This window comes from Streptomyces sp. NPDC033845, from assembly GCF_055576225.1.
This window is the reverse complement of the sequence record NZ_JBVIRI010000024.1, coordinates 1-56919: the sequence shown is the minus strand read 5'-3', so window position 1 is coordinate 56919 and position 56919 is coordinate 1. Positions and strand designations below refer to the sequence as shown.

The window sequence follows — 56919 nt, the reverse complement described above, 5'->3', positions numbered from 1 at the left end:
CCGTGCGGCGGGGTCAGCCGCGCGGCTCCGGCGCGTCCCCGTCGTCGTACGAGGAGGTGCCCGAGTCCAGCAGGGGCCGCTCCGGCTGCTCCTTCATGTGGGCCGGGGCGAAGTAGCGCAGCGCGTGGTAGCCGGTGATCACCACGATGGTGCCGAGTGCGATCCCGCCCAGTTCGAAACTGTCGGTGATCTTGAGCTGGACCCCGCCGACCCCGATGATGATGCCCGCCGCGGCCGGCACCAGGTTCAGCGGATTGCGCAGGTCCACCCGGCCGTTGATCCAGATCTGGGCGCCGAGCAGGCCGATCATGCCGTAGAGGATGACGGTGATCCCGCCGAGGACCCCGCCCGGGATCGCCGCGACCACCGCGCCGAACTTCGGGCAGAGGCCGAACAGCAGGGCGAAGCCGGCGGCGGCCCAGTAGGCGGCCGTGGAGTACACCCGGGTCGCGGCCATCACGCCGATGTTCTCCGAGTAGGTGGTGTTCGGCGGGCCGCCCACCGCCGTGGACAGCATCGAGGCGGCGCCGTCCGCCGCGATGGCGGTGCCCAGCTTGTCGTCCAGGGAGTCCCCGGTCATCTCGCCGACCGCCTTCACATGCCCGGCGTTCTCCGCGATCAGCGCGATCACCACCGGCAGCGCCACCAGGATCGCCGACCACTCGAAGGACGGCGCGTGGAAGGAGGGCAGGCCGATCCAGTCGGCCCTGCCGACCCCGGAGAGGTCCAGCCGCCAGTGGTCCACGGCCTCCGGGCCGCCCATGGTCGAGTGGATCTTGCCGAAGACCCGGTCGAAGAGGAAGGAGACCGCGTAGCCGAAGAGCAGTCCCAGGAAGATGGCGATCCGCGACCAGAACCCGCGCAGACAGACCACGGCCAGCCCGGTGAAGGCCATCACCAGCAGGGCCGTCCACTGGTCCTGCGGCCAGTAGGTGGAGGCGGTGACCGGTGCCAGGTTGAAGCCGATCAGCATCACCACCGCGCCGGTGACCACCGGCGGCATGGCCGCGTGGATGATCCGCGCACCGAACCGCTGGACCGCCAGACCGGCCAGGAACAGCGCCCCGCCGACCACGAACACCGCGCCGGTGACGGTGGCGCTGTCCCCGCCGCCCGCCCGGATCGCGGCGGCCACCCCGACGAAGGAGAGGGAGCAGCCGAGGTAGGAGGGGATCCGGCCGCGGGTGGCCAGCAGGAAGATCACCGTGGCGATACCGGACATCATGATGGCCAGGTTGGGGTCCAGGCCCATCAGGACCGGAGCGACGAAACTCGCCCCGAACATCGCCACCACGTGCTGGGCGCCGAGCCCCGCGGTACGCGGCCAGGACAGCCGCTCGTCCGGCCGCACCACCGCTCCGGGGGCGGGGGTCCGCCCGTCACCGTGCAGGGTCCAGCGCACGCCGAGGCCCATGTGTCACTCCGTTCCACCAGCCGGGTACCGCGCCCGGTCCACAGGTCCACCGGTCCACGGGTGCCCCGGTCCACGATCATGCCGGGCCGCGCGGGCCCAGAACATGCTACGGCCGGAATCCGGCTGTTTCGTCCCGATTGGCCGGGACCGGCTCGCCATTGGTCCCCTTCTGTCGCAGCACCGGGGCCGCCACCACCAGGGCGAACGCCAGCAGGGTGACCAGACCGAACGAGACCACCAGCGAGGTCGCGTCGGCCACCGCCCCGATCGCCGAGGGGGCGACCAGGCCCGAGGTGTAGGTGATCGTCGCGACCCCGGCGATGGCCTGGGCGGGCGCCGGGCCGCTGCGGCCGGCGGCCGCGAAGGCCAGCGGCACCACCACCGCGATGCCCAGCCCGATCAGGCCGAACCCGGCCAGTGCCCCGGCCGGCTCCCGCACCAGCACCACCAGCAGACCGCCGGCCGTGGCCAGCACCCCGCCGGCCCGTACGGTGCGCACCGGACCGAAGCGGTCCACCACCCGGTCGCCCGCCAGCCGGGCCGCGGCCATGGTCAGCGCGAAGGCGGTGGTGGAGGCGGCGGCCAGCCCGGCCCCGGTGTCCAGGACGTCCCGCAGGTAGACCGCCGACCAGTCCAGGCTGGCCCCCTCCGCGAACACCGCGGCGAAGCCGATCGCCCCGATCAGCAGGGCCGACCTGGGCGGCAGCGCGAAGTGCGGCGGGGCCTCCTCGTCCTGGCCGCTGCGCAGGTCGAGCACCCCGCCGACGGCGAACAGGCCGATCGCCGTGAGCACCAGCGCGACGACCAGGTGGTGGGCCCGGGCGTCCACCTCGGCGTGCGCGGCCACGGTGCCGGCCGCCGACCCCAGCAGGGCGCCCACGCTCCACATCCCGTGCAGGGAGGACATGATCGAGCGGCCGAGCCGGTTCTCGGTCTCCACCCCGAGGGCGTTCATCGCCACGTCCGACATCCCGGCGGTGGCCCCGTACAGCAGCAGCACCAGGCACAGCACGACCAGGTCGGGGGCGAGGCTGGGCAGGATCAGCGCAAGGGTCCACAGGGCGAGCAGTCCGCGCAGCGCGGTCCGGGCCCCGAACCGGTGGTTGATCCGGCCGGCCAGCGGCATGGCGAGGGCCGCGCCGACGGCGGGGAAGGCCAGGGCGAGCCCCAGCGTGCCGGAGCCCAGGCCCGCGTTCTCCTGGATCCAGGGGATCCGGGTGGCGAAGCTGCCGGTGACGGCGCCGTGGACGCAGAAGACCACGGCGATGGCGATGCGGGCGCGGCGCAGTCGCGCCGGAGTGGGGGCCGATTCCCCGGGATGCGTCATGGCCGGTAAACTATCAGGAACCCTTCCTGATAGAGAAGGGCTACGATAGCCGAATGACCCCCGCCCCCGCGCCGGCGACCGCGCCGACGACCGCGCCGGCCCCCGCGTCGGCACCCGCATCGGCACCGGCCTCGCCGAGCACGGCACGCGCCATCAACGATCGGCTGGCCCTCGGACTCCTCCAGCGGGAAGGCCCCCTGACGGCGGCACAGCTCAAGGGGCTGACCGGACTCTCCCGCCCCTCCGTGGCCGACCTGGTCGAACGGCTGGCCGCCGCCGGACTGATCGAGGTCGTCGGGGAGTCCGGCGAACAGCGCCGCGGCCCCAACGCCAAGCTGTACGGGATCGTCGCCCGGCGCGCCCACCTCGCCGCCCTGGACGTCCGTACCGACAGCGCCACCGCCGTGGTCACCGACCTGCTGGGCCGGACCCTGGCCGAGGCGGCGCTCCCGGTGGACGCGCCCGGGCGGGCCCTGGAGGTGCTGCGGCGCACCACCCGGGAGGCGGGCGCCGAGGCCCTGCACACCGTGATGGTCGGGGCCCCCGGACTGGTGGCCCCCGGCACCGCGGAACTGCGGGACACCACCGGACTGCCCGCCTGGCACCGGGACCTGGTCGCCCTCCTGCAACGGGAGCTGCCCGCCCGCGTCCTGGTGGAGAACGAGACCAATCTGGCGGCGCTCGCCGAACAGCGCCTCGGCGCCGCCCGCGACCTGGACTCCTTCGTCCTGCTCTGGCTGGGGCTCGGGGTCGGCGCGGCCGTGGTCCTGGACGGCCGGCTCCGCCGGGGCGCCTCCGGCGGAGCGGGGGAGATCGGCTTCCTGCCGGTGCCCGGCACCGGCGCGCTGCCCTCGGCCACCGACTGCGGGGGAGGCTTCCACGCGCTGGCGGGCGCGGCCGCCGTCACCGACCTCGCCGCCGGACACGGCTACCGGGCCCCGGCTGCGCAGGCCCTGGCCGCCGCCGCGGCCGAGGACGAACGGGCGCCGGGCGGGCGGGCCGGGGAGTTCCTCGACGCGCTGGCCGGCCGGCTGGCGGTCGGGGCGGCCGCGGTGGCCGCCGTGCTCGACCCCGGCTGCGTGATCCTCGGCGGGGAGCTCGGCCTGGCCGGCGGGGCCGCGCTGGCCCGCCGGGTGGCGGAGCTGACCGCCGGGCTCAGCCCGGTGCCCACCGAGGTCCGCGCGACAGGGCTCGGCGGGGGCGCGGTCCTCGCCGGGGCCCGGCTGGCCGCCATGGACGCGGCCCAGGAGGTGCTGTTCGGGCCCTCCTGACCGGTACGAGAGGCTCGGCCCCTGCTCCGGGCGGTGGCCCGGCGGGCCCTGGCCGGGTCCTGGCGGATCCGGCCGCCGGGCGGCCCGCTCCCCGGACCGGGCCCGTACGAGCACCCCGGCCCGGCCCCCGGGGCGGCCGCCCGCCGGTCAGGCGCCCTTGGCCGCCCGGGCGGTGAGGTAGTCGCCGAAGGTCTGCCGGCCCACCGCGCGGGCCGGGGCCAGGTGTCCGCCCCGGCGGAACGCGCCGAAGGTCTTCCCCGGCAGCCGGACCCCCAGCACCGGCCGGCGCCGCCCGGTGCTGCGCAGATAGGCGCGGGCGGCCTCGGCCATGTCGAGCACCTCGGGCCCGCCCATGTCCGGCACCCGGCCGGCCGGCGGGCCCACCGCCAGCTCGGCCAGCCGGTCGGCGACCTCCTCGACCGAGACCGGCTGGTCCGCCACCCCGGCGGGCACCGGCAGCACCGGCAGCCTGTCCAGGGCCGTGAAGTAGCCGAGGACGAACTCGTGGAACTGGGTGGTGCGCAGCACGGTCCAGCCCAGCCCCGACTCCTCGATCATCCGCTCCACCCGGTGCTTGACCCGGTAGTAGGGGAGCGGGACGGCGTCCACCCCCACGATCGAGATGTACACCAGGTGTCCGACCCCGGCCCGGCGGGCCGCCGCCACCAGACGGGCGGCCGCCTCGTCGTCCCCGCCCCGGGGGCTGCTCGCGCAGTGCACCACCACCTCGGCGCCGGCCAGGGCCTCGTCCAGTCCGGCGCCGGTGCGGAGGTCCACCGGGTGCTCGGGGGAGTGCCGGCTCAGTACCCGGACCCGGTGGCCGGCGGCCCGCAGCCGGTCCACCACCGGCTTGCCGAGGGTTCCGGTGCCGCCGGTGACGAGGATGCTGCTCATGGGGTGCCTGCCTTCCGTGGGCGCGGTGCGCGCGGGTGCGCGCCTGCCGTCGTCCAGGGGACAGCGCGGCCCGCCGGTTCGTGACATCCATCGGGCGGAATTCCCTGACGCCCGCGTTCCCCGGAATCCGGGGAACGGCGAAGGGCCCGGCAGCTCAGGCTGCCGGGCCCCTCTCCGTCAGGTCACCCGATCACCGCGATCAGCAGGCTCCCTGGTCCTTCCAGACACCCCATTCACCGGTGGTGCCGGGCTCTTCGTTCTGCGTCCACCACGAGGCCTTCCAGTTGCGGCCCTTGTGCGAGACGACGGTTCCGCCGTTGTACACCGTGCCCGCGACGTACGCCGGGTTGGTGCAGGTGCCGCCCGGCGGGGTCGTCGGGGGCGTGGTCGGCGGGGTCGTCGGCGGGGTGGTGGGGGGAGTGGTCGGCGGGGTGGTCGGGGGCTGGGTGCCGCCGCCCGGCTGGACCACCGTGGTGCCGCGGGCCAGGTCACCGGCCAGGGCGTAGGTGGTGCCGGAGATGTTCACCGTCCAGTTGGTGGGGGTGGACACCGGCAGGTAGTAGTTGAACGCCAGGTCGATGGTGGCGCCGGGGGCCAGCGACTGCCAGGCCGGGAGCTTCAGCGAGACCCGGTGGAAGTTGCCCTTCAGGCCGCCGATGTTGTTCCCGGTGTGGTCGCTGCTGATCACCTTGGTGTTGAAGCCCGACTGGTCCGAGGCGTTGCCGGGGGCCGAGGTCGAGTAGTCGAACTGGAACTCGGTGCCGCCGGGCAGCGCCGTGTTCGTGTTGTTGGTGATCTTGACCTTGGGGGTCAGCGGGTAGTTGGAGTCGCCCAGCTTGAACTCGGTGAACTCCGTCTTGATGTCCACGGCCTGGGTGGGCAGCGCGGTGGCGCCCGCCTTGGTGGCCCCGTAGGGGCTGGCGGCCTTGAACTTCTGGTACATCACGTCGGTGAGGGTGTCGCCCATCTCGTACTGGCCCTTGGCCGCGTTGTACGAGTAGTCGCCGGCGAGCTCCCAGACCATGGTGCCGCCGATGCCGCGGTTGACCACGTAGTCGGCCTTGGCGGCCACCGACTGCTCGTCCTCGGTGGAGAGGAAGACCTTCTTCTGCGCGTTCCACAGCCACGGCGCGACCAGGGCCGAGTCGTACTTGCGGGCGTAGGTGCCGGTGAGCGTGGTGTTGGCCGGGAAGCCGTACTGGGTGACGTAGTCGCCGACCACGCCCTTCTCCAGGTTCTTGGCGTGCCACATCGGGTTGGAGCCCGCCGGGGACTCGACCCCGTTGTCGTCCTTGTCGTGCCACAGGTTGTCGATGCCGACCGCGCCGTCACCGCACTTGGTCAGTCCCGCGCCGGCCGGGCAGGTGGTGGTGGACGCCTTGCCCCACAGGCCGTCGGTGCCGCCCTGGACGTTCTTGAAGCCGCGGGTGTAGTAGGGCAGGCCGATGTTGATGCGGCCGGCCGGCATGGAGCCGCGGAAGTAGTGGTACGCCCAGTCGGTGTTGAGGTAGCCGATGCCGCCGTACTGCTGGCTGCCGTAGACCCCGGCCGCGGCGAGCTCCGCGTCCTTGCCGTCGTCGAACAGCGAGGCGTTCGGGCCGACGTACTCGTTCCAGGCGCCGTGCAGGTCGTAGGACATGATGTTGACGTAGTCCAGGTACTTCTGCATCTGGTACGTCTCCATACCGCGCAGCAGGTACCCGGAGGAGGGGGCGGCCACGGTCAGCAGGTAGTGCTTGCCGTCGGCGGCGCCCGCGGTGTCGAGCTTCTCGCGCAGGGTCTTCATCAGGGCGTCGTAGCCCTTGACCAGGCCGCCGCGGCGGGCGTTGGAGATCTGGAAGTCCAGCGGGTTGCCCGCGTCCTTCATGCTGGTCGCGTACTCGTAGTCGATGTCGACGCCGTTGAACCCGTACTTCTTGACGAAGGCGACGGCGGAGTCGGCGAAGGTGTTGATGCCGGCCTGGTTGACCGAGCCGTCCGCGTTGGTGGCCATCGTGTAGAAGCCGCCGGAGTTGACGCGGGTGCCGTTGTCGGCGAAGTAGCCGCCGGTCTCGGCCCAGCCGCCGACCGACACCAGGGTCTTCACGTTCGGGTACTGCTTCTTGTACTTGCTCAGCAGGTTGAAGTGGCCCTGGTAGGGGAACTGCGGGTCCATCTCGGCGCCCGGCACGCCCGGCCAGGTCATCCCGGTGGAGGCGTTGTTGGGGCCGTCCGCGCCCACGGAGAGCTTGTTGTTGCCGTCGACGTGGGCGAAGGCGTAGTTCAGGTGGGTGACCTTGCCCCACGGGATGTTGTTCACCAGGTAGGCGGGCTGGCCGTTCTTGCCGGTGCGCCAGTTGGTGAAGTAGCCGATGACGCGGCGCTGGTGGTCGGCGCCCATCTTCTCGCGGCCCTCGGTGTCGTAGACCGAGCAGTAGGGGACGTCCACATTGGGGGTCTTGTAGAGCCCGTCCGGTCGACAGGACTCGTTGTCGGCGGCGTGCGAGACGCCGGCCGAGAGACCGCCGATCAGCAGTCCGGCGATTGCGGCGCCGGAGGCCAGCAGCATCGCTCTGGCGCGTGTGGGGGACAGCATCGTGCCTCCTGGGGAGGGGAGGTGGTGCAGGACACAAGGTGCTCATGGCTTAAGCGAATCGGCCCGGGACGTGCGCACATCTGACGGGCTGTCTCCCTGGGAATGTGAAGGAGACATTAAGAGGACTAGACCAGCCCGTCAATAGGTCTGGACCAAAGTGCCAAGAGTCGGAAAAGAGCCGAGGTGGAGGGCGCCCGGAGCGGTCCGCGGTGGCCGATATCCGAACATCGAATGGCCGGTACTCGACGTAGCGGCACCCGGGTGAGAGTCCTCGTGGCGTCCGCGCGAGAAGGAGTCCAGAATCGGTAGGGTGTGATCCAGGCCACATCGACTCACTCGCATGGCCGAGGATCACCCGTGGCACACTGGGCCGTGTACCAGTAGAAGCAGCGCACTCCGGGGTCGGTGTAATTCCGAACCGGCGGTTATAGTCCGCGACCCGTCCGCAGCCAGCGGCCGGTTGACCAGGTGAAATTCCTGGACCGACGGTGAAAGTCCGGATGGGAGGCAGTGCGCGGCGGGCCAGTCACCGGTACGCCGCCGTCGGCGGTTCGACCCTGTTCCACACAAGGGCGAACCCTCTTTCCGACCCCGGCGTCCCCCGTGACCGCGTCCGCTTCATCTGTCGTTTCCCGACAGGCCCCGGAGTCCGTGCCCGATGGAGGCAGGAGGACCCGGTGGCGACATCCGACGCCCGGACGCCCGCGGAGCGGGACGGCACCGCCATGCGGCGCGCCATCACCCTCGCGGCACGCGGACTCGGCACCACCAGCCCCAACCCCGTCGTCGGCTGCGTCCTCACCGACGCCGCCGGCACGGTCGTCGGCGAGGGCTGGCACGAGCGGGCCGGCGGCCCGCACGCCGAGATCGGCGCCCTGCGGGCGGCCGGAGCCGCCGCCCGCGGCGCCATTGCCTACGTCACCCTCGAACCCTGCAACCACACCGGCCGCACCGGCCCCTGCGCCCAGGCCCTGATCGACGCCGGCGTCAGCCGGGTGGTCTACGCCGTCGCCGACCCGAACCCGCAGGCCAGCGGGGGAGCGGCCACCCTGCGCGCGGCCGGCGTGGAGACCACCGGCGGGCTGCTGGAGGCCGAGGCCGCGGCCGGCAACACCGCCTGGCTCACCGCCGTCCGGCTGGGCCGCCCGTACGTCCTGTGGAAGTACGCCGCCACCCTCGACGGGCGGATCGCCGCCGCCGACGGCAGCAGCCGCTGGATCAGCTCCGCCGAGTCCCGCGCCGACGTCCACCGGCTGCGCGCGGAGGCCGACGCCGTCCTGGTCGGCTCCGGCACCCTGCGCGCCGACGACCCGCACCTCGCCGTCCGCGGCCCGGACGGCCGCACCGCCGCCACCGGGCAGCCGCTCCGGGTGGTCCTGGACACCCGGGCCACGATCCGCCCCACCGCCCGCGTCCTCGACGGGGCCGCCCCCACCCTGGTCGCCGTCGCCGAGGACCTCGACGAGGCCGCCGTCCGCCACCTCGCGGGCGTGGACCTGGTCCGCCTCCCCCGGGACGGCCGCGGGCTCTCCGTCACGGCCCTGCTCGACGAGCTCCACGCCCGCGGCATCCGCTCCGTCCTCCTCGAAGGCGGCCCCACCCTGGCCGGCGCCTTCGTCGCCGCCGGGGCCGTCGACCGGGTGGTCGGCTATCTGGCCCCCGCCCTGCTCGGCGCCGGACCGGCCGCCCTCGCCGACGCCGGCATCGCCACCATCACCGACGCGCTCCGCCTCGACATCACCGAGGCCGTCCGCGTCGGCCCCGATCTCCGCATCACCGCCGTACCCGGCACCAGCACCGCCACCAACACGACCGCCACCACCGTCAAGGAGCACTGAAGTGTTCACCGGAATCGTCGAAGAACTGGGCGAGGTCACCGCCGTCGAGCGGCTGACGGACGCCTCCCGCTTCCGCCTGCGCGGCCCCCTCGTCACCGAGGGCGCCAAGCACGGGGACTCCATCGCGGTCAACGGGGTCTGCCTGACCGTGGTCGACACCGAGGACGGGGAGTTCACCGCCGACGTGATGCGCGAGACCCTCGACCGCTCCAGCCTCGGCCGCCTCGCCCCCGGCTCCCGGGTCAACCTGGAACGCCCGATGGCCCTCGGCGGCCGGCTCGGCGGCCACCTGGTCCAGGGCCATGTGGACGGCACCGGCGAGATCCTCTCCCGCACCCCGTCCGAGCACTGGGAGATCGTCAAGGTGGCGCTGCCCGCCGAGCTCTCCCGCTACGTGGTCGAGAAGGGCTCCATCACCGTCGACGGGGTCAGCCTCACCGTGGTCGAGGCCGCCGCCGACTGGTTCACCATCAGCCTGATCCCCACCACCCTGGCGCTGACCACCCTCGGCATCAAGACCGCCGGCGACCCCGTCAACCTGGAGGTCGACGTCCTCGCCAAGTACGTGGAGCGCCTCCTCGGCGACAGGGCGGGCACCCCGGAGACCGGCCGATGAGCGCCCTCGACTGGCTGAACTCGGAGGCCTTCACCGCCTTCGACCAGCACATCAAGTGGTCCGACATGATCGGCAACACCATCGGACTGGCGGCCCTCGCCCTCGGCTGGCGGCGCTCCATATGGACCTGGCCCGCCCAGTTCCTCTCCGGCGCCATCCTCTTCGCCGCCTTCGCGGCCGGCCACCTCGCCGGCAGCGCCGGCAAGCAGGTCGTGGTCATGCTCGTCGCCGCCTGGGGCTTCTGGCAGTGGAACCGCGGCCGGCAGCAGGCCCAGGACGGCCGGCTCGCCGTCCGCTTCGCCTCCTGGACCGAGCGCGGGCTGATGGCCGGAGCGGCCGCCGCCGGCACCGTCGCCGTCGCCCTCCTCTTCACCGCCTTCCCCTCGCTGTCCTGGGACCCCTGGCCGGACGCCTACATCTTCGTCGGCACCGTCGTCGCCATGTACGCCCAGTCCCGGGGCCTGGTCGAGTTCTGGTTCGCCTGGCTGCTGGTCGACCTGGTCGGCGTCCCCCTGAACTTCGCCAACGGCTACGCCTTCTCCGGCTTCGTCTACGTCATCTACGGCGCGCTCGTCCTGTGGGGCCTGCGCGACTGGTGGCTGCGCTCCCGCACCTCATCCGTCCCGGCACTCGAAGGAGCAACGGCATGACCACCGACGACGCGTTCTTCGCCCTCGACCCCGTCGAACAGGCCATCCGGGACATCGCCGCGGGGCGCCCCGTCGTGGTCGTGGACGACGAGGACCGCGAGAACGAGGGAGACCTCGTCATCGCCGCCGAGAAGGCCACCCCCGAGATCATCGCGTTCATGATGAGCGAGTGCCGCGGACTGATCTGCGCCCCGATGGAGAGCGAGGAGCTGGAGCGGCTGGAGCTCCCGCAGATGGTCGACCACAACACCGAGTCGATGAAGACCGCCTTCACCGTCTCCGTGGACGCCACCGCCGCCCACGGGGTCAGCACCGGCATCTCCGCCGCCGACCGGGCCACCACCCTCCGGCTGCTCGCCGACGGCCGCTCCGAGGCCTCCGACTTCGTCCGACCAGGCCATGTCTTCCCGCTGCGCGCCAAGGCCGGCGGGGTCCTCACCCGTAACGGCCACACCGAGGCCGCCGTGGACCTGGCCCGGCTGGCCGGACTGCGCCCGGCCGGCGCCATCGTGGAGATCGCCGGCGAGGACGGGGTGATGCTGCGGCTGCCCGAGCTCATCCCGTTCGCCCGCAAGCACGGCCTGACGATCATCTCCATCGAGGACCTGATCGCCTACCGCCGGTCCGCCGAGCCGACCGTGCGCCGCGAGGCAGAGGTCCGGCTGCCGACCGCCTTCGGCGAGTTCACCGCCTACGGCTACCGCTCCACGGTGGACGGCGTCGAGCACATCGCCCTGGTCCACGGGGACCTCGGCGACGGCGAGGACGTCCTCGTCCGGATGCACTCCGAATGCCTCACCGGCGACATCTTCCACTCCCTGCGCTGCGACTGCGGCCCCCAGCTGCACGCCTCCATGGAACGCATCCGGGAAGCCGGCCGCGGAGTGGTGGTCTACCTGCGCGGCCACGAGGGCCGCGGCATCGGACTGCTGTCCAAGCTCCGGGCGTACGAACTCCAGGAGCGCGGCCGCGACACCCTGGACGCCAACCTGGAGCTCGGGCTGCCCGCCGACGCCCGCGACTACGGAGCCGGCGCCCAGATCCTCGCCGACCTCGGCACCCGCAGCGTCCGGCTGCTCACCAACAACCCCGAGAAGGCGGCCGCCCTGGTCCGGCACGGCATCGTCGTCGCCGGCCGGGAGCCGATGCCCGTCGAGGCGGGCGAGCACAACCTGCGGTACCTGCGCACCAAGCGGGACCGGATGGGCCATGACCTGCCCTGGCTGGAGGCGGCGCTGTCCACCTCCACCTGCGGCAACCAGTAACACCCAGAACCAGCAACGAGACGAACGAAACGCACGAGGAGAGCTGTGAGCGGCAAGGGCGCACCCGAACTGAGCGTGAAGAACTGCGGCGACCTCCGGGTCGCGGTCATCGCGGCCCAGTGGCACGAAAAGGTGATGGACGGACTCGTGGACGGTGCCCTGCGCGCCCTCCACGAGCTCGGCATCGACGAGCCCACCCTGCTGCGGGTCCCCGGCAGCTTCGAGCTGCCGGTGGTGGCGAAGGTACTCGCCGGTCGCGGCTACGATGCCATCGTCGCCCTCGGAGTGGTCATCCGCGGCGGCACCCCGCATTTCGAATACGTGTGCCAGGGCGTCACCCAGGGCCTGGTGCAGGTGTCCGTCGAGACCGGAGTCCCCGTCGGCTTCGGCGTACTGACCTGCGACAACGACGAGCAGGCGCTGGACCGCGCCGGACTCGAAGGGTCGAACGAGGACAAGGGGCACGAAGCGGTCACCGCCGCCGTCTCCACCGCCATGACCCTGCGGACGGTGAGCGAACCCTGGCGCTGACGGCGCGGGGCAACCCCGTATTCTGAGGACATCATGGCGAACACACCCTCCAAGAGCTTCGAAGAGCTCTTCACCGAGCTCCAGGCCAAGGCCGACGGCGACCCCGCGACCTCCCGCACCGCGGAACTGGTCGGCAAGGGTGTCCATGCCATCGGCAAGAAGGTCGTCGAGGAGGCCGCCGAAGTCTGGATGGCCGCCGAGTACGAGGGCAAGGAAGCCGCCGCCGAGGAGATCTCGCAGCTGCTGTACCACGTCCAGGTGATGATGGTCGCGCGCGGGATCTCCCTCGACGAGGTCTACAAGCACCTCTGAGCCGACCGACCGACCGACCGCCCCGTCTTCAGCACGTCCGCGAACAGAGACCGAAGGAACCGCCCCATGCTGCGCATCGCCGTCCCCAACAAGGGTTCACTCTCCGGGCCTGCGTCGGCGATGCTCCATGAGGCCGGCTACCGGCAGCGCAAGGAGTCCAAGGAACTCGTCACGGTCGACCCCGACAACGAGGTCGAGTTCTTCTACCTGCGCCCCAAGGACATCGCGATCTACGTGGCCTCCGGCAAGCTGGACATCGGCATCACCGGCCGCGACCTGCTGCTGGACTCCGGCGCGGACGCCGAGGAGATCCTGCCGCTGAACTTCGGCCGCTCCACCTTCCGGTACGCCACCAAGCCCGGCACCGCCAAGGGCCCCGAGGACTTCGGCGGCATGACGATCGCCACCTCCTACGAGGGCATCGTCGCCAAGCACCTCGCCGACCAGGGCATCTCCGCCGCCATCGTGCACCTCGACGGCGCCGTGGAGACCGCGATCGAACTGGGCGTCGCCCAGATCATCGCCGACGTGGTCGAGACCGGCACCAGCCTGCGCAACGCCGGTCTGGAGGTGATCGGGGACCCCATCCTGAAGTCCGAGGCCACCGTGATCCGCCGCACCGGGGCCGGCACCGAGGAACCCAAGATCCAGCAGTTCCTGCGCCGCCTCCAGGGCGTCCTGGTCGCCCGCAGCTACGTGATGATGGACTACGACTGCCGCGCCGAGCACCTGGAGCGGGCCGTCGCCCTCACCCCCGGCCTGGAGTCCCCGACCATCTCCCCGCTGCACAACGAGGGCTGGGTCGCGGTCCGCGCCATGGTCCCCGCCAAGGAGGCCCAGCGGATCATGGACGATCTGTACGAGCTCGGCGCCCGCGCCATCCTCACCACCTCGATCCACGCCTGCCGCCTCTGATGGCCGCCGACCAGCCGGCCGCGCCGGCCACCCCCCTCCCCGCCCAGACCCCGGCCCTGCCCGTCACCTTCCGGCCGATCCGCACCCGGATCGTGCTGCTCGGCGTCGGCGCCGCCATGTTCGCCACCATCACGGCCGTCGCCCTGATACTCGAACGCCTCACCACCGGCGAACGCATCAGCTTCATCTTCGTCGCGGCCCTGCTCAGCTCCGTCCTGGTGCTGCTCTCCCGCCCCAAGGTGGTCGCCGACGAAGCCGGGGTCACCGTCGTCAACCTCACCACCACCCGGCGGCTGGCCTGGGCGGAGATCCTCCGCGTCAACCTCCGCCCCGGCGACCCCTGGGTGTTCCTCGACCTCAGCGACGGCACCAGCCTGCCCGCCCTCGGCATCCAGCCCGGAGTGGCCCGCAGCCAGGCCGTCGCCGACGCCCGGGCCCTGCGCGCCCTGGCCGAGACCCGCGGCACCGGACCCGGCGAAGGCTGAGCCCCCGTTGCGGCCGCCATCGCACTGACTACTCTGGTGCGGGGCGCGGCACGCGCCCTCCCACCGGACCCGGCAGCCGCCGGGTCCGTCGGCCGGCCCCGGTGACCCCGGGCCGCCGGGCCCGGAACCCTCCCGGGCCGACGGGCACCTGCGACCAGAGGAGTGACTCCCTCCAGCAATGGACGGATCGTCCGGTAGTACCCGCGCCGCCCTCCCCCCGGAGGCGGCGGCATGACCATCCCGCTACTCCTGCTCCTGGCGGCCTTCGTTCTCATCCTCGCCAACGGCTTCTTCGTGGCCGCCGAATTCGGGCTGGTCACCGTCGAGAAGCCGGAGGCCGAACGGGCCGCCGCCGAAGGCGACCGCCGCGCCCGCACCGTCGTCAAGGCGCTGCGCGAGCTCTCCTTCCAGCTCTCCGGAACCCAGCTGGGCATCACCATCACCTCCCTGGTGGTCGGCATGCTCGCCCAGCCCGCCCTCGCCGCGCTGCTCGCCGTGCCGCTCACCGCGGCCGGGGTGCCGGCCGGCGCCGTACCCTCGCTGGCCGTGGTCATCGGCATGCTGCTGGCCTCCGCGGTCCAGATGGTGGTCGGCGAACTCGTCCCGAAGAACTGGGCGGTCTCCCGGCCGCTCCAGGTCGCCCGGTTCGTGGCCGGCCCCCAGCACGCCTTCTCCCGGGTCTTCCGCCCGGTCATCGCCGGCCTGAACGGCCTCGCCAACCGCCTCGTGCGGGCGCTCGGCGTGGAGCCCGCCGAGGAGCTGGCCTCCGCCCGCACCCCCGGCGAGCTGGTCTCCCTGGTCCGGCATTCGGCCCAGGCCGGCGCCCTGGAACAGGACACCGCCGACCTGTTCGTCCGCACCCTCTCGCTGGGCGGGCTCACCGCCCAGCACGTGATGACCCCCCGGGTGCGGGTCAGCGCCCTCCAGTCCACCGCCACCGCGGCCGACGTGCTCAACCTGACCCGGGCCACCGGCCTGTCCCGCTTCCCGGTCTACCGGGAGCGGATCGACGAGGTCACCGGGGTGGTGCACCTCAAGGACGCGCTGGCCGTGTCCGAACCCGAACGGGCCCGGACCAGCGTCGCCCGGATCGCGCTGCCCCCGCTGCGGGTCCCCGGCACCCTGCCGCTCCAGCCGCTGCTGGAACTGCTCCGCAGCGAACAGCCGATGGCCGTGGTCGTCGACGAGTACGGCGGCACCGCCGGGGTGGTCACCCTGGAGGACATCGTCGAGGAACTCGTCGGCGAGGTCCACGACGAGCACGACCGGGTCGAGGCCCGCCCCGAGCTGGCCCAGATCGCCGCCGAGGACGGCCGCCCCTCCTGGGAGGCCGACGGCAGCTGCCGGGTGCACACCCTGCGCCGGATAGGCCTGGACGTCCCGGTCGGCCCGTACGAGACCGTCGCCGGACTGGTCGCGGACCTCCTCGGCCGGATCCCCGCCCCCGGGGACCGGGCCGAACTCCCCGGCTGGAAGCTGTCCGTCCGCCAGGTGGGCCGCAACCGCGCCGAACGCGTCCGGCTGGTCCGCACGGTCCCGGCACCGGCCTCCTCGGCCGCGACCGCCGCGCCGTACGCCCGGACGGAGCGGCCCGGCCCCGCGGCCCGCCCGGCCGCCGAACTGGAGGGGGCGCTCCGATGACCGCCCTGCAACTCCTCTTCGCGCTGTTCCTGGTCCTCGCCAACGGCTTCTTCGTCGGCGCGGAGTTCGCCCTGGTCTCGGTCCGCCGCAGCCAGATCGAACCCCTGGCGGCCGGCTCCAAACGGGCCCGGCAGGTGCTCCACGGGCTGGAGAACCTGCCGCGCATGATGGCGGCGGCCCAGTTCGGGATCACCGTCTGCTCCCTCACCCTGGGCGCGGTCGCCGAACCCACCGTGGCCCGGGCCCTGGAACCGCTGTTCCACGCCCTGCACCTGCCGCACGGGCTGGTCCACCCGCTGGGCTACGCCTGCGCCCTGGCCGCGGTGGTCCTGCTCCACCTGGTGATCGGCGAGATGGTCCCCAAGAACCTCGCCATGGCCGCCCCGGAGCGCACGGCACTCTGGCTCAGCCCCGGACTGGTGGCCTTCGCCCGGGTCTGCGGCCCGGTCACGGCGGCCCTGGGCGCCTGCGCCCATTCCGTGCTGAGGCTGTTCAAGGTGGAGCCCAAGGAGGAGGTGGAGGCCGTCTACACCAGCGCCCAGCTGGGCCGGCTGCTCCAGGACTCCCGGCAGGCCGGTCTGCTGGAACCGGTGGAGCAGGAACGCCTGGAGGACGCCCTGGAACTGGGCACCCGCCCGGTCACCGACGTCCTGCTGGCCGCCGACCGGCTGGTCACGGTCGATCCCTCGGCCACCCCGGCGCAGATCGAGCAGCTCACGGTCCGCACCGGCTACTCCCGGTTCCCGGTCCGCTCGGACGGCGGCGCCTTCATGGGCTACGTCCATGTGAAGGACGTCCTCGACCTGGAGGACCGGGAGCGTCCCGTCCCGCAGCGCAGCTGGCGCCGCATGACCACGCTGGCCGCCGCCCTCCCGCTGGACGACGCCCTCACCACGATGCGCCGGGAGGCCACCCATCTGGCACAGGTGGCCGATCCGGCCGGCCGGGTGCTGGGCCTGGTCGCCCTGGAGGACGTGCTGGAGATGCTGGTGGGCGAGGTCCGGGACCCCACCCACCGGCTGCCCGCCTGACGACCGCGCCCCCGCCCCCGCCGCCGGCCCGTCCGGCGGTACGGGGGCGGGGGCGCGGCCGTCACAGCGGTGGCGGGTCCGGCTGCGGTCCGCGGCCGGAGAGGACCTCCCCGTACGCCTGCATCAGGTCCGGCAGCCGTAACGTGGCCAGGTCCGAGCGGGAGGGGGTGCCCCCGTACCCGGCGAGCCGCAGGTCCCGGTAGGCGCAGCTCTTCTCGTACAGGGTCCGCAGGAACCGGCCGTTGCCCAGTTCGTCGATCCAGCCCTGCTCCACCACGTGCCCGCTGATGCTCCGCAGCTCGTCCAGGGCCTCCTCGTCCCACCGGTCCCCGTTGGCCTCGGCCAGCACCCCGCCGATCGAGGTCAGTTCCAGCGGCCGGTAGCTGGGGAAGTCCACCCGGGTGGTGAACCGTGAGGACAGTCCCGGATTGGCCGTCAGCAGCCGGTCCATGCCCGCCGGATAGCCCGCGAGGATCACCACCAGGTGGTCCCGGTTGTCCTCGGCCCGCTTCAGGAGCACCTGGAGGGCCTCGTCCCCGTACGCGTCGCCCTTGCTGTAGCCGGAGTTGGACAGGCTGTACGCCTCGTCGACGAACAGCACCCCGCCGATCGCCGAATCGATCAGTTCATTGGCCTTCACCGCCGTCTGCCCGAGGAACTCGCCCACCAGATCGGCGCGTTGGGCCTCGACCAGATGGTCTCCGCCGAGCAGCCCCAAGGCGTAGAACACCCGGCCCAGGATCCTGGCCACCGTGGTCTTCCCGGTCCCGGAGGGCCCCGAGAACACGAAGTGCCGCTTCGGCGGCTGCACCGGCAGCCCCTGCCCGGCCCGCAGCCGGGCCATGTGCAGCTGCGCCGACAACGCCTTGACCTGCCGTTTCACCGGCTCCAGACCGACCATCCGCTCCAGTTCCGCCAGCGCCTCGGCGAGCAGCGCGGGATCGGCCGGTCCGGCCGGCAGCCCGGGCGGCACCGGCTGGGCCGGCACCGGCGCCTTGCGGCGCACCCCGTCCAGCCGTCCGCCGACCGGGCTCCCGCCGCCGGGGCCCGGCACCCCGGGCCCGCCGATGCCCGCCCCCGGCCCCGCGGCGGACCCGGTCCCGGATCCCGGGCCGGCGCCCAGCCCGCCGCCGCCCCCGCCGGCCAGCGCGGCACCGGCCGCCGGGCCGCCGTACCGCTGGTCGGGGGGCTCGCCGCCGAGCAGCGGATCCGGCTCGGCCAGGGTCGGCACGACCGCCGCGAAGTCACCCCCGACCGGGGTCAGGTCGTAGCCCTCCAGCCCGTCCGACTCGGCGATGGCCGTCAGCCGGGCCGCGGTGTCCATGAACGCCGGGTCCACCCGGTGCACCGCCCGGTACAGCGGCAGCGCCGCCGCGCTCCGGCCGGTCCCCTCGTGGGCCCGGGCCAGCCAGTAGCGCAGTTCCTTGCGCTGCGGCTGCTCGCTCCGGCAGCGCATCAGCGCGGCCGACAGCATCGGTTCCGCCTGCCCGTACATCTCCAGCCGCACCCGGGCCATCCCGCCGAACAGCCCCGCCTCGATGCCCAGCAGCGGATCGTCCACCAGCGGCTCGGTGTGCCGGACCAGATGGTCCCAGTCCTTCACCAGATAGGCCCGGCAGGCGTGCAGGAACCGCACCTGGGGATCGGCGTCCACCGGGGGCAGCGCGGCGAGCGCCTGGTCCAGCTCCGGCACGTGCCGGCTGTCCAGCCAGTGCGAGGCGTGCGCCAGCAGCAGATCGCGCGGGCTCTCCAGCACCGGCTGCACCCACCACCCCAGCCAGTACCAGGAGTTGAGCGTCCTCCGGTGCCGGGCCCGCTGCTCGCCGAACCGGTCCCGGTGGGTGTACATCCGCAGCAGCGCGGTGGTGGTGTCCACCCGCAGCGCGTGCAGCCCCAGCCAGGCGTCGGCCATGGTGGGATCGAGCCGTACGGCAGCCCGGAACTCCTCCTCGGCCTGCGGATAGGCGCCCATGGTGCAGGCGTCCACCCCCCGCAGCCAGGCGAGTTCGGCCGGGGCGTGCGTGCTGCCGCTGCCCTGCGTGCCGAAATCCATCACATCCCCCACAAGCCTGCCCCCGTGGTGCGCGCCAACCATCGTTTCGAACACGTGAGTTGTCTGTGCGCCGATGAAATCAGGCTGGCATCGTACCTGCGGTCACCGGGCTTACGCAGTGCGCTGCGCGCACCGATCGAAGGGCTTCCCGGCGGCGCCTCGGTCACGCAGGGTGAAGAACGGGGGTGGTCGAAGGGCCCCGTGGGGCGGAACGGAGCCCCCGATCACGGGGGAACAACCGGGGGCTCGCGTCCGCCGCGGCCTCGTGAGGCCGTGCATTCAGAACGTAAGGCCGTCGCGGCACCCGGGTCAAGCGGTCGCGGGCGGGCCCCGGGAGAGCGGGATTCCGGAAGCGATCAGGCCCGGGGGAGTCCGTCACCCTCGGTCACCGAAGGGGTGGTTCCCGCTGTCGCAGCGGCCACGGAAGTCCACTCGTATCCCGTACCGCTCTGCCGCACCAGGGTGTCGGCGAAGGGGCGTGAGGGGTCATCCGCGAAGTGTTCCGACTCCGCGCGCTCCCATCCGTCCCAGAACCCGCCCAGTTCGCGCCCGTCCCGGTCCCGTCCGCGCCCCCAGGACACCTCGCGGGGCGTCTCCAGCCACAACAGCCGCGCCAGATGCGGGCGCAGCGCCCGGCGGCCCGCCCCGACCCCCTCCACCAGCAGCAGCGGCACCGGCTCCAGCACCCGGGCCGGCCCGAACCGGCGCTCCACCCAGTCGTACGGCTCCCAGTGCGCGGCCCGCCCCGCCGCCAGCGGCTCCAGCACCTGCTCGCGCAGCCGGCCGGTCCAGCCGAACAACTCCTCATGGCTGGCCACGTCGTCGAGGTGCAGCACCGGAGCCCCGCCGAGCGCCGCGGCCAGCCGGCCGGCGAAGGTGCTCTTCCCGGACCCGGCGTGCCCGTCCACCCCGATCAGCCGCACCGGCCCGAGCGAGGGCGGCAGCGCGGCGAGCTCCCGCGCCAGAACCTGAAGCGACCCGTCCGTGTCCACCCGCCCACCCTAGGCCGTCTCTTCCGGATCCTCCCGGGCCGGGCCGTCTCCGGCGGGCCGGCCCGGGACGGGCGACGTGCGGGGCGGCGACACGCGGGGCGGGGGCCGGGGCTGGATCGGGTGCGGGCGGGCTGGAAGGCTGGTCCGAGCCGCCCCGAGACCCGGAGGTTCCCGATGACCGCCCCCGCCCCGCGCCGCGCCCTGCTCGCCGCCGTCCTCGCCGCGGCCGCCGCCATGACCGGCCCGGCCGCCGCCGCCGGCCGCCGGCCCGAGCGGTCGGGCCCCGGTGCCGGGGCCGGTTCCGGGGACGGCGCGGTCCCCGCCGGCGCGGCCGCGGCCGCGGCGGGAGCCGCCCTGGCCGGGCCCTTCGTCGACAACCGGTTCTGGACCACCTACCAGGACTGGCGCTCCGGCACCCACAACGGCACCACGGCCCTGTCCGGCACCCGCCCCGCCCTCGGTTTCGCCGCCCCGGCCGGCCGCACCGAGTACGCCGATCCGCACACCGGCCGCAAGAGCACCTGGGAGTACGCCGTCTGGACCTCCCCGGCCCACCCCTCCACGGTCCCGGCCACCGAGCTCATCCCCTCCTGGAACGCCCGCACCCCGGCCGGCAGCTGGGTGCAGACCGAACTCCGCGGCACGTACACCGACGGCACCAGCACCCCCTGGTTCGTCCTCGGCCGCTGGGCCTCCGGCGAGGCCGACATCCGCCGGACCTCGGTGGACGGCCAGACCGACGGCCGGGCCACCGTCTGGACCGACACCCTGGCGCTCGGCGACGCGGCCAAGGCCAAGGGGCTCCGGCTGCGCTCCTGGCGGCTGCGGCTGACCCTGCACCGCCGTCCCGGCTCCACGGCCGCCCCGCTGGTCTGGCTGGCCGGCGCGATGGCCTCGGACGTCCCCGACCGGTTCACCGTCCCGGCCACCGCCCCCGGCCCGGCCCGCGAGCTGAAGGTGCCCCGCTACTCCCAGGAGATCCACGCGGGCCGCTACCCCGAGTACGACAGCGGCGGTGAGGCCTGGTGCAGCCCCACCTCCTCGCAGATGATCATCGAGTACTGGGGGCGCAAGCCCGCCCCCGCCGACCTCGCCTGGGTCCGGCGCGACTACTCCGACCCACAGGTCTGCCACGCGGCCCGCTCCACCTACGACCACGCCTACAAGGGCTGCGGGAACTGGCCCTTCAACGCCGCCTACGCCGCCACCTACCCGGACCTCACCGCCGTGGTGACCCGGCTCGGCTCCCTCGCCGACCTGGAGGTCCTGATCGCGGCCGGCATCCCGGCCATCACCTCGCAGTCCTTCCGCGAGGGCGAGCTGACCGGCGCGGGCTACGGCACGGCGGGCCACCTGATGACCGTGATCGGCTTCACCCCCGCCGGCGACGTGATCGCCAACGACCCCAACTCGCCGACCAACACCGCCGTCCGCCGGGTGTACCGCCGCCGGGAGTGGGAGAACGTCTGGCTCCGCACCAAGCGGTACACGGCGGCCGGCAAGGTCGCCTCCGGCAGCGGAGGGGTCTGCTACCTCTATGTGCCGGCCCGCCCCACCACCGCCCAGACCGCCGCCCTCCAGCGGGTCGGAGTCCTCTGAGTTTCCGCCGGTTCCTCCCGCATGACCGGCGCGCCAAGAGGGAATAAAGGTCACATAAAGGGCATCGAACACGTCTCCAGGAGGCGGCCCCCATGACCACCCAAGCCAGAATCGAGCACCACCCCGACCTCGCCGAGATGCGCTCCCGGTTCGAGCGGGTCACCAGCACCCCCCGCGCCCAGGCGGTGGAAACCCTGGCCCTGATCACGGGCCTGTACCTGGCGGCCTCGCCGTGGATCGCCGGGTTCAGCGACCTCGGGCCGCTGGCGATCAACAACCTCATCGCGGGCATCGCGTTCTGCGTCTGCATGAGCGGGCTGGGCTCCGCCTACGAGCGCACCCACGCGATGGCCTGGACGGCCGTCGCGCTGGGCGCCTGGACCATCGTCGCCCCGTGGGTCATCGCGGGCGAGATGGACACCACCCGCAGCGTGGTCAGCAACGTGATCACCGGAGCCGTCGCCCTCTGCCTGGGCCTGGCCATGGTGGCCATGGCGGGCGGACGACGGGACCGCGGCACCGGCTGACCGCACCCCGGCCGGGCACCCGGCCGGGCCGCGGGCCCCGGCGGCAGTGACCAACGTCTCTACCGCCGGGGCCCCCTTCGCTGGCACATTGGACGGACGACCGGGGGGAAGCACCACCGTCCACTGCCAGACGAACCGATGCGAGATCTCCATGACCGTGAACAGCGCCGCCTCCGACCGCCCCGGAACCCTGGTACGGACCGGTGGTCCCCGGGAGGACTCCAAGTGGCTGGAGAACGTCCTCGGCTGGACCCTGGTGGTCGTCGTCGCCATGTTCGTCACCCAGGTCGGCTGGTTCTAGCGCCCCCTAGCCCCCTGGCCCCCTGGCCCCACCGTCCCGCCCGGCCCCGCGGTCCCGCCTCCGCCCTCCCGTGGAGGTGCGATACTGCGGGGCATCTTTGGCAGTTCGAGGCTAGGGCCGGATGTGGACACTGGGCAGCAGCGCGGGGCGACCGGCCGGTCACAGGCCCGCAGGGCCGAACTCATAGCCATCGGCCGGAAGTTGTTCTCCGACACCTCCTACGACGCCCTGTCGATGGACGACATCGCCAAGCAGGCGGGGGTCGCCAAGGGGCTGATCTACTACTACTTCAAGAGCAAGCGCGGCTACTACCTGGCCATCGTCGAGGACTCCGTCGCCGAGCTGGTCTCCCGGGCCGGCGGCGAGCGCGAGCTCCCCGGCGCCGAGCGGGTCCGCCGGACCGTCGACGGATACCTGCACTACGCCGAGCACCACCGGGCCGCCTACCGCACCATCGTCACCGGCGGCGTCGGCTCCGACGCCGAGGTCCTCGCCATCCGGGACGCCGTCCGCGAGGAACTGCTGGTCACCATCGCCGAGGGCGCCTACGGCCGCCGCACCGTCCCCGCCCTGGCCCGCCTCGCCCTCATCGGCTGGCTCTCCGGGGTGGAGGGCACCACCCTGGACTGGATCGGATCCCTCGGCACCCCCGGGCAGCCCGGCCGAGAGGAACTCGCCGCGCTGCTGGTCCGCCAGCTGCGTGCGACCCTGACGGTGATCGCCGAGTTCCTCCCCGAATGTCCGGCCCCACCCCAGGCAGCACCCCAGGGCCCGCCGCGGAGCCCGCTCCGGGCACCGGGAACGGCCGATCTTGCACCCGTGACGTAAAGCATCCGATCGGGCATACTCAACCCGCCGCAGCCGCTCGCCAGCCCTTCCGTGATCCGGAAGGGCGGCATCGGCTGCCTGAGAACCGAGACCGGCGGCGCGACCCACACCCCGCGCGTCGCCGCCGTGCCCGACGAGGGAGGAGAGCGCCGCCATGACCGACCGCGCCCCGCAGCCGGTGGACCGTCAGCTGCCCACCGAGGAGTCCAGGGACCTCCTCGCACTGGTACGCGACATCGCGGCCCGGGAGATCCGCCCGCAGGCCGCCGAGGAGGAAGAGGCCGGCCGGTTCCCGCGCGAGACCTTCCGGATCCTCTCCGAAGCCGGTCTGCTCGGCCTCCCGTACGACGGCGAATCCGGCGGCGGCGACCAGCCCTACGAGGTCTACCTCCAGGTGCTCGAAGAGCTCGCCGCGGCCCGTCTCACCGTCGGCCTCGGCGTCAGCGTCCACTCCCTCGCCTGCCACGGCCTGGCCGGCTACGGCACCAAGGAGCAGCAGGCCGAACACCTTCCCGCGATGCTCGGCGGCGGCCTGCTCGGCGCCTACTGCCTCTCCGAGCCCGCCGCCGGATCCGACGCCGCCTCGCTGTCCACCAAGGCCGTCCGCGACGGCGACGACTGGATCATCAACGGCACCAAGGCCTGGATCACCCACGGCGGGATCGCCGACTTCTACACCGTCCTGGCCCGCACCGGCGCCGACGGCCCCAAGGGCATCACCGCCTTCCTGGTCCCCGGTGACGCCCCCGGACTGACCTCGGCCCCGCCCGAGAAGAAGATGGGCATGAAGGGCTCGCCCACCGCCCAGCTCCACTTCGACGGCGTACGGGTCTCCGACGCCCGGCGCCTCGGCGAGGAGGGCCAGGGCTTCTCCATCGCCCTCTCCGCCCTCGACTCGGGCCGCCTGGGCATCGCGGCCTGCGCCATCGGCGTGGCCCAGGCAGCCCTGGACGAGGCCCTCGGCTACGCACTGGACCGCAAGCAGTTCGGCCACCCCATCGCCGACTTCCAGGGCCTGCGCTTCATGCTCGCCGACATGGCCACCCGCATCGAGGCCGGCCGCGCCCTCTACCTGGCGGCCGCCCGGCTCCGCGACGCCGGCCGCCCGTTCTCCCGCCAGGCCGCCATGGCCAAACTGTTCTGCACCGACGCCGCCATGGCCGTCACCACGGACGCCGTCCAGGTCCTCGGCGGCTACGGCTACACCCAGGACTTCCCGGTGGAGCGACTGATGCGCGAAGCGAAGGTCCTCCAGATCGTCGAAGGCACCAACCAGATCCAGCGCATGGTCATCGCCCGCCACCTCGCCGGCCCCGAATCCCGCCCCTGACCCCGGCAGATCCCGGGCCCGTCCTACTCGGCCCCGCCCAGCTCGGGCCCCGGCCCGGCCCGGCTCCGGCTCAGCCCCGGTCCGGCCCGGCTCCGGCTCGACCCTGCCCGTGTCCGACCTCGGCTCCGGTCCGGCTCAGCCCCGGTCCGGCCCCGCGAGCGGGACCCGTCCCCGTCTTGAGTCGGACCCGAGCCGTCTGCGACCCCGGCCGGCCCGGGGTCTGCGCCGGTGCCGTTCCCGGTCGGCCCTCGGCCCGCGGGCTCGGGCCGGGGCTCTCCGCCAGGGGCCCGCAGCCCCGGCGCGCGGCCTGCCGCCTGGGCGGGACCTGCGGTCCGGTCCGGTGGCCCACGGTCCGTGCCCGGCGCCCTCGGCCCGCAGCTTCGGCCCGGCCCCTGGGCCGAGCCCTTCGGCCCGGCGCCCGTGCCGCGCCCGTGGCCGGGGTCCTCAGCCGTCGAAGAGGGGGCCGTCCGGCCATACCGGGGTGTCGGCCACTCGCTGCCATTCCGGGTCGCGCTGTCCCGGGAGGGTCCGGCCCTCGATGGTCCAGCGGGCGACCAGGTCGCGGTAGATCGGCGGGTCCGGGGCGGTGGCGGGAAACGCGGTGGCGGGAGCCGTGGGGGAGGCAGCGGTGGGCGGGGTGGTCAGTCGGTGAACCGATTCTTCGTAACCCGGGGCCGCCACCGGCCGCCGCCGTCTCCCGGTCGAAGCCTCAAGCAGGGTCATGCCAGGGCCAACGTGCGCCCCCGGCCCCGGGTCACTGGGGCCATCCGTTCGACCCCTCCCCCCTACCCCCTTCCCCGGGCAAGGGGGTAGGGGGCGAGCGCCGCCGCCACCACACGGCATGGCGCAGGATGCCGAGGTGTCAGGGAATGACACGACCCTGTTCCCCGGCGCGGTTTCTGACGTACCGTCATATCCGTCCGCCGAGCCGCCCGCGCCAGGAGCCCCGCATGCCCGCAGACCGTCCCGTAGCCCTGGACGAATACCCCGTCCACCAGGCCCCGTTGTCGATGAAGCACGTGGTCACCGGCGACCGGAACGCCTATGACCGCTGCATCTTCCACGTCTTCGACCACACCGGCCGTGCCCTCCTCATCCTCGGCCTGGGCGTCTACCCGAACGCCGGGGTCATCGACGCCTACGCCACCCTCCGCACCGGCGGCGAACTCCTCGCCGTACGCGCCTCCGACGCCCTCACCGACGACCGGATGGACCTCTCCGTGGGCCCGATCCGGATCACCGTCGACGTCCCGCTCAAGCAGTTCGGCCTGCACTGCGACCCGGACCCCGCAGACCCCGAGGGCCTCTCCTTCGACCTCGTCTGGACGGCGGAGTTCCCGGCCGTCTGGGAACCGCACCACGTCCAGCGGCGCGGGGACCGCCTGATGCTGGAGGGCCGCCGGTTCGTCCAGGCCGGCCAGGTCACCGGCACCCTCCGCGCCAAGGGCGAGGAGACCGTCCTGACCCCGGGGGAGTGGACCGGCACCCGCGACCGCAGCTGGGGCGTCCGCCCCATCCCCGGGGAGGACGGCGGCCGGGCCGCCGAGGAGCACCGCACCGAGGGGTTCCACTGGCTCTGGATCCCGGTCCGCTTCGAGGACCGCTTCCTGATGGTCATCGTCCAGGAGGACGCCGACGGCCACCGCACCCTCGGCGAGGCCGTCCAGGTGCTGCCCGAGTCGGCCGGCCGCCCCGACATCCAACTCGGCTGGCCCTACAGCGACATCCGCTACCGCCCCGGCAGCCGGCACCCCGAGTCCGCGGTGATCCACCTGACCGACCCGGTCTCCCGCAAACCCCTGGAGCTCGGCGTGGAGATCCTCGCCTCCTCCCCGCTGGCCGTCGGCGCCGGCTATCCGCCCGCCGACGACTGGCAGCACGGCAGCTGGCAGGGCCGCGGCTGGACCGACCGCCGCCGCTACGACCTCAGCGATCCCTCCGCGCACCCGATGGCCGCGTACGGGGTCACCGACCACTCGGCCCGCTTCACCCTCGACGGCCGCACCGGCTACGGGATCTTCGAGCACGGCAGCTTCGGCCGCCACGACCCGAGCGGCTTCACCGACTACGCCTCGGTCGCCCCGTAGCCCGTAGCCCGTAGCCCGGACGCCGCACCCCGAGGCCCGCAGCCGACCCACCCCAGCCGACCCGCCCCCGCCCCGACCCGAAGGGACAGCCATGGCCCCCCGTCCCCGCACGTCCACCCGCGACCCGGAGGAGCTCGGCCGCCGACTCGGCGTCTGGCTGGCCGGCCGGCTTCCCGGCGCCCGGATCACCGGAGTCAGCGTCCCCGCCTCCAACGGGATGTCCAGCGAGACCCTGCTCTTCGACATCGAGCACCCGGACGCCCCGGTCCGCTCCTGCGCCCTCCGGCTGGCCGCCGACCCGGCCGCCTACACCGTCTTCCCCACCTACGACATGCCCCGCCAGCACCGGGTGATGAGCCTGGTCGCCGAGCACACCGACCTCCCGGTGCCGCGAGTGCTCTGGCTGGAGGAGGACCCGGCCCCGCTCGGGGCGCCGTTCTTCGTGATGGCCCGCGCCGAGGGGCGGGTCCCGCCGGATGTCATGCCCTACACCTACGAGGGCAACTGGCTGCACTCCGCCACCGACGCCGAACGCGCCGAGCTCCAGGAGGCGAGCATCTCGCTGCTCGCCCGGCTGCACGACCAGTTCCCGGCCCGGGAGGCGGCCTTCCTGCTGCCACCCGCCGGGGGACGGAGCCAGGACGCGGACGACGAGGACGCGGACGACGAGGACGCCGGGGGCAAGGGGCACGGCAGCCCGCTGCGCCGGCATGTCGAGGCCCAGCGCGCCTACTACGCCTGGGTGGTCGAGGGTCTGGCCGGGTCACCGCTGCTGGAACGCGCCTTCGCCCGGCTGGAGGAGATCTGGCCGGCCGACGAGGGCGAGCCGGTCCTCAACTGGGGCGACGCCCGCATCGGCAACGTCATCTACCAGAACGACGGCTTCCAGCCGGTCGCCGTGCTCGACTGGGAGATGGCCTCCTGCGCCCCGCGCGAGGTCGACCTCGGCTGGACCGTCTATCTGCACCGCTTCTTCCAGGACCTGACCGTCTCCTTCGGCCAGCCCGGCCTGCCCGGCTTCCTGCGCCGCGAGGACATCGAACGCCGGTACGCCGAACTCACCGGGCACACCCCGCGCGACATGGAGTTCCACACCCTGTACGCGGCCCTCCGGCACGGCATCGTGATGCTCCGGATCGCCTACCGGCAGGCGCACTTCGGGGAGGTCGAGATCCCGGCGGCCGCCGAGGACGTCGACGGCCTGATCCTGCACCACGCCGCCCTGGACGCCATGGTGCGGGGCACCTACTGGAAGGAATAGCCGCGGGCGCGGCGGGGCAGGGCGCGCAGGGGACCGGCGGCCCGCCCGCCGGTCCGCCTCAGGCGGCGCGTACGTGCTGACGCAGCTGCGGCGGCGCGGCCACCAGCCGGATCGGACGCGAGCCCGGGCCGCCCACGTGCGAGAACGGCTGGGTCCGCCAGTCGAGCCCCTGGGGCAGGGCCAGCAGCACCACGGCCTCCAGCTCGGTCTCCGCGCCCTCGGTCCCGCCGATGACCGGCAGCGCGTCGGAGACCGGCCGCCCGGTTCCGGCGCAGACGGTCAGCCCGAAGGGGTTCCAGGGGGAGAGGCAGAGGGCGTGCTCCGGAAGCTGCTCCTCGTCCGCGACCAGCGCGATGGACTGCCCGCAGTCGGGGCAGGTCGCGTGGTGGGTCGCGAATGGTTCGGCGTCCTCCGGGTAGTCGGAGTCGTCGGGGCCCCCGGCGTCGCCGCCGTGGGAGACGTCGAGAAGTTCCAGTGGCTCCGGCTCGCTGCGGCCGGTGCGCTTGGTGTTCGGCATGGTTGTACTCCCCCTTGGGTGGGCCGGGCTGGCAGGTGCGGCCTCGGCCACAGCAAGCACTTCCCGCCAAGCCGCGCGGGTAACCACATCACCCCGGCGGAGGAGTGCATACCCCTGTGGCTTTCGTCACATGCCCGCCGCAGGTGCCTCCTGCGCTGAGACGGTACTGGGCGATCCGGCCGCGGGGGCTTAGGTTGAGCGGCTATGAGCGCAATGGAGGAGCTGGACCGCCAGATCGTGGATCTGCTCGTGCGGGACGGGCGGATGAGCTACACGGATCTGGGCAAGGCCACGGGACTGTCGACCTCGGCGGTCCATCAGCGAGTACGCCGGCTGGAGCAGCGCGGGGTGATCCGCGGCTATGCCGCCGTCGTGGACCCCGAGGCCGTCGGGCTGCCCCTGACCGCCTTCATCTCGGTCAAACCCTTCGATCCGTCGGCCCCCGACGACATCGCGGAGCGGCTGGCCGGGGTGCCCGAGATCGAGGCCTGCCACAGTGTCGCGGGCGACGAGAACTACATCCTCAAGGTCAGGGTGGCCACCCCGCTGGAGCTGGAGGACCTGCTGGGCCGGCTGCGCCATCTGGCCGGGGTCTCCACCCGCACCACGGTCGTGCTCTCCACCCCGTACGAGTCCCGCCCCCCGCGCGTCTGATATGGCCCGGCCGCCGCGCTCCCGGCGTTGAGCACGGTGCTGAGGGACGGCCGGGCGGACGGTGCGGAGGGCCGCCGGGCGCCGCGCCGGCCCCTCCCGGCACCCCCGGGCCACGGCGGGTCCGCGCACCCGCGAGACTGATCCCATGACGCACGGCCATGGCGCGGCGACCCCGCACAGCAACCAGCCCCCCCGCACCGTCCTCCTCCGCCGCGGCGAGGTGCACAGTCCCGCCGACCCCTTCGCCACCGCGATGGTGGTCGAGCACGGACACATCGCCTGGGTCGGCTCCGAGGGCGCCGCCGACGCCTTCGCCGGGGGAGTGGACGAGGTCGTCGACCTCGACGGCGCCCTGGTGACCCCGGCCTTCACCGACGCCCATGTGCACACCACCTCCACCGGCCTGGCCCTGACCGGCCTGGACCTCACCCGGGCCGGCTCCCTCGCCGAGGCCCTGGACCTGGTCCGGGAGTACGCCCGGGCCCGCCCGGCCGACCGGGTGCTGCTCGGCCACGGCTGGGACGCGGCCCGCTGGCCCGAGCGCCGCCCCCCGTACCGGGCCGAGCTCGACGAGGCCGTCGGCGGCCGCCCCCTCTACCTCAGCCGGATCGACGTGCACTCGGCGGCCGTCTCCACCGCCCTGCTCGACCTGGTGCCGCGGATCCGCGAGCGGGCCGGTTTCACCGCCGGCGAGCCGGGCGGGCCACTGACCCGCGACGCCCACCACGCGGTCCGCGCCGCCGCCTTCGCGGCCGTCACCCCCGTCCAGCGGGCGGAGGCCCAGCGCACCGCGCTCCGGCACGCCGCCTCCCTCGGCATCGGCTCCCTGCACGAGTGCGGCGGACCGGACATCTCCTCCGAGGAGGACTTCACCGCCCTGCTGGCCCTCGCCGGGGCCGAACCCGGCCCCCGCGTCTTCGGCTACTGGGCCGACCGCGACCTGGACCGGGCCCGCGCGCTCGGCGCCGTCGGCGCGGGCGGGGACCTGTTCGTGGACGGTGCCCTGGGCTCCCACACGGCCTGTCTGCACGCCCCCTACCGCGACGCCCCCCACACCGGCACCGGCTATCTGGACGCGGCCGATATCGCCTCCCATGTGGCCGACTGCACCGAGGCCGGCCTGCAGGCCGGGTTCCACGCCATCGGGGACGCCGCGGTCGGCGCGGTGGTCGAGGGGGTCCGGGCGGCGGCCGAGAAGGTCGGCACGGCCCGGATCCGGGCCGCCCGGCACCGGGTCGAGCACGCCGAGATGATGACCCCGGAGACCATCGCCGCCTTCGCCGAGCTCGGTCTGACCGCCTCGGTGCAGCCGGCCTTCGACGCGAACTGGGGCGGTCCCGACGGCATGTACGCCGACCGGCTGGGGGCCGACCGGGCCCGCACCCTGAACCCCTTCGCGGCCCTGCTCCGGGCGGGCGTGCCGCTGGCCTTCGGCTCGGACGCCCCGGTCACCCCGCTGGACCCCTGGGGGACCGTGCGGGCCGCCGCCTTCCACCGCACCGCCGAGCACCGGATCTCCGTACGGGCCGCCTTCACCGCGCACACCCGGGGCGGCTGGCGGGCGCTGGGGCGGGACGACGCCGGGACCCTGGTCCCCGGTGCCCCGGCGGACTACGCCCTCTGGCGGACCGGGGACCTGGTGGTGCAGGCCCCCGACGACCGGGTGGCCCGCTGGTCCACCGACCCCCGCTCGGGCACCCCGGGCCTGCCCGACCTCAGCCCCGGCGCCGAGCTGCCGGTGTGCCTGGCCACGGTGGTCGGCGGCCGGGAGGTATTCGTACGCCCACAGGGGTGACGGGGTCCGCCTGCGTTCGGCGCGGGCGGGTGGACCCGGATAGGTTCGGCCGGGTCCACCACAGGACGTCCGTACCGGACGGATCCGTCTGCTCAGCGCGCCCGCGCCTCGGGGGCGAGGGAAGGTTTCGCCGGGCGGCTGGTGCGACCCGGGTGGGGCCCGGCGGTCCAGTAGACAACGGTTTCGGCCGCCCGCAGCCAGCGGGAGCCGGGCCGGCCCGAAGGGCACCGGGCCCCGATCCGCTGTTTTAGAGTGGGTCCCCTGTGACCGGACGTACTAAGGGGAATCAGTGAGCGACGGCGGTGAGCGGGGGTACGGGCCGCTCGGCACGGCTCTGGTGATCATTCCGACCTTCAACGAGGCGGAGAACATCGGACCGATCGTCTCCCGAGTGCGTGCGGCGGTTCCCGCGGCCCACGTCCTGGTGGCCGACGACAACAGCCCGGACGGCACCGGCAAGCTCGCGGACGAGCTCGCCGCCGAGGACCCGCAGGTCCACGTGCTGCACCGGAAGGGCAAGGAGGGCCTGGGCGCGGCCTATCTGGCCGGGTTCCGCTGGGGGCTGGAGCGGGACTACGGCGTGCTGGTGGAGATGGACGCCGACGGCTCCCACCAGCCGGAGGAACTGCCCCGGCTGCTGACCGCCCTCAAGGGCGCCGACCTGGTGCTGGGCTCCCGCTGGGTGCCGGGCGGCCGGGTGGTCAACTGGCCCCGGCACCGGGAGATCCTCTCCCGCGGCGGGTCCACGTACTCCCGGCTGATGCTGGACGTCCCGATCCGGGACGTGACCGGCGGCTACCGGGCCTTCCGCCGGGAGACCCTGGAGCGGCTGGGCCTGGAGGAGGTGGCCTCGGCCGGCTACTGCTTCCAGGTCGACCTGGCGCGACGGGCCGTGGGCAAGGGCTTCCACGTGGTGGAGGTCCCCATCACCTTCGTCGAGCGCGAGTTCGGCGACAGCAAGATGAGCAAGGACATCGTGGTGGAGGCCCTGTGGCGGGTCACCACGTGGGGTCTGAGCACCCGGGCCGCCAAGCTGGGCATCCCGGGCGGCAGCCCCCGCCCCAAGCCCTGAGCGGGCCCCCGCGGCCCCCAGGTTGCCGGGCATCCACTCTCGGGCATCCGCCGGGCGCCCCCTAGGGGGCGCCCGGTACCTCCGGCCGACACCGGTTTTACCGGCCACCGGGCACACTGGGTGGTATGACGACCGGCGTTCCCGCTCCTACCGCCCGCAAGCGCCCCCCGCGCCCCCGCACCTTCGTGCCCCTGGCCATCGCCGCCTGGCTGATCCTGGAGATCTGGCTGCTCGGCCTGGTGTCCCGGCAGATCGGCGGGCTGGCCGTGTTCGCCCTGCTGGTGGGCGGTCTGGTGCTGGGCTCGGTGGTGATCAAGAGGGCCGGACGGCGTGCCTTCAAGAACCTCACCGGTACCTTCCAGCGGGCCCAGGAGGCCGCGCAGCAGGGCCGTCCGCCCACCGCCGTCCCCGAGGAGGGGAAGGGCTCGGGCAACGGCCTGACCATGCTGGCCGGGCTGCTGCTGATCGTGCCGGGTCTGCTGACCGACGTGGCGGGGCTGCTCCTGCTGCTGCCGCCGGTGCGCGCCGCGGTGAGCCGGCGGGCCGAGCGGTCCCTGCGGAAGAAGATGGAGTCGGCTCCGGCCGGCAGTTTCGGGGACGCCTTCCAGCAGGTCCGGATCCACTACCCGGACGGCAAGGTGGTCCAGGGCGAGGTGATCCGCGAGGACGGCAGCCCGGCCGGTCCCGGCCCGGGCCGCCCGGGTGCCCAGGAGCACCCCCCGCTCACCCCCTGACGAGCCGCCGCCAAGCCGCAGGGCACGACGAAGAGCCGCTGGGCTCCGACCCCCTCGGGGGTCGGAGCCCAGCGGCTCTTCTGCTTGCACTTGCCGACCGCGCGGCCCGCCCCGGGGGGCGTGCTACGCGGACTTGCGGCTGTCGCGCGGATGCACGGCGATGTTCATGGCGCCGGAGCGGAGAACGGCCAGCCGTTCGGCCAGCACCTCCTCCAGCTCCTCGCGGGTGCGCCGCTCCATGAGCATGTCCCAGTGCGTTCGCGCAGGCTTGCCCTTCTTCTCTTCGGGCCCGTCCCCGTCCACCAGGAGTGCCATGGCGCCGCACGCCTTGCACTCCCACTCCGGCGGAATCTCTGCCTCAACCGAGAACGGCATCTCAAATCGATGTCCGTTCTGGCATGCGTACTCCACCGCCTGGCGCGGGGCCAGATCGATGCCGCGGTCCGTCTCGTAGCTGGTAACCACGAGGCGCGTACCGCGGAGAGCTCGCTCACTCATGAATCGTGCCTCCCGGGCTTTGTCGCCCACAGGACAGGTGTCGCTGTCGTCGTCATCCGGTCAACGTCCGGTCGGCGGTATAGATTCCCGCTCCGGGTCACGCGTCGCCCGTCGTGCCGCCCCTTGTTGTACCCACCAATGCCCGTTTTGTCACATCTGGCAGCAGATGTCACCCAACGTCTTCACTTTTGCAACACGCAGTAACGGTCCGCCTGGCAGGCCAATGGCGTACACTACCGGCCTTTCACTTCAACGTCTAAATCCGTTCCTCAGATCCGTGCGGGAACGGGGTTCCCGGCCTCCTCCACCGCCCTCCTGACCGGCACTCTGGCCAGCAGTACGAAGCCCACCGCGAAGAAGACCACCAGCGAGACGATGGCCTCCCGGTAACTTCCCGTGACCTGGTAGGTCAGTCCGAAAACCAGCGGCCCCACCCACGAGACCCCGCGGTCGCTGATCTCGTACGCGGAAAAGTACTCCGCCTCCTTGCCCGCCGGGACCAGATGCGAGAACAGGGACCTGGACAGCGCCTGACTGCCGCCCAGCACCAGGCCGATCATCGCCGCCAGTGCGAAGAACCACACCGGTGTCCGGGCCGGCAGGAAGTATCCGGCCGCCAGGGTCACCGTCCAGGCCGCCAGTGAACCGAGAATCGTCCGCTTGGCCCCGTACACCCGGGCCAGCCGGCCCATTCCCAGCGCTCCGGCCACCGCCAGCACCTGCACCAGCAGCACCGCCACGATCAGGGTGGACTGCTCCAGCTCCAGTTCCTCCGAACCGTAGACGGAGGCCTGGGAGATCACCGTCTGCACGCCGTCGTTGTAGACCAGATAGGCCAGCAGGAAGGACAGGGTCAGCGGATGCCGGCGCATGTCCTTCAGGGTGGCCACCAGCTGCTTCCAGCCGGTGCCCACCGGCGCGCCCGCCGCGGCCGGCTCCCGCACCACCTTCCGGTCGCGCAGCCGGCGCAGCGGGACGATCGCCCACGCTCCCCACCACACCCCGGCCGAGGCCAGGCAGATCCGCACCGCCGTCCCCTCGGAGAGCCCGAAGGACTCGTGACCCTGGTAGAGGACCAGGTTCAGCACCAGCACCAGCGCGCCCGAGGTGTAGCCGAAGGCCCAGCCCCGGGAGGACACCGCGTCCCGCTCGTCCGGCTCCGCGATCTGCGGCAGATAGGCGTTGTAGAGCACCATCGACACCGCCAGCGAGGCGTTCGCCACCACCAGCAGCAGCCCGCCCAGCAGATAGCGCTCCCCGCCGACCAGGAACATGGCGGCGGTGGCCGCGGCCCCCGTGTACGCGGCGGCGGCCAGCAGCGGCTTCTTCCGGCCCGTGCGGTCCGCCAGCGCCCCCACCAGGGGCATCACCAGCACCGCCACGATCACCGACAGGGACACCGCGTACGCGAAGAAGGAACCGGCCCGCACCGGGACGCCCAGCGGGTGCACGAAGCCCTCGGCGTCGGCCGCCGCCTTGGCCACCGAGGTCAGATAGGGGCCCAGGAACACCGTCAGCACACTGGTCGAGTAGACCGAGCAGGCGAAGTCGTAGAAGTACCACCCGTGCTGCTCGCGCCTCCGCGCCGCCGCGGCGGCACCCGCGGCCGCCTTCCCGCCCGGCTCCGGTCCGCCCGGTTCCGCTTCATCCGTGGCCCGCACGCTCATACCGGCTTCCCCCTCGCCGCTCAACCCGCTCTAAACCCATGCTCCGCGCCGGTCCAGCACCGAACGCAGCAGGTCGATCCGGTCGGTCATGATGCCATCGACACCCAGGTCGAGCAGCGCCTCCATCCGTTCCGGTTCGTTCACGGTCCAGACGTGGACCTGGAGGCCCCGCTCGTGGGCCGTCCGGACGAACCTGCGGTCCACCACCCGGATGCCCGCCTGGGACTCCGGCACCTGCGCCGCCACCGCCCCCACCCGCAGGGCGGCCGGGATCGCGAAGGACCGCAGTCGCAGCCCGACCACCCCCCGCACCCCGTACGAGGTGGCCAGCCGCGGACCGGCCAGCCGCTGGGCCCGGGCCACCCGGCTCTCCGAGAAGGAGCCCACACAGACCCGGTCCCACAGGCCCCGGCGGGCGATCAGGTTCACCAGCGGATGCACCGCCGACTCCGCCTTGACGTCGATGTTCCAGCGGGCCTCGGGGAACTCGTCCAGCAGCTCCTCGAACAGCGGCAGCGGCTCGCTGCCCGCCACCCGGGCCTCCCGGACCCGGCTCCACGGCAGCGCGGCGATCCGGCCGGCCGCGTCGGTGACCCGGTCCAGGGTCGGATCGTGGAAGGCGACCAGCTTCCCGTCCAGGGTCGCGTGCACATCGGTCTCGAAGTACCGGTAGCCCGCCCCGGCGGCCCGGCGGAAGGCGGCCGCGGTGTTCTCCAGCCCGTCCGCCGCCCCGCCGCGGTGCGCGAACGGGAGCGGACCGGGGTGGTCCAGATAGGGATGGCGAAGGCGTACGTGCGTCACGCGCCGCAGTATGCCCCCACCAGCGGCATCCCGGTGACGGGACGCCCGGCCGCCGGACTGGTGCCGCCCGCCCGGCCCGTGCCAGTCTGTTCCGGAGAACCAATCCAATCAGCTCCCGAACCGGACCGGACCAGGCCGATGACCGGCCCGGGACGGCCAATCCCCTGAAGGTGGACCGGACGACATGGCGCAGTGGACCTCCGCGGTGGGCGCTCCCCAGCTGGCGCGGCTCATCACCTCCCAGCAGCCGAGGCCCGCCGTGCCCGGCGCCCGGAAGCCGCCCGCCTACCGGGCCCTCGCCGACGGCATCCGGCTGCTGGTCCTCGAAGGCCGGATCCCGGTCGCCGCCCGGCTCCCCGCCGAACGCGAACTGGCCGTCTCCCTCTCCCTCAGCCGCACCACCGTGGCCGCCGCCTACGAGGCGCTGCGCGGCGAGGGCTTCCTGGAGTCCCGCCGGGGCGCGGGCAGCTGGACGGCCGTCCCGGCGGGCAACCCGCTGCCCGCCCGCGGTCTGGAACCCCTCCCGCCGGAGGCCCTGGGATCCATGATCGACCTGGGCTGCGCCGCGCTCCCGGCCCCCGAGCCCTGGCTGACCAGGGCGGTCCAGGGCGCCCTGGAGGAACTCCCGCCGTACGCCCACACCCACGGGGACTACCCGGCCGGACTGCCCGCGCTCCGCCGGATGCTCGCCGACCGCTACACCGAGCGCGGCATCCCGACCATGCCCGAGCAGATCATGGTCACCACCGGGGCGATGGGCGCGATCGACGCCATCTGCAGCCTGTTCGCGGGACGCGGCGAGCGGATCGCCGTCGAGTCCCCCTCCTACGCCAACATCCTCCAGCTGATGCGGGCGGCCGGCGTGCGGCTGGTCCCGGTCGCCATGTCCGACGGCCTGGCCGGCTGGGACCTGGCCGCCTGGCGCCAGGTGCTGCGCGACGCGGCCCCCCGGCTGGCCTACGTGGTCGCCGACTTCCACAACCCCACCGGGGCGCTGGCCTCGGAGGAGCAGCGCCGGGCCATGGTCGAGGCGGCCCGCTCGGCCGGCACCGTCCTGGTGGCCGACGAGACCATGGCCGAACTCCAGCTGGACCCGGACCTGGAGATGCCCCGCCCGGTCTGCTCCTTCGACCCGGCCGGCAGCACCGTGATCACGGTGGGCTCGGCCAGCAAGGCGTTCTGGGCGGGGATGCGGATCGGCTGGGTCCGCGCCGCCCCCGACGTGATCCGCAGCCTGGTGGCGGCCCGCGCCTACGCCGACCTCGGCACCCCGGTCCTGGAGCAGCTGGCGGTGCACTGGCTGATGCGGACCGGCGGCTGGGCGGAGGCGGTGGAACTGCGCCGGGCCCAGGCCCGGGAGAACCGGGACGCCCTGGTCGCCGCCGTCCGCCGGGAACTCCCGGACTGGGAGTTCGCCGTCCCGAGGGGCGGCCTCACCCTGTGGGCCCGGGCCGGCGGCCTCTCCGGCTCCCGGCTCGCCGAGGTCGGCGAACGGGTGGGGGTCCGGGTCCCCTCGGGACCGCGGTTCGGTGTGGACGGCGCCTTCGAGGGGTATGTGCGGCTGCCCTTCACCGTCGGCGGCCCGGTGGCCGACGAGGCCGCCGCCCGGCTCGCCGCCGCGGCCCGCCTGGTCACCACCGGGGCCGGCGGCCACACCACCGAACCCACCCGCACCTTCGTGGCGTAGCGCCCCGACGGGCTAGCCCGCGTCGGCCGGGACCTCCGAGGTCACCGGGGCCGCGGAGCCGACCGACTGGGCCGGCGGCTTGGACACCGTCACCCCGGCCACCCGCTCGGGCAGCAGTTCCAGCACCGCCTCGCGGTGCGCGACCCCCTCCTCGTACGGGTCCGGGGTGGCCGGCACCTGGAGCCGGTGCACCGGGCCGGTGCCCAGCCGGGCGTACCCGCGGCCCGGCGGCACCTGCGCCGTCGGCGTGGTGTTCGGCGGGGCGCCCAGCACCCCGGCCACCTGCTGGACGGAGGCGGGGCCCAGCACCACCCGGGCCCGGGTGTGCGCCCACACCCCCTCGTTCAGCAGCTCCAGATGGTCGAACTGCTCCGCGACCACCACGGTCGCGTTGGCCGCCCGCCCGTGCCGCAGCGGCACCTGGAGCAGGCCGAACGGATCGGTCAGCCCGTCCGCCGCGGCCAGGTGCCCGAGCACGCTGGGCCGGTCCAGCAGGATCCACAGCGGCCGCCGGACGTCCTCCGGGGCCGGCCGCCCCTCCTGCCGGGCCCGGTTGGCGGCCAGCAGCCGCCGCTCGGTCTCCCGGGCCGCCCACTCCAGGCTCGCCCGGGCCCCGTCCAGACCGCACTCCACGGTCACCACACCGGCCCGGCCGACCAGACAGGCGTACTCCCCGCTGCCGGCGCCCTCGACGACCACCAGGTCACCGCCCTGCCGGAGCGCCTGGAGCGCGATGGACCGCAGCAGGCTGGAGGTCCCGCTGCCGGGCTGCCCCACGGCCAGCAGATGCGGTTCGGTGGCCCGCGGTCCGGTCCGCCAGATCACCGGCGGCAGGTCCCGCGGCTCCCCGCCGTCCAGCACCGGCAGGGTCCTCGGCACGCCCGCCGGGTCGGTGAACCCGAGGACGGTCTCGCCGGGGGAGGTGACGAACGGCTGGGCGGCGACCCCGGTGGACAGCGCGGGCAGCACGCTCAGGTCCAGGGTGTTGCCCTCCTCGTCCCAGAGGAAGCGGTACTCCCGGCCGCGGCCGGACTTGGCGTGCAGCAGCGCCTCGATCCGGGCCCGGGACTCGGGTTCGCCGTCGGTGAAGTACGCCGGATAGCGGATCCGGAGGCGGGTGATCCGGCCGTCGGAGTCGAAGGAGTGGTCGGCGAAGGCCTTGTCCCAGGCTCCGCCGTGGGAGAACAGCGGGTTGGGGTCCTCGGGGACGGAGAAGTACGGGACCAGCGCCTCGTAGAGCGAGGAGAGCCGGTCGGCGGCGGCCTCGCCGGGCCCCTCGTCGGCGGGGGTCCGGTCCCGGCCGTGCCAGGCGGCCGCCGCCATCAGGGCGAGCATGCCGAGCAGCGGCCCGTACGGGACGAGGGCCAGCACCAGCACGCAGGCGGCGGCCAGGAACAGCGCGGGACCGCGTTTGTCCTTCGGGGTGTCCACCCACTTCCGCCGCCCCGCGACGGCCAGGACGCGCAGTCCGCGCCCGATGGTCAGGACCGGATGGAGGACGTCCGTGGCGCTGTCGGAGGCCCGGCGAGCGAGTTCGCGGGCCCGGGCCGGCGACAGGCTGCCGCGCCGGAGGATGCGGGGAAGTGGGCGCCGGGCCACGGGCGTCTCCTGGAGTTGTGGTGGTGCTGTCGGTCGGGGCTCGGGGGCGGGTCAGAGCTTGATGCCGCCGAGCAGGCTGGCGAGGCTGGCCGTACTGGCCGTGATGCTGGGGGCGATCGCGGAGCCGGCGAGGAAGAAGCCGAAGAGCGCGCAGACGAACGCGTGCGTCAGCTTCATGCCGTCCTTCTTGAAGAAGAGGAAGCAGATGATGCCGAGCAGGACGACGCCGGAGATCGACAGGACCATGGGGGGTTCTCCTGATGGGTGGGGACGGTCACCAACAGTTCTCCCAACCTCACAGGAAGTATCAATGCGACAACAGGTGCAAATAGGTGAATTGGCGCATTTTTCACTTGATCGGCCCACTCCGACTGGCGCATCGGCCCCCTCCCATCCATGCCTCGGACCGGACCTGGCATGTGCGGTTACGGCCAGTAAGCTGCTGCTTCATCCGAACCAGTGAAAGGCGGTACGCCCCCATGAGCGAGAGCCCCCAGGACGCCCCGGGTACGCCCGGCGCCCCCGACGAGGACGTCATCGAACTGGCCACCAAGATCTTCGACCTCGCCCGGCAGGGCGACACCCGGACCCTGACGGCCTACCTGGACGCCGGCGCCCCCGCGAACCTCACCAACGACCGCGGCGACACCCTCGTCATGCTGGCCGCCTACCACGGCCACGCCGACACCGTCACCGCCCTGCTGGCCCGCGGCGGCGAGGCCGACCGCGCCAACGACCGCGGCCAGACCCCGCTCGCCGGAGCCGTCTTCAAGGGGGAGGAGGGAGTCATCCGCGCCCTGCTCGCCGGAGGCGCCGACCCGGCCGCCGGCACCCCCTCCGCCGTGGACACGGCCCGCATGTTCGGCAAGACCGAACTGCTCACCCTTTTCGGAGCCCAGTAGTCCGCTTTTTCCGGGGGTTACGGGCCGTATCCGGTCCCCCATCGGTCCCGAGTCGGTCACCGCGGCCGTAAATGTGGTCGCGTCGCACAAACCGGCTGGGTCATCATGGCGTCGGATCCGGAGAGAGCCCCGAGGGACGGGGTAGAGACCCCGAGGGACGGGGTACGGGGGAAACTCCGGTCACCGACGAAAGAGAGAAGACCATGGTCTACATCGAGCGGAACACGACGGCGGACGTCCTCACATGCTGTTACGCGGCTACGTGAATCCCGATTCCCGGTTGCGTCCCCAGCTTGATTTGAGGCCATTCCCATGTTCGAACCAGTCATAGCACCGAGCGGTACCCTGCTCGGGCTCCTTCAGCGGGGCCGCGGCGACGGCACCCTGCACGCACTCGCCGCACCGAGGGCCGAGGCCCTCGCGGCACTCAACCACTGTGTGCTCGGCGACCCGCGCCAGGACTGGCAGGTGGAGAACCGCTCCCTGTACTACGCCCGCCTCTACCTCGACCTCGACGGCCCGCTCGGCGAGCTCGAAGAGCACCTGTTCTCCCCCGAGGACCTCGTCGACGACTCCGACACCCGGACCGGGCTCGCCCTGTCCGTCCTCGGCCACCTCGCCAGCTACGGCCGCGACGACGCCCTGATGCTGCTGCGCCGCTACGCCGCCTCCGGCGCCAACTGGGCCTGGGCGCTCGACGAGCTCGCCCTGCGCGACGACGACCAGGGGCTGCGCGCCCTCGCCGGACCGGTGCTCGCCCACTTCCCGGCCACCCCGGAGGGCGAGGCCCAGCTGGCCGCGGCCGTCCGCGACGCCTACGAACCGCGCCCGTGGAGCCTGTGGGAGGCCCTGCCCGAACACGGGGCCCGGCTGCGCGCCGCCCGCGAACAGGGCTCCTTCTCCCGATGGCAGCGCCAGCTCTCGGCCGACGGCCCCCGCCCCGGCTGGAGCGTCGAGGCCGTCTTCGAGTGGGCCGCCGCCGGGCTGGCCCGCGGCAACCCGCTGCACGTGCCGGCCGCCCGCTGTCTGGCGGCCGTCGCCGCCGCCGAGGACCGCCCGCGGATCCTCGCCGCGGCCGCCGGAGCGGCCGGCGAGGCCGCCCGGGCCACCGCCCTGCACCACCTGGTCCTGGCCGAACCGGAGAACCCGGCCGTCCTCGACCTCATCGAGGCCGCCGCCGACGAACCGGCCGTCGCCGCCTACCGGCGGATGACCGGCCCGTCCGCCCTGGCCCGCGCCCGCACCTGGGCCACCCGCCCCGACCCGCTCGGCGAGGCCGCCGCGACCCTGCTCGCCGACCACGGCGGCAGCGAGGACGCCCCCCTGGTCCTCACCGCGCTCCGCGCCACCGTCCGCTCCGCGGGCCCCGACGCGGCCGCCCTGTTCCCGCTGGCCGACGGCGCCGGCCGGCTCGCCATCGGCTGCGCGGCACCGGTGCTGCGCCACATCTACCGCGAGACCGCCTCCTCGCACCTGCGCGGCCGGACGGCCCGCGCCCTGGCGGCCACCGACCCGACGTTCGCCGCCGGGTTCGCCGTCGAATGCCTCTGGGACTGCGAGGAGTCCACCCGCGAGCTCGCGGCACACCACGCGGAGACCGCCGACGCCCGCGTCGCGGACCGGCTCCGCCGCCTGGCGGCCGACCCCGCGGAGGAGGAGGACGTCCAGTCCGCCGTCCGCAACCGGATGACCCCGGGCAACACGGCCGTCTGATCACCCCCGCCACCGGCCCCGCCCGCCACCGCGAGCGGGGCCGGGCGCTGCCCGGCCCGGGCCGGTGGCACCGGGCCCCGGGCCGCGACCGGCCGGTCCCGCCCGCTGGGTGGGCCGGGAATGCGCGGGCCCGGCCCCGAGGGCTCGGCCCCGCGGGCCGCTGACCGACCCGCACCCTGCGGCCCCGGCCCCGGACCCGTCGCCCTCGCCCTCGCCACGCCTCCGCCGCTGCCGCGAAGCGCACGGGAAAGCCCGGGCGTCCGCCGTCCGGTTCGCCGGGGTCGCGGGCAGGGCAGTCCCGGGGACCCGGACCGTCCGACCCGACCCGAACCCGACCCGACCCGATCCGACCCGATCCGACCCGATCCGACCCGCCCGGCCTGGCGAGGCCCATGGCTCCCGCAGGCGTCAGAGTGCGGTGAAGCGGACCGGGAGGCCCGGGCGGCACTGGGCGGCGGCCCGGAGCGCGGAGGCCGGCACCACGCCCAGGACCGGATAGCCGCCGGTCACCGGGTGGTCGGCCAGGAACAGCACCGGAAGCCCGTCCGGCGGCACCTGGAGCGCCCCGAGGACCATCCCCTCGCTGGGCAGCTCCCCGGCCCGGGCCCGTACGAGCGGCGGGCCGCCCTCGATCCGCTGCCCGATCCGGTTGCCCGCCGCCGACACCCGGTACGGGCCCCGCAGCAGGGCCGCCACCGAATCCGGGGTGAACCAGTCCGCCCGCGGCCCCGGCCGGAACGGCAGCACCAGCTCCCCCGGCGGCGCCGGCACCGGAGCCATGTCCGCGCCCCCGGACGGACCCCACGGCCGGCCCACCGGCAGCACCGCCCCGGCCGCCGGCACCGCCGGACCCAGGCCCGACAGCAGATCGGTGGACCGGCTGCCCAGCACCGGCGGCACGTCGAGGCCGCCCCGCACCGCGAGATAGCTCCGCACCCCCCGGGTCGCGGCCCCCACCTCCAGCAGCGCCCCGTCCGGCACCCGGACGGGCGCCCCCCAGGCCGCCGGGCGCCCCGCCACCCGTACCGGACAGGGGGCACCGGTGACGGCCACCGTCACCGGCCCCACCGCCCGCAGGGCGACCCCGTCGAGCGTGGTCTCCAGCCCGGCCGCGCCGGGCCCGGGCACGCCCGTGTGGGGGTTCCCCAGCAGCCGGTTGCCGAGCCGCAGCGCCTCCGGGTCCAGGGCGCCGGACCGCGGCACCCCCAGATGGGCGTGCCCGGGCCGCCCCAGGTCCTGGACCGTGGTCAGCGCCCCGGCCCGCACCACCAGCAGCCCCCCGCCGGGTCCCGGTCCCGTCCCCGTCACCGAAGCCCCTGTCATACCGCCACCCCCGATCCTCCGAGTCCGGCCCCCGGGACAGCCCCCGCCTCCCGGAAGCGCACCCGGACGCCCGGTGCCAGCAGGGCCGCCGGATCGCGGTCGGGGTCCCAGAGGGTCAGGTCCCCGGCCAGCCGGCCGATCAGCTGCCAGCCGCCCGGCGAGGAGCGCGGATACACCCCGGCGTACTCGCCCGCCAGTGCCAGCGAGCCGGCCGGCACCGAGGTCCGGGGCGTGGCCCGGCGCGGGACCGCGAACCGGTCCGGCAGGCCGGTCAGATAGCCGAACCCGGGGGCGAACCCGCAGAAGGCCACCCGGAAGGCGGTGCCGGTCACGATCCCCGGCACCTCGGCGGCGCCCACCCCCCACAGGCCGGCGACCTCCGCCAGGTCCGGCCCGTCGAAACGCACCGGGACGAGCACCTCGGGCCCCTCGTCCGGCTCCCGCGGCGGCAGCCGCCAGCCCGCGATCCGGGCCGCCAGCGCCGCCGGGGCCGCCACCCCGTCGACGAGTACGGTCCGGGCGGCCGGCACCACCTCCCGCACCCCCGCCAGGCCGGGCTCCCCGGCCGCCCGCCGGCGCAGCACCTCCGCGTGCAGCGCGGCCACCTCCGCCGCCGTCCCCACCTCCAGCAGCAGCGCGTCCGCGCCCACCGGCAGCACCCGTACGCCGTTCACGCGAAGGCCTCCACCCGCACCCCGGCCCCGGCCAGGGCGTCCCGCACCCGGCGGGCCAGCTCCGCCGCGCCCGGGGTGTCCCCGTGCAGGCACAGCGAGCGGCCCGTCCCGCCGAGCGTCAGGGCCAGCGCCTGCGCCACCACGGCCGCCGGCTCGTGCAGCACCGCCCCGGGCTCCCCGCGCGGCACCAGGGTGCCCTCCGGCGTGTAGGCCCGGTCGGCGAAGGCCTCCGGCACGGCCGTCAGCCCGGCCTCCGCGGCGGCCGCCAGCAGCCGCGAACCGGGCAGGCCCAGCACCGGAAGGGCGGCCTCCGGCCCGCAGGCCAGCCGGATCCCCGCCACCACGGCCGCGGCCTGCCCGGCGTCCCGCACGGTCCGGTTGTAGAGCGCGCCGTGCGGTTTCACGTACGACACCCGGGAGCCGGCCGCCCGCGCGAACACCTCCAGGGCCCCCATCTGGTAGGCGATCTCGTCGGCCAGCTCCTCCGGCGGCACGTCCATGGCCCGCCGCCCGAACCCGGCCAGGTCCCGGTAGGAGACCTGCGCCCCGATCCGGACCCCGCGCGCGGCGGCGAGCTCGCAGACCCGCCGCATGATGGAGGGGTCCCCGGCATGGAACCCGCACGCCACGTTGGCGCTGGTGACCACGGACAGCAGGGCCTCGTCGTCGGTGAGGGTCCAGCGGCCGAACCCCTCGCCGAGGTCCGCGTTGAGGTCGACCACCGGGGGACTGTCGGGGGAGCGGTCCGGGGACCCGCCCGAAGGTGTGATCATGGAAGCCATGCGGTGAGCGTAGAAGGCCCGCCCGGTACGGGGGCGGCGGCCCCCGGGACGATCCGGCCGAACCATGCCGTTTGGGTGGTTGTCAGTCCGAGCGCCTAATCTTTCCGTCGTGACGTTTCCCGCCCCGGTCAAGACCCTCCCGTCCCCGGCCCCGGGCCCGGCCGCCGACGAGGGCCTGGCGCGGCGGCTGCGCGCGCTCGCCTGCACGGCCCCGCTGCACGACCTGGACGTCCGCAAGGCCAATCTGGCCGGCGAGTACGGGATCTACTCGATGGCCGAGGTCGCCCTCGCCGGCATCGACCTGATCACCCTCAACATGGACTTCGACACCGGCGCGGACCACGAGCAGATAGTGGCCAGACTGCTGCCCCGGGTGGCCGCCCAGGCCCCCGCCCGGCCCGCCGCCGAGCACGAGCGGGTGGCCCGCTGGGTGCTGGAGAACCTGATCAACGTCGGCAGCGTGGACCGCGGCTTCCGCGCCATATACGGCACCTTCGGCCCCGACGGGGTCTACGTCCGCCGGGACTACGACTTCAAGCTGATCGAGGAGGTGCCCGGCCACGACGGGGAGGTCTACCTCCGCACCACCGACGAGGCGGTCAACGTCCTGGTCGGCGCCCTGGACACGGACGTCACCAGCGCCCAGATCGCCGCCGAGGTCAAGCTGGAGGTGCTGATCAGCCGCGGCCGGCTGGCCGACGCCCAGCTGGCCGCCGAACAGGCCCGCTACCGCACCGTCCAGTACGCGGAGACCCTGCGCCGCACCCTGGACGCCACCCGCCGCAACGTCCGGGCGGTGGACTGGCTGCGGAGCGTCCCCGACATGATCGCCGAGGCCCTGGACCACGTCGCCGACCGCTACCGGCACGAGAACGCCATCCTCACCAACATCCGCAAGGCGCGCGACGAATCCGAGGACGGCGAGCAGAAGCGGCGCGCCGCCGAGCTCGTCGACATCGTCAAGGACTGCATCCGCCGGCACACCCAGCTCCAGTCCCGGCTGCTGGAGGCCGGCCCGCTGTTCCGCGCCGAACAGGACCGCCAGGCCTTCTCCGCACACGCCCCCAGCTCCGGCCTGGACCTGTACGGCCAGCTGGTCGCCCCGCTGCTGCCGCTGCCGGTGGCCGACGCCCGCCGGGTCACCGACGCCTTCTTCGCGGCCGGCACCGGGCTGCGCACCCCCGTGTCGGTACGGATGGCCGACCTGGTGGAGATCCTGCTGACCCCGCCGCTGGAGCGCGAACACCTCGGCGCGGAGATGCCCGAGCCCGACCTGATCGCCACCCCCGACGACAGCCGGTTCAGCGAGGAGCAGCTGGCCGCCGCCCGGGAACTCCTGGACCTCCCGCACGACGCCCCCCGGCGGCTCTCCGGACTGCTCGCCGACGCCCGGCGCCAGGACCCCGACCTGCCCTATCTGGTGGCCCTGCTCGCCGTCCACGCCGCCAGCCCGGCGGTGGGCACCGCCTACCGGCAGGGCGAGGAGCGGCTGCTGTTCGCCGTGGACGACGGCACCGAGCTCGACGACTTCGAGTTCGGCGGCGCCGACCTCGTCGTCGGCACGGCCCTGCTGGACGCGGCCGGCATGGCCGCCGCCCGCGCGGAGTCCGCGTGAACACCCCGCCGGCCGCCGCCGGCACCCCCGAACCGACCCCTGCCAAGGAGCACCAGCCGTGAGCGACCACCACGCCGAGCACCCCGCGTGGAGCGAGGCCGACGGCGAACCGGGGGCCCCCACCCCGGCGGGCCCCGCCGGCGGCGGGGTCACCCCGGCCGACGCCGCCGACGCGGCCCGGCTGGTCGCCTTCGGCCTCCAGCCCAAGCTCCTCCCGGCCCGCGACGCCGAGTACGCCGAACTCCTGCGCCGCTACCGCGAGGACCCCGGCTTCGGCCGGCTCGCCGACGCCGTCGCCACCGGCCTCGGCCTGGTCGTCCTGGAGGTCTCCCCGCGGGCCGGCATGGCCGTCGCCGCCGACGAGGACTCCGTCTTCGCCGTCCGGATGGGCGACTACGCCCGCCGCACCTCCGCCGACGGCGGCGACCGCTTCCTGCACGGCCTCGCCCATCTGGCGGTGGCCGCGCTCGCCTTCCCGCGCCCCGAGGACCTGGCCGACGACGGCTACATCGGCCGGATCACCGTCAACGGGGTGGACGCCTTCGTCCGGCAGGCCTGCCGCAGACTGGAGGACCGCGCCGAGGAACTCGGCGAGAACACCGACCCGGCCACCGACACCCCCGGTCTGGAGGCCGCCTGGCGGGTCTACGCCCGCCGCAGCGCCACCGGCGCCACCAAGGACGCCCGCCGGCTGGCCGGATCCACCACCGGCATCGTCGGCAAGGCCGTCGCCTTCCTCACCGACTCCGGCTTCCTCCAGCGCACCGGGGACGACGCCGGCGGCGCCTACCGCACCACCCCGCGCTACCAGCTCCAGGTCCGCGACATGGCGGGCAGCGCGGCCATGGCCGAACTGATCGAGCTCGGCGTGGTCCAGGTCGGCGACGGCTCCGCCAGCCTCCTCCCGCCGCCCGAGGGCGACGACCTGGAGCTGGCCGCCGACGCCGGGCTGCCCTTCCACGCCTGACCCGCCCCCCCGCGCCCCCGCCGTCCCCACCCGCACCGGCCGGCCGCCCCGCCCCGTACGACCGACCCACGAGACACCACGAGAGTCCGCCGCCATGTACGAGCTGTCCCGGATCCGCCTCTACTCCATCGGTCCCGCCGGTGCGCGCTACGCCGACACCGTGCTCGACCTCCGGGGAGTCGGCGAGCCGGTGCCCCACCCGGCTCCGACGCAGGCGGAGTTCTTCCAGGAGGAGCCGACCGGGCCGCCGCGCCGCCCGGCGCCCGCCGGAGTGCTCTTCCTGGAGAACGGCGGCGGCAAGTCCGTCCTGCTGAAGCTCATCTTCTCGGTGATGCTGCCCGGCCACCGCAACACCCTGGGCGGCGCCAGCTCAGGCGTGCTCCGCAAGTTCCTGCTCGCCGACGACTGCGGCCATGTGGCCCTCGAATGGCAGCACACCCGGACCGGCGAGTGCGTGGTCGTCGGCAAGGTCAGCGAATGGCGCGGCCGCCAGGTCTCCAACGACCCGCGGAAGTTCGCCGAGGCCTGGTACTCCTTCCGGCCCGGCCCCGGCCTCAGCCTCGACTCCCTCCCGGTGGCCGAGTCCACCGCCGTCCGGCCGCCGGTGGAAGGCGCCTCCGGGGCCCAGGGCCGGCGCCGCACCATGAAGGGCTTCCGGGACGCCCTCACCGAGGCCGGCAAGGCGTACCCGCATCTGGAGGTCTCCTGGGAGGAGATCCACGACCGTTGGAACGAGCACCTCGGCGAGCTCGGCCTGGACCCCGAACTCTTCCGCTACCAGCGCGAGATGAACGCCGACGAGGGCGAGGCGGCCGGCCTGTTCGCGGTGAAGAAGGACTCCGACTTCACCGACCTGCTGCTGCGCGCCGTCACCGACACCCGGGACACCGACGGACTGGCCGACCTGGTCCACGGGTTCGGCAACAAGCTCGGCCGGCGGTCCGAGCTGATGGCCGAACGCGATTTCACGGCCGGCTCGGTGGACCTGCTCACCCGGATCGTGGAGGCCTCCGCGACCCGCGCCCGGACCCGTGAGGTGCACGCCGGAGCCGAGCGCCGCACCCGCGGCCTGGCCCGCCGCCTCGCCCACCGCGCGGCCGCCGAACGAGCCCGGGCCGCCGACCTCGCCCAGCGGGTCACCGCCGCCGCCCACGAGGTCACCACGGCCGAGGCGGTCCGCGACCGGAGCTCCGCCATCGCCGCCGAACTGGCCTACCGGCACGCCTCGCTGGCCCTGGCCGTCGCCGACAGGGCGGCCGCCGCCCAGCGCCGCGAACTCCTGGAGGCCCGCACCCTGCACTCGGCCTGGCAGGCCGCCGAGACCGTGCTCCGGCACCGGGCCGCCGCCGACCGCTCGACCCGGGTGGCCGCGGCCATCCGGGAGGCCGAACGGGACGCCGCCCCGGCCCTCGCCGCCCGGGCCACCGCCGCCGGCCGGCTGGTACGCGCCCTGCACACGGCCGCCGAGGACGGCGAACGGGTCGCCAACGAGGAGGAGGAGCGCTCCGCCGCCCTCCAGGAGACCGGGGAGACCGCCCACCGCGACGCCACCGCCGCCGCCACCGCCGCCCAGCGGGCCCGCAGCGAGGCCGGCCACCTGCGCGGCCGGCTGGCCGAGGTGGAGCAGGAGACCGCCGAGGCGGTCCGGGCCGGCTGGCTGGACTGCTCCGCCCCGGACGCCGACCCGGCCAGGGCCGCACTGGCGGCCAGTGACGCCGAGAAGACCGCCGTCGCCGCCTGGGAGGAGGCCCGCGAGGCCGCCGGGACCGCCGCCGGGGCGGCCCGCGAGGCGGCGGCCGCCGAGGCCCGCGCCGAACTGACCGCCGCCCGCGCCGCGGACGCCGCCGAGGCCGCCGAGGCCGCCCACGAGGCCGACCGGCGCACCGCCGGGGCCATCGCCGCCGCCCCCCGCCTCGCCGAACTCCTCGGCCTCCCCGGCACCGGACCCGGCACCGCACCGGGCACCGGCACCGGCTCCGCCCTGCCGCGCCCCCGCGGCTCCGGCGGCCCCGCCCCCGTGGAGCCCGCCGCCCACGCCGTACCGGACGCGCTGGACGCCGAAGCCCTCGACCGCAACGCCGAGGACCTCCGCGCCCTCCTGGACTCCGGGGTGACCGCCGCCGAACGGCAGCTGTTCGAGCTGCGGACCGCCGCCGCCGACGACGCCCGGATCCTGGGCGCGCTCGGCGACGGCGGCCTGCTGCCCCCCGGCCCCGACGTGCTGGCCACCGTCGAGTACCTGGCCGAGCACGGCATCCCCGCCCTGCCCGGCTGGCGCTACCTGGCCCAGGCGGTGGACCCGACCGACCACTCCGCCGTGCTCGCCGCCCGGCCCGAACTGGTCGACGGGGTGGTCATCACCGACCCCGACACCCACGCCCGGGCCCACGAGGTCCTCGCCGCCGCGGCCCTGCTGCCCCGGTCCGCGGTGGCGGTCGGCACCGCCGCCGCCCTGCTGGCACCCGTACCGGCCGCCGGGGACGGCGGCGCCACCTCGGGGATCTTCATCGTGCCGCCCAACCCGGCCATGCACGACGAGCAGGCGGCCGACGAGGAGCGGCAGGCCCTGCGGAGCCGGGCCACCGCCCGGGACACCGAGATCCGCGAGCTGGCCGCCCGGCTGGCCGGCGACCGCGAGCTCGCCGCCCGGCTCGCGTCCTGGCGCACCGGCTGCCCGCCCGGCCGGCTCGCCGAACTCGCCGGAACGGCCACCGCCGCCCGCCGGTTCGCCGAGGAGGCCGAGGCCGAGCTGACCGAGGCCCGGACCGTCCGCGCCGAGGCCGAGGAGATCGCCGCCGACGCGGCCAGGATCCGCGAGGACCGCCAGGAGACCGCCCAGCGCGCCCGCCGGGCCGCCGACGCCCTCGCCGGCCTCGCCTTCCGACTCCGCGAGCGGGCCGGCTGGCAGGCCAAGGTCCGCGAACTCACCGAGGAGGCCGCCGAGTCCGAGGCCCGCGCCGAGGTCTGCCTGGACCGCGCCCGGGCCGCCGACGAGGACCGCCGGGCCGCCCAGCGGGCCGCCGACGACGCCCGCCGCACCTCCCGCGCGCTGCGCGCCGAACGGGCCGAGATCGCCGGGGTCTCCGACCTGCCCGCCGAAGCCGAGACCGAGACCGAAGGCGGGACCGGGTCCGGGTCGGATGCCGGGGCGGACGCCCCGCGCCGGACCGCCCTGCCCGATCTCCGCGAGGCCTACCGGGCCGCCTCCCGGCTCTACGAGAAGGTCGGCGTCGGCGCCGACCTGCGCGCCGAACAGGCCCGCGCGGAGAGCGACGAGAGCGCGGCCACCGCCGAACTGGACCGGCTCACCAACAAGGTCCGCACCCGGGCCGCCCAGCTCCTGGAGGGCACCGACGGGGCCGACGGCCCCTCCCGGCAGGCCGCGGCCGCCCGCGCCGAGTCCCTGGTACAGATGCTGGAATCCCGGGCCGGCACGGCCAGCGAGCAGCTCGGCCGGCTCCGCGGCGAGGCCGAACGGCTGGCCCCGGCCGACGGAGAGGCGCACGCCGAGCTCCCCGGGGAACTGGTCCCGGAGCAGGTGGAGCAGGCCCAGGCGCTGCTGCGCACCGCCACCGCCCAGCTCGCCGCGCACACCGCCGCGGTGGAGGCGGCCCGCGCCGCGCACGCCGACCTGCTGCGCTCGCACCGCGCCGCCGAGGACGGGGCCGGCGGGTTCGACGAGACGGCCGCCCAGCTGCGGGACCAGCTCCGCGACCACCAGGGGTCCGCCGAGGACGAGGACCGGGACGCCACCGGCTATCCGGGTGATCTCGCGGAGGCCCGGCAGTCCGCCGCCGAGGCCCGCCGGTCGCTGCGCGGCTGCACCGCCGACCTGTCCGCCGCCGAGGCGGGCGTACGCGAGGCCTGCGACGTCCTGGTCCGGCACGCCAACGCCACCCGCTACGAGCAGGTGCGGACCCCGGCCCGGCAGCAGATCCGGGAGCTTCCCGCGGCCGCGCTGCCGGAGCACGCGGCGGCCTGGGCGGCGGCCTTCGCGCCCCGGCTACGGGTGCTCACCGACGAGCTGGCCCAGCTGGAGCGGAACCGCGACAGCATCGTGGACCGGCTGCGCGGGCTGGTGGAGTCGGCGCTGGCCACCCTCCGCTCGGCCCAGCGGCTGTCCCAGCTGCCCGAGGGCCTCGGCGAATGGTCCGGGCAGGAGTTCCTCCGGATCCGCTTCGAGGAGCCCGACCAGGCCACCCTCACCGAGCGGCTCGGCGAGGTCATCGACGAGGCGACCCGCTCGGCCGTCAAGAAGAACGCCTCCTTCGGCGAGGGCCGCCGGGACGGCATGTCCCTGCTGCTGCGCGGGGTGCAGGCGGCGCTGGAGCCCCGGGGCATCTCGGTGGAGATCCTCAAGCCGGACGCCGTGCTGCGGGCCGAGCGGGTGCCGGTGGGCCAGATGGGAGACGTGTTCTCCGGCGGTCAGCTGCTGACCGCCGCCATCGCCCTGTACTGCACGATGGCCGCGCTCCGCAGCAACGACCGGGGCCGGGACCGGCACCGGCACGCGGGCACCCTGTTCCTCGACAACCCGATCGGCCGGGCCAACGCCACCTATCTGCTGGAGCTCCAGCGGGCGGTGTCCGACGCCCTGGGCGTGCAGCTGCTCTACACCACCGGTCTGTTCGACACCACGGCGCTGGCGGAGTTCCCGCTGGTCATCCGGCTCCGCAACGACGCCGACCTGCGGGCGGGGCTGAAGTACATCAGCGTGGAGGAGCACCTGCGGCCCGGACTGCCCGAGAAGTCCACCGAGGGCGAGACCGTGCACGGGGAGATCACCGCCACCCGGATGTTCCGCAAGTCCGCGGAGCACCAGGCCGAACACCGTGCCGCCCGCGAGCACGCTCGCGAGCCCGCGCCGGAGCGCCAGATCGGCCGCCAGGCGGGCCCCACCGACCAGCGGGTCTGAGGGCCCGTTGGTCTCAGGGGCCTCAGGCCCGGCGCAGGCTGCCCGCCTGCGGCGCCCCCGAGGGGGCGCCGGTGGCCCCTTGCTGGCCGGCGGCGCCCTGCCGGGGCCGGGGCGCCGGGGGAGCGGGGGTCGGCCCGCGCCAGCCGCGGGCGCCGCTGCTGGGCACCGACAGCACCCCGTACCGCTGGCGCCAGGTCTGCCGGGTGATCCACACGTCCAGCACCCCCCAGGTGGCCACGATGGTGCCGGCCACCGAGCCCAGCAGCATCGGGAAGGCCAGCCAGGAGCCGGTCAGGGTGAGGAAGAAGGTGACGGTGCCCTGGGTCAGGGCCACCGACACGATCAGCACGGCCCGCACCGCGGCGTTGCGGACGGGATCGGGCATCCGGCGGCGCCGGGCCTCCTCCTCCACCCACAGCTCCCGCCTCGGCTCCCGGTGTTCGCTCCCCATGCCCCGCTCATCCCCACCCTGCGACCCACCATGCGCGCTGCACCGTCACAGCACGGTCAAGACGTCCGCCGGGCCCCCGGGGTTCCCGGACCACCTGCGGAACGAATAATTCCAGCCATCCATCAGACTACGGGAACTGACGCCTCACCAAGTGTCATGTGCCACATATCGGGCCGGACTTGACCGGAAGTATGGGACAACTCGTGATCTTCGTCCAGCCGTCCGGCCGAAAACGTCCGGACACGCCTTCGAAGGCTCCGGGCCGCAGTAGTAGGCTCACGCCGTTTGATTGACGGAACACCGACCCCCGGCAAGGGGGTTGAGCTGGGGGAGGCTGTGGAGCCCATGCGCTTTCGCGGGAAGTCCATCCGCCGGAAGATCGTGGCGTTGCTCCTGGTGCCGCTCGTCTCCCTGACCGCCCTCTGGGGCTTCGCCACCGTGCTCACCGGCCGCCAGGCCGTCCAACTCCTCGACGTGGCCGGGGTCATCGACAAGGTCGGCTATCCGGTCGAGGACGTGGTCCGGGTCGTCCAGCGGGAACGCCGGCAGACCCTGGTGGTGCTCGGCACCCCGACCGCCTCCCGGGCCCTCACCGAACTGGTCAGGAACCGCGCCGCCACCGACACCGTCCTCGCCGACCTCGGCCGCAGCGCCGCCGACCCCGACATCGCCCGGGACCTCGGACCGGACGCCGCCCAGCGCCTGGACTCCATCATCGAGGCCTTCGGCAACCTCCAGACCCTGCGCGCCGACGTCGACCGCACCGCCCTGGACCCGGGCGAGGCCCTGGAGCTCTACAACCGCCTGGTCGATCCCTGCTACGACTTCCTGATGAACCTCCACGCGCTGGAGGACGTCGAGATGGACAAGCAGGGCCGCGCCCTGGTCGGCATCACCCGGGCCCGCGAGGCGCTCTCCCGGCAGGACGCGGTCGTCGCCGCCGCCTTCGCGGCCCGCCGGTTCACCCGCGAGGACGTCCGTGCCGTCTCCGACCTGATGGCCAAGCGCGAGCTGCTCTACGAGTTCAACCTCGGGATCCTGCCCGCCGCCGACCGGGCCGTCTTCGAGCGCTACTGGACCGGCCCCGAGTCCAAGGCGCTGCGCGACGCCGAGGAGAAGATCGTCACCACCGGCCCGGTCAAGAACCCCCGGATCCCGACCCCCGCCCAGTGGGACGAGGTCTCCGCCCAGGCCCTCCGGCAGCTCGCCGACATGGGCACCGCGGCCGGCGACGCCTACCAGGAGCGGGTGGAACCCGTCGCCATGGCCGTGCTCGTCAAGGCCGCCGTGGCCGGCATCCTCGGCTTCCTCGCCCTGATCGTCTCGCTGGTCCTGTCCGTCCGCATCGGCCGCGAGCTGATCCGCGACCTCTCCCGGCTCCGCAAGGAGGCCCACGAGGCCTCCGGCGTCCGGCTGCCCGCCGTGATGCGCCGGCTGGCCGCCGGGGAGCACGTGGACATCGAGACCGAGGCCCCCCGTCTGGAGTACGAGCGGGACGAGGTCGGCCAGGTCGGCCAGGCCCTGAACACCCTCCAGCGGGCCGCCGTCGAAGCCGCCGTGAAGCAGGCCGAACTCCGCCGCGGGGTCTCCGAGGTCTTCGTCAACCTGGCCCGCCGCAACCAGGTCCTGCTGCACCGCCAGCTCACCCTCCTCGACAGCATGGAGCGCCGCACCGAGGACACCGAGGAACTCGCCGACCTGTTCCGCCTGGACCACATGACCACCCGTATGCGCCGGCACGCCGAGGGCCTGGTGATCCTCTCCGGCGCCGCGCCCTCCCGCCAGTGGCGCAAGCCGGTCCAGCTGATGGACGTGGTCCGGGCGGCCGTCGCCGAGGTCGAGGACTACGAGCGGATCGAGGTGCGCCGGCTGCCCCGGCTCGGCATCGCCGGTCCGGCGGTCGCCGACGTCACCCACCTGATCGCCGAACTCCTGGAGAACGCCACGGTGTTCTCGCCCCCGCACACCGCCGTCGCGGTCCACGGCGAGCAGGTCGCCAACGGCTTCACCCTGGAGATCCACGACCGGGGCCTGGGCATGACCGCCGAGGCCCTGCTGGACGCCAACCTGCGGATCGCCGACTCCCCGGAGTTCGAGCTGTCCGACACCGACCGGCTGGGCCTGTTCGTGGTCAGCCGGCTCGCCCAGCGGCACGCCGTCAAGGTCTCGCTCCAGGTCAGCCCGTACGGGGGCACCACCGCCGTGGTCTTCCTCCCGGCCGCCCTGCTCACCGACGCCCCGGAGACCAACGGCACCGGATTCCGGCTGGACCGCCAGAACAAGGCCCCGGCCACCGGCCCCTCCCTCCCCCCGGCCGGCACCGGCCGCGGCAGCCTCGCCCCGCCCCGCAGGCCGGTCCCGGCCGCCCTGTTGGACGGCCCGGTCGAGCTGGAGGCCCCGCTGAGCGTCCTGGGCCTGAACGAGCCGGCCCGCCCGTCCGGCACCCCCGCCGGCCCGGCCACCGGCCCCTCGGCCGGGCTGCCGGCCATGGCCAGCCTGGACGACGAGACCCCGCCCACCGGCATCCCGCGCAGCACCCTGCTGGGCCGCCCCGGCCCGGACCGGCGCACCGGCCGCCCGGCCGACCCAGGCCCCGCCCGGCCCGCCGCCGACCGCGAACCGCAGGCTCCCACCGGACCGGTCCGGCTGGAGAGCGCCCGCCTGGACACGGTCCGCTCGGAGGGCCTGCGCCCGGCCTCCGGGACCGTGCCGCTGCCGCGCCGCCGCCGCACCCCCACCCTGGTCGCCGACCACGGCCGCCGGCTGGACACCACCGCGGACTCCCGCCCGGAGGCCCGTACGGAGAACCGCCCGGAGACCCGTACGGACGCCCGCCCCGAGCCCCGTACGGAGAGCCGGCCCGAGCCGCGCGCCGAGGGCCCCGGCGGCCTGCCCCGCAGGGTCCGGCAGGCCAACCTGGCGCCCCAGCTGAAGAACGGGCCCGCCGCGCCCGCCCCGGCGGCCTCCGCACCGGAGGACCGCGACGCGGAGGACGTCCGCCGCCGGATGTCCTCGCTCCAGCGCGGCTGGACGGCCGGCCGCAACCTGCACGCACAGCAGCAGTCCGACGCCGGCCGCACCACCGGCGCCGGACCCGGGCACCAGCACGAGAACGAGGGGGACGGTCGATGACCGCACCGCAGACCGCAGGGCACGACGGCCGGAGCCGAGGCCCCGGCCAGCTCAACTGGCTCCTGGACGAGCTCGTCGACCGGGTCGCCAGCATCCGCAAGGCGGTGGTGCTGTCCGGCGACGGACTGCCCACCGGCAGCTCCAAGGAACTGACCCGCGAGGACAGCGAGCACCTGGCCGCCGTGGCCTCCGGGTTCCACAGCCTCGCCAAGGGCGTCGGCCGGCACTTCGAATCCGGCTCGGTCCGCCAGACCGTGGTGGAACTCGACGAGGCCTTCCTCTTCGTGATGGCGGCGGGCGACGGCAGCTGCCTGGCCGTGCTCTCCGACGCGGACTCCGACGTGGGGCAGGTCGCCTACGAGATGACCCTCATGGTCAAGCGGGTGGGCGACCACCTGCGGACCGCACCGCGCACCGGGCTGCCCGCCGGGGGGTGAGTGGGACCGCATGAGCGATTCAGGCCTGGCTCCCGCCGAAGGCCCCGACACCCCCGCCACACCCGCCGCCGACGCCGCCGCGGCCGGGCCCCCGCCCGCGGCCCCGGCCGCCCGCGGTCCCGTCGGCGGCGCCCCCGCCGGCGGCGGACCCGACCACAGCCCCGCCGGGCACGCGCACTGGTTCGACGACGAGGCGGGCCCGGTGGTCCGCCCGTACGCGATGACCCGGGGCCGGACCAGCCACGCGGGCCAGCACCGGCTCGACCTGATTGCCCTGGTCGTCGCCGAACCGGCGGCCGAGGACCCGGTCTGGGACCTGACGCTGTCCCCGGAACACGCCCACATCCTGGACCTGTGCCGGGAACGGCCGCAGTCCGTCGCGGAACTCGCGGCCGATCTGGACCTCCCCATCGGGGTGGTCCGGGTCCTCATCGGCGACCTCGGCGACGAGGAACTGGTCCATGTGACCCGGCCGGTCCCCCCGGCCGAACTGCCGGACGAATCCATTCTCCGTGAGGTGATCGATGGCCTTCGGGCGCTCTAACCGGTCCGGCGGCATCTACGCGGTGCCGCCGGTCGAGCCGCTGACTCTGAAGATCCTGGTCGCCGGCGGCTTCGGGGTGGGCAAGACCACCCTGGTCGGCGCGGTCAGCGAGATCAGACCGCTGCGGACCGAGGAGACCCTCTCCGAGACCGGCCGCGACATCGACGACACCGGGGGAGTGGAGGGCAAGAGCACCACCACCGTGGCCATGGACTTCGGCCGCATCACCCTCCGCGAGGACCTGGTCCTCTACCTGTTCGGCACCCCCGGCCAGGACCGTTTCTGGTTCCTCTGGGACGAACTGGCCCAGGGCTCCCTCGGCGCGGTGGTGCTCGCCGACACCCGCCGGCTGGAGGACTCCTTCGCCGCCGTCGACTACTTCGAACGGCGCGGCATCCCGTTCCTGGTCGCGGTGAACTGCTTCGACGGGGCCGACCGCCATCCGGTGGACACCGTCAGGGAGGCCCTGGACCTGGACGGGGAGGTCCCGATGCTGCTCTGCGACGCCCGCGAACGGGAGTCCGTCAAGGACATCCTGGTCGGGGTCGTGGAGCACGCCATGGAGGTGGCCCGAGCGCGCCGACAGCCCGCCCGGACCTAGGTGTGTTGTCCGGGCAGGTTGGTGACGCGGCTGGCGGGTGTTTGGCCGTGGATGCCGGTGTGGGGTCGGTGGTAGTTGTACCAGTCGATCCAGTCG

At 74.3% G+C, this 56919-nt stretch carries 49 protein-coding genes and 1 riboswitch; of the genes, 32 read left to right on the top strand and 17 right to left on the bottom strand.

Annotation, left to right across the window (positions count from 1 at the left end; genetic code table 11):
- Positions 1-13: 13 nt before the first annotated feature.
- Positions 14-1414 carry a uracil-xanthine permease family protein gene (locus ACZ50K_RS32610; RefSeq protein ID WP_468909869.1) on the bottom strand — a complete coding sequence of 467 codons (1401 nt, stop codon included), beginning with the start codon at positions 1412-1414 and terminating at the stop codon, positions 14-16.
- A 106-nt stretch (positions 1415-1520) separates the two neighbouring features.
- On the bottom strand, positions 1521-2741 hold the full coding sequence (locus ACZ50K_RS32605; RefSeq protein WP_468909867.1) for an MFS transporter: 1221 nt from the start codon (positions 2739-2741) through the stop codon (positions 1521-1523).
- Between the two features lie 53 nt (positions 2742-2794).
- On the opposite strand from ACZ50K_RS32605, the gene ACZ50K_RS32600 reads away from it, so the two are divergent.
- Entirely contained in the window at positions 2795-4012 is a 1218-nt protein-coding gene (locus ACZ50K_RS32600) for an ROK family transcriptional regulator (protein ID WP_468909864.1), read from the top strand.
- A gap of 147 nt (positions 4013-4159) precedes the next feature.
- Here the strand turns inward: ACZ50K_RS32600 and ACZ50K_RS32595 are convergent, their stop codons facing one another.
- Both ACZ50K_RS32595 and ACZ50K_RS32590 read right to left on the bottom strand, forming a co-directional pair.
- Complete coding sequence (locus tag ACZ50K_RS32595) at positions 4160-4906, bottom strand: SDR family oxidoreductase (RefSeq protein WP_468909861.1); 747 nt, start codon at positions 4904-4906, stop codon at positions 4160-4162.
- Between the two features lie 199 nt (positions 4907-5105).
- A complete protein-coding gene (locus ACZ50K_RS32590; RefSeq protein ID WP_468909858.1) occupies positions 5106-7481 on the bottom strand; it encodes a chitinase C-terminal domain-containing protein in 2376 nt (791 codons plus the stop codon).
- 387 nt (positions 7482-7868) lie between these two features.
- Positions 7869-7999: riboswitch (FMN riboswitch) on the top strand.
- A 207-nt stretch (positions 8000-8206) separates the two neighbouring features.
- Between ACZ50K_RS32590 and ribD the strand changes: the two genes are divergently transcribed.
- The 10 genes from ribD (at position 8207) to ACZ50K_RS32540 (ending at position 16765) form a co-directional block, all read left to right on the top strand.
- A complete protein-coding gene (gene ribD, locus ACZ50K_RS32585) occupies positions 8207-9319 on the top strand; it encodes a bifunctional diaminohydroxyphosphoribosylaminopyrimidine deaminase/5-amino-6-(5-phosphoribosylamino)uracil reductase RibD (protein ID WP_468909929.1) in 1113 nt (370 codons plus the stop codon).
- 1 nt (position 9320) lies between these two features.
- Positions 9321-9935 carry a riboflavin synthase gene (locus ACZ50K_RS32580; RefSeq protein ID WP_468909856.1) on the top strand — a complete coding sequence of 205 codons (615 nt, stop codon included), beginning with the start codon at positions 9321-9323 and terminating at the stop codon, positions 9933-9935.
- Positions 9932-10585 carry a nicotinamide mononucleotide transporter family protein gene (locus ACZ50K_RS32575; protein ID WP_468909854.1) on the top strand — a complete coding sequence of 218 codons (654 nt, stop codon included), beginning with the start codon at positions 9932-9934 and terminating at the stop codon, positions 10583-10585. The genes ACZ50K_RS32580 and ACZ50K_RS32575 overlap by 4 nt, the downstream gene beginning before the upstream one ends.
- Positions 10582-11850 carry a bifunctional 3,4-dihydroxy-2-butanone-4-phosphate synthase/GTP cyclohydrolase II gene (locus ACZ50K_RS32570; RefSeq protein WP_468909852.1) on the top strand — a complete coding sequence of 423 codons (1269 nt, stop codon included), beginning with the start codon at positions 10582-10584 and terminating at the stop codon, positions 11848-11850. Before ACZ50K_RS32575 ends, ACZ50K_RS32570 begins: the two co-directional genes overlap by 4 nt.
- Before the next feature lie 45 nt (positions 11851-11895).
- On the top strand, positions 11896-12381 hold the full coding sequence (gene ribH / locus ACZ50K_RS32565; protein WP_468909850.1) for a 6,7-dimethyl-8-ribityllumazine synthase: 486 nt from the start codon (positions 11896-11898) through the stop codon (positions 12379-12381).
- A 33-nt stretch (positions 12382-12414) separates the two neighbouring features.
- Positions 12415-12693: a phosphoribosyl-ATP diphosphatase gene (locus tag ACZ50K_RS32560; RefSeq protein WP_468909847.1), complete on the top strand. Its 279-nt coding sequence runs from the start codon at positions 12415-12417 to the stop codon at positions 12691-12693.
- Positions 12694-12759: 66 nt separating this feature from the next.
- Complete coding sequence (gene hisG, locus ACZ50K_RS32555; RefSeq protein ID WP_468909844.1) at positions 12760-13608, top strand: ATP phosphoribosyltransferase; 849 nt, start codon at positions 12760-12762, stop codon at positions 13606-13608.
- On the top strand, positions 13608-14093 hold the full coding sequence (locus ACZ50K_RS32550; RefSeq protein WP_468909842.1) for a PH domain-containing protein: 486 nt from the start codon (positions 13608-13610) through the stop codon (positions 14091-14093). The genes hisG and ACZ50K_RS32550 overlap by 1 nt, the downstream gene beginning before the upstream one ends.
- Before the next feature lie 231 nt (positions 14094-14324).
- Positions 14325-15734, top strand: coding sequence for a hemolysin family protein (locus ACZ50K_RS32545; RefSeq protein WP_468909841.1), 1410 nt, complete (start codon positions 14325-14327; stop codon positions 15732-15734).
- Positions 15731-16765, top strand: a complete 1035-nt coding sequence (locus ACZ50K_RS32540) for a hemolysin family protein (protein WP_468909838.1) — start codon at positions 15731-15733, stop codon at positions 16763-16765. Before ACZ50K_RS32545 ends, ACZ50K_RS32540 begins: the two co-directional genes overlap by 4 nt.
- Positions 16766-16826: 61 nt before the next feature.
- On the opposite strand, the gene ACZ50K_RS32535 is transcribed toward ACZ50K_RS32540, so the two are convergent.
- Together ACZ50K_RS32535 and ACZ50K_RS32530 are read right to left on the bottom strand one after the other, a co-directional pair.
- Entirely contained in the window at positions 16827-18818 is a 1992-nt protein-coding gene (locus tag ACZ50K_RS32535) for an AAA family ATPase (protein WP_468909836.1), read from the bottom strand.
- A gap of 356 nt (positions 18819-19174) precedes the next feature.
- Positions 19175-19810, bottom strand: a complete 636-nt coding sequence (locus ACZ50K_RS32530; RefSeq protein ID WP_468909833.1) for a uridine kinase family protein — start codon at positions 19808-19810, stop codon at positions 19175-19177.
- Positions 19811-19984: 174 nt separating this feature from the next.
- Here ACZ50K_RS32530 and ACZ50K_RS32525 point away from each other — a divergent pair, with 174 nt between their 5' ends.
- From ACZ50K_RS32525 to ACZ50K_RS32505, 5 genes are all read left to right on the top strand, one after another.
- Positions 19985-21409 carry a peptidase C39 family protein gene (locus ACZ50K_RS32525; RefSeq protein WP_468909831.1) on the top strand — a complete coding sequence of 475 codons (1425 nt, stop codon included), beginning with the start codon at positions 19985-19987 and terminating at the stop codon, positions 21407-21409.
- A gap of 92 nt (positions 21410-21501) precedes the next feature.
- Entirely contained in the window at positions 21502-21936 is a 435-nt protein-coding gene (locus tag ACZ50K_RS32520; RefSeq protein WP_468909830.1) for an SPW repeat protein, read from the top strand.
- 151 nt (positions 21937-22087) lie between these two features.
- The gene (locus tag ACZ50K_RS32515) at positions 22088-22237 is read left to right on the top strand and encodes an SCO1431 family membrane protein (protein ID WP_468909829.1); all 150 of its coding nucleotides are present in this window, start codon (positions 22088-22090) and stop codon (positions 22235-22237) included.
- A 123-nt stretch (positions 22238-22360) separates the two neighbouring features.
- Positions 22361-23065, top strand: coding sequence for a TetR/AcrR family transcriptional regulator (locus ACZ50K_RS32510; protein WP_468909826.1), 705 nt, complete (start codon positions 22361-22363; stop codon positions 23063-23065).
- Between the two features lie 154 nt (positions 23066-23219).
- Positions 23220-24395: an acyl-CoA dehydrogenase gene (locus ACZ50K_RS32505; protein ID WP_468909823.1), complete on the top strand. Its 1176-nt coding sequence runs from the start codon at positions 23220-23222 to the stop codon at positions 24393-24395.
- Between the two features lie 444 nt (positions 24396-24839).
- Here the strand turns inward: ACZ50K_RS32505 and ACZ50K_RS32500 are convergent, their stop codons facing one another.
- Positions 24840-25118, bottom strand: a complete 279-nt coding sequence (locus ACZ50K_RS32500) for a hypothetical protein (protein WP_468909821.1) — start codon at positions 25116-25118, stop codon at positions 24840-24842.
- Positions 25119-25345: 227 nt separating this feature from the next.
- Here ACZ50K_RS32500 and ACZ50K_RS32495 point away from each other — a divergent pair, with 227 nt between their 5' ends.
- Together ACZ50K_RS32495 and ACZ50K_RS32490 are read left to right on the top strand one after the other, a co-directional pair.
- Entirely contained in the window at positions 25346-26482 is a 1137-nt protein-coding gene (locus ACZ50K_RS32495; protein ID WP_468909818.1) for an Rv3169 family protein, read from the top strand.
- 91 nt (positions 26483-26573) lie between these two features.
- A complete protein-coding gene (locus tag ACZ50K_RS32490) occupies positions 26574-27743 on the top strand; it encodes a phosphotransferase family protein (RefSeq protein ID WP_468909815.1) in 1170 nt (389 codons plus the stop codon).
- Between the two features lie 58 nt (positions 27744-27801).
- On the opposite strand, the gene ACZ50K_RS32485 is transcribed toward ACZ50K_RS32490, so the two are convergent.
- Complete coding sequence (locus ACZ50K_RS32485) at positions 27802-28260, bottom strand: hypothetical protein (protein WP_468909812.1); 459 nt, start codon at positions 28258-28260, stop codon at positions 27802-27804.
- 213 nt (positions 28261-28473) lie between these two features.
- Here ACZ50K_RS32485 and ACZ50K_RS32480 point away from each other — a divergent pair, with 213 nt between their 5' ends.
- From ACZ50K_RS32480 to fxsA, 4 genes are all read left to right on the top strand, one after another.
- Positions 28474-28914 (top strand): Lrp/AsnC family transcriptional regulator, encoded by a 441-nt coding sequence (locus ACZ50K_RS32480; RefSeq protein WP_468909928.1) that lies wholly within the window; start codon positions 28474-28476, stop codon positions 28912-28914.
- Between the two features lie 145 nt (positions 28915-29059).
- Positions 29060-30709 carry an amidohydrolase gene (locus tag ACZ50K_RS32475; RefSeq protein ID WP_468909811.1) on the top strand — a complete coding sequence of 550 codons (1650 nt, stop codon included), beginning with the start codon at positions 29060-29062 and terminating at the stop codon, positions 30707-30709.
- 289 nt (positions 30710-30998) lie between these two features.
- Positions 30999-31781 carry a polyprenol monophosphomannose synthase gene (locus ACZ50K_RS32470; protein WP_468909809.1) on the top strand — a complete coding sequence of 261 codons (783 nt, stop codon included), beginning with the start codon at positions 30999-31001 and terminating at the stop codon, positions 31779-31781.
- A 125-nt stretch (positions 31782-31906) separates the two neighbouring features.
- Positions 31907-32515: an FxsA family membrane protein gene (gene fxsA, locus ACZ50K_RS32465; protein ID WP_468909806.1), complete on the top strand. Its 609-nt coding sequence runs from the start codon at positions 31907-31909 to the stop codon at positions 32513-32515.
- 123 nt (positions 32516-32638) lie between these two features.
- Here fxsA and ACZ50K_RS32460 read toward each other — a convergent pair whose 3' ends face one another.
- The 3 genes from ACZ50K_RS32460 to ACZ50K_RS32450 form a co-directional block, all read right to left on the bottom strand.
- Positions 32639-33013, bottom strand: a complete 375-nt coding sequence (locus ACZ50K_RS32460; protein WP_007262928.1) for an RNA polymerase-binding protein RbpA — start codon at positions 33011-33013, stop codon at positions 32639-32641.
- A 269-nt stretch (positions 33014-33282) separates the two neighbouring features.
- Complete coding sequence (locus ACZ50K_RS32455) at positions 33283-34680, bottom strand: MFS transporter (RefSeq protein ID WP_468909804.1); 1398 nt, start codon at positions 34678-34680, stop codon at positions 33283-33285.
- Positions 34681-34710: 30 nt separating this feature from the next.
- Complete coding sequence (locus tag ACZ50K_RS32450; protein WP_468909801.1) at positions 34711-35481, bottom strand: glycerophosphodiester phosphodiesterase; 771 nt, start codon at positions 35479-35481, stop codon at positions 34711-34713.
- 184 nt (positions 35482-35665) lie between these two features.
- On the opposite strand from ACZ50K_RS32450, the gene ACZ50K_RS32445 reads away from it, so the two are divergent.
- Positions 35666-37168 (top strand): SCO1417 family PLP biosynthesis transcription factor, encoded by a 1503-nt coding sequence (locus ACZ50K_RS32445; protein WP_468909798.1) that lies wholly within the window; start codon positions 35666-35668, stop codon positions 37166-37168.
- A 12-nt stretch (positions 37169-37180) separates the two neighbouring features.
- On the opposite strand, the gene ACZ50K_RS32440 is transcribed toward ACZ50K_RS32445, so the two are convergent.
- Positions 37181-38767 (bottom strand): hypothetical protein, encoded by a 1587-nt coding sequence (locus tag ACZ50K_RS32440; RefSeq protein ID WP_468909795.1) that lies wholly within the window; start codon positions 38765-38767, stop codon positions 37181-37183.
- A gap of 51 nt (positions 38768-38818) precedes the next feature.
- Positions 38819-39013: a hypothetical protein gene (locus tag ACZ50K_RS32435; RefSeq protein ID WP_007262923.1), complete on the bottom strand. Its 195-nt coding sequence runs from the start codon at positions 39011-39013 to the stop codon at positions 38819-38821.
- A gap of 233 nt (positions 39014-39246) precedes the next feature.
- On the opposite strand from ACZ50K_RS32435, the gene ACZ50K_RS32430 reads away from it, so the two are divergent.
- Positions 39247-39669 (top strand): ankyrin repeat domain-containing protein, encoded by a 423-nt coding sequence (locus ACZ50K_RS32430; RefSeq protein ID WP_468909793.1) that lies wholly within the window; start codon positions 39247-39249, stop codon positions 39667-39669.
- A 312-nt stretch (positions 39670-39981) separates the two neighbouring features.
- Entirely contained in the window at positions 39982-41382 is a 1401-nt protein-coding gene (locus ACZ50K_RS32425; RefSeq protein WP_468909790.1) for a HEAT repeat domain-containing protein, read from the top strand.
- A 408-nt stretch (positions 41383-41790) separates the two neighbouring features.
- On the opposite strand, the gene ACZ50K_RS32420 is transcribed toward ACZ50K_RS32425, so the two are convergent.
- From ACZ50K_RS32420 to ACZ50K_RS32410, 3 genes are read right to left on the bottom strand one after another with little or no spacing between them, the layout of a single operon-like run.
- Positions 41791-42690, bottom strand: a complete 900-nt coding sequence (locus ACZ50K_RS32420; RefSeq protein WP_468909787.1) for a 5-oxoprolinase subunit C family protein — start codon at positions 42688-42690, stop codon at positions 41791-41793.
- Between the two features lie 11 nt (positions 42691-42701).
- Entirely contained in the window at positions 42702-43379 is a 678-nt protein-coding gene (locus ACZ50K_RS32415) for a 5-oxoprolinase subunit B family protein (RefSeq protein ID WP_468909785.1), read from the bottom strand.
- A complete protein-coding gene (locus ACZ50K_RS32410) occupies positions 43376-44101 on the bottom strand; it encodes a LamB/YcsF family protein (protein ID WP_468909927.1) in 726 nt (241 codons plus the stop codon). The genes ACZ50K_RS32415 and ACZ50K_RS32410 overlap by 4 nt, the downstream gene beginning before the upstream one ends.
- Before the next feature lie 124 nt (positions 44102-44225).
- On the opposite strand from ACZ50K_RS32410, the gene ACZ50K_RS32405 reads away from it, so the two are divergent.
- The 3 genes from ACZ50K_RS32405 (at position 44226) to ACZ50K_RS32395 (ending at position 51658) form a co-directional block, all read left to right on the top strand.
- Positions 44226-45776, top strand: a complete 1551-nt coding sequence (locus tag ACZ50K_RS32405) for a hypothetical protein (RefSeq protein ID WP_468909784.1) — start codon at positions 44226-44228, stop codon at positions 45774-45776.
- A 58-nt stretch (positions 45777-45834) separates the two neighbouring features.
- Positions 45835-46743 (top strand): hypothetical protein, encoded by a 909-nt coding sequence (locus ACZ50K_RS32400; RefSeq protein WP_468909781.1) that lies wholly within the window; start codon positions 45835-45837, stop codon positions 46741-46743.
- A gap of 94 nt (positions 46744-46837) precedes the next feature.
- Positions 46838-51658 carry a hypothetical protein gene (locus tag ACZ50K_RS32395; RefSeq protein WP_468909779.1) on the top strand — a complete coding sequence of 1607 codons (4821 nt, stop codon included), beginning with the start codon at positions 46838-46840 and terminating at the stop codon, positions 51656-51658.
- A gap of 22 nt (positions 51659-51680) precedes the next feature.
- On the opposite strand, the gene ACZ50K_RS32390 is transcribed toward ACZ50K_RS32395, so the two are convergent.
- Positions 51681-52109: a hypothetical protein gene (locus ACZ50K_RS32390; RefSeq protein ID WP_468909778.1), complete on the bottom strand. Its 429-nt coding sequence runs from the start codon at positions 52107-52109 to the stop codon at positions 51681-51683.
- A 345-nt stretch (positions 52110-52454) separates the two neighbouring features.
- Here ACZ50K_RS32390 and ACZ50K_RS32385 point away from each other — a divergent pair, with 345 nt between their 5' ends.
- The 4 genes from ACZ50K_RS32385 (at position 52455) to ACZ50K_RS32370 (ending at position 56823) form a co-directional block, all read left to right on the top strand.
- Positions 52455-55241 (top strand): sensor histidine kinase, encoded by a 2787-nt coding sequence (locus ACZ50K_RS32385; protein ID WP_468909776.1) that lies wholly within the window; start codon positions 52455-52457, stop codon positions 55239-55241.
- A complete protein-coding gene (locus tag ACZ50K_RS32380) occupies positions 55238-55678 on the top strand; it encodes a roadblock/LC7 domain-containing protein (RefSeq protein WP_468909773.1) in 441 nt (146 codons plus the stop codon). Before ACZ50K_RS32385 ends, ACZ50K_RS32380 begins: the two co-directional genes overlap by 4 nt.
- Positions 55679-55880: 202 nt before the next feature.
- A complete protein-coding gene (locus ACZ50K_RS32375) occupies positions 55881-56222 on the top strand; it encodes a DUF742 domain-containing protein (protein WP_468909926.1) in 342 nt (113 codons plus the stop codon).
- Positions 56203-56823, top strand: a complete 621-nt coding sequence (locus tag ACZ50K_RS32370) for a GTP-binding protein (RefSeq protein WP_468909770.1) — start codon at positions 56203-56205, stop codon at positions 56821-56823. The genes ACZ50K_RS32375 and ACZ50K_RS32370 overlap by 20 nt, the downstream gene beginning before the upstream one ends.
- Positions 56824-56919 lie beyond the last annotated feature (96 nt).

Coding starts and splice junctions, on each gene's coding strand:
- ACZ50K_RS32610 (WP_468909869.1), bottom strand. CDS start 1,414: ATGGGCCTCGGCGTGCGCTGGACCCTGCACGGTGACGGGCGGACCCCC.
- ACZ50K_RS32605 (WP_468909867.1), bottom strand. CDS start 2,741: ATGACGCATCCCGGGGAATCGGCCCCCACTCCGGCGCGACTGCGCCGC.
- ACZ50K_RS32600 (WP_468909864.1), top strand. CDS start 2,795: ATGACCCCCGCCCCCGCGCCGGCGACCGCGCCGACGACCGCGCCGGCC.
- ACZ50K_RS32595 (WP_468909861.1), bottom strand. CDS start 4,906: ATGAGCAGCATCCTCGTCACCGGCGGCACCGGAACCCTCGGCAAGCCG.
- ACZ50K_RS32590 (WP_468909858.1), bottom strand. CDS start 7,481: ATGCTGTCCCCCACACGCGCCAGAGCGATGCTGCTGGCCTCCGGCGCC.
- ribD (WP_468909929.1), top strand. CDS start 8,207: ATGCGGCGCGCCATCACCCTCGCGGCACGCGGACTCGGCACCACCAGC.
- ACZ50K_RS32575 (WP_468909854.1), top strand. CDS start 9,932: ATGAGCGCCCTCGACTGGCTGAACTCGGAGGCCTTCACCGCCTTCGAC.
- ACZ50K_RS32570 (WP_468909852.1), top strand. CDS start 10,582: ATGACCACCGACGACGCGTTCTTCGCCCTCGACCCCGTCGAACAGGCC.
- ACZ50K_RS32560 (WP_468909847.1), top strand. CDS start 12,415: ATGGCGAACACACCCTCCAAGAGCTTCGAAGAGCTCTTCACCGAGCTC.
- hisG (WP_468909844.1), top strand. CDS start 12,760: ATGCTGCGCATCGCCGTCCCCAACAAGGGTTCACTCTCCGGGCCTGCG.
- ACZ50K_RS32550 (WP_468909842.1), top strand. CDS start 13,608: ATGGCCGCCGACCAGCCGGCCGCGCCGGCCACCCCCCTCCCCGCCCAG.
- ACZ50K_RS32545 (WP_468909841.1), top strand. CDS start 14,325: ATGACCATCCCGCTACTCCTGCTCCTGGCGGCCTTCGTTCTCATCCTC.
- ACZ50K_RS32540 (WP_468909838.1), top strand. CDS start 15,731: ATGACCGCCCTGCAACTCCTCTTCGCGCTGTTCCTGGTCCTCGCCAAC.
- ACZ50K_RS32535 (WP_468909836.1), bottom strand. CDS start 18,818: ATGGATTTCGGCACGCAGGGCAGCGGCAGCACGCACGCCCCGGCCGAA.
- ACZ50K_RS32525 (WP_468909831.1), top strand. CDS start 19,985: ATGACCGCCCCCGCCCCGCGCCGCGCCCTGCTCGCCGCCGTCCTCGCC.
- ACZ50K_RS32520 (WP_468909830.1), top strand. CDS start 21,502: ATGACCACCCAAGCCAGAATCGAGCACCACCCCGACCTCGCCGAGATG.
- ACZ50K_RS32515 (WP_468909829.1), top strand. CDS start 22,088: ATGACCGTGAACAGCGCCGCCTCCGACCGCCCCGGAACCCTGGTACGG.
- ACZ50K_RS32505 (WP_468909823.1), top strand. CDS start 23,220: ATGACCGACCGCGCCCCGCAGCCGGTGGACCGTCAGCTGCCCACCGAG.
- ACZ50K_RS32500 (WP_468909821.1), bottom strand. CDS start 25,118: ATGACCCTGCTTGAGGCTTCGACCGGGAGACGGCGGCGGCCGGTGGCG.
- ACZ50K_RS32495 (WP_468909818.1), top strand. CDS start 25,346: ATGCCCGCAGACCGTCCCGTAGCCCTGGACGAATACCCCGTCCACCAG.
- ACZ50K_RS32490 (WP_468909815.1), top strand. CDS start 26,574: ATGGCCCCCCGTCCCCGCACGTCCACCCGCGACCCGGAGGAGCTCGGC.
- ACZ50K_RS32485 (WP_468909812.1), bottom strand. CDS start 28,260: ATGCCGAACACCAAGCGCACCGGCCGCAGCGAGCCGGAGCCACTGGAA.
- ACZ50K_RS32480 (WP_468909928.1), top strand. CDS start 28,474: ATGGAGGAGCTGGACCGCCAGATCGTGGATCTGCTCGTGCGGGACGGG.
- ACZ50K_RS32475 (WP_468909811.1), top strand. CDS start 29,060: ATGACGCACGGCCATGGCGCGGCGACCCCGCACAGCAACCAGCCCCCC.
- fxsA (WP_468909806.1), top strand. CDS start 31,907: ATGACGACCGGCGTTCCCGCTCCTACCGCCCGCAAGCGCCCCCCGCGC.
- ACZ50K_RS32460 (WP_007262928.1), bottom strand. CDS start 33,013: ATGAGTGAGCGAGCTCTCCGCGGTACGCGCCTCGTGGTTACCAGCTAC.
- ACZ50K_RS32455 (WP_468909804.1), bottom strand. CDS start 34,680: ATGAGCGTGCGGGCCACGGATGAAGCGGAACCGGGCGGACCGGAGCCG.
- ACZ50K_RS32445 (WP_468909798.1), top strand. CDS start 35,666: ATGGCGCAGTGGACCTCCGCGGTGGGCGCTCCCCAGCTGGCGCGGCTC.
- ACZ50K_RS32435 (WP_007262923.1), bottom strand. CDS start 39,013: ATGGTCCTGTCGATCTCCGGCGTCGTCCTGCTCGGCATCATCTGCTTC.
- ACZ50K_RS32430 (WP_468909793.1), top strand. CDS start 39,247: ATGAGCGAGAGCCCCCAGGACGCCCCGGGTACGCCCGGCGCCCCCGAC.
- ACZ50K_RS32425 (WP_468909790.1), top strand. CDS start 39,982: ATGTTCGAACCAGTCATAGCACCGAGCGGTACCCTGCTCGGGCTCCTT.
- ACZ50K_RS32405 (WP_468909784.1), top strand. CDS start 44,226: ATGCCGTTTGGGTGGTTGTCAGTCCGAGCGCCTAATCTTTCCGTCGTG.
- ACZ50K_RS32395 (WP_468909779.1), top strand. CDS start 46,838: ATGTACGAGCTGTCCCGGATCCGCCTCTACTCCATCGGTCCCGCCGGT.
- ACZ50K_RS32390 (WP_468909778.1), bottom strand. CDS start 52,109: ATGGGGAGCGAACACCGGGAGCCGAGGCGGGAGCTGTGGGTGGAGGAG.
- ACZ50K_RS32385 (WP_468909776.1), top strand. CDS start 52,455: ATGCGCTTTCGCGGGAAGTCCATCCGCCGGAAGATCGTGGCGTTGCTC.
- ACZ50K_RS32380 (WP_468909773.1), top strand. CDS start 55,238: ATGACCGCACCGCAGACCGCAGGGCACGACGGCCGGAGCCGAGGCCCC.
- ACZ50K_RS32370 (WP_468909770.1), top strand. CDS start 56,203: ATGGCCTTCGGGCGCTCTAACCGGTCCGGCGGCATCTACGCGGTGCCG.